Annotated in this window: 50 protein-coding genes and 1 pseudogene; 25 read left to right on the top strand and 26 right to left on the bottom strand. The window is 57.8% G+C overall.

All coding sequences use genetic code 11. The features are described 5' to 3' along the window. Window positions 1-65: 65 nt before the first annotated feature. Both VGC33_RS11255 and VGC33_RS11260 read right to left on the bottom strand, forming a co-directional pair. The gene (locus tag VGC33_RS11255) at window positions 66-2,018 is read right to left on the bottom strand and encodes a DNA topoisomerase III (protein ID WP_331120847.1); all 1,953 of its coding nucleotides are present in this window, start codon (window positions 2,016-2,018) and stop codon (window positions 66-68) included. A gap of 155 nt (window positions 2,019-2,173) precedes the next feature. Then, window positions 2,174-2,725, bottom strand: coding sequence for an NAD(P)H nitroreductase (locus tag VGC33_RS11260; protein ID WP_331120848.1), 552 nt, complete (start codon window positions 2,723-2,725; stop codon window positions 2,174-2,176). Window positions 2,726-2,977: 252 nt separating this feature from the next. Here VGC33_RS11260 and sppA point away from each other — a divergent pair, with 252 nt between their 5' ends. The 3 genes from sppA to pncA all read left to right on the top strand — a co-directional run bounded on the left by sppA (window position 2,978) and on the right by pncA (window position 6,581). Then, entirely contained in the window at window positions 2,978-4,828 is a 1,851-nt protein-coding gene (gene sppA, locus VGC33_RS11265) for a signal peptide peptidase SppA (RefSeq protein ID WP_331120849.1), read from the top strand. Window positions 4,829-4,915: 87 nt separating this feature from the next. After that, the gene (gene ansA, locus VGC33_RS11270) at window positions 4,916-5,932 is read left to right on the top strand and encodes an asparaginase (RefSeq protein ID WP_331120850.1); all 1,017 of its coding nucleotides are present in this window, start codon (window positions 4,916-4,918) and stop codon (window positions 5,930-5,932) included. 13 nt (window positions 5,933-5,945) lie between these two features. Then, a complete protein-coding gene (pncA, locus tag VGC33_RS11275) occupies window positions 5,946-6,581 on the top strand; it encodes a bifunctional nicotinamidase/pyrazinamidase (protein ID WP_331120851.1) in 636 nt (211 codons plus the stop codon). Between the two features lie 72 nt (window positions 6,582-6,653). On the opposite strand, the gene VGC33_RS11280 is transcribed toward pncA, so the two are convergent. Both VGC33_RS11280 and msrB read right to left on the bottom strand, forming a co-directional pair. Continuing rightward, window positions 6,654-6,926, bottom strand: coding sequence for a YeaC family protein (locus tag VGC33_RS11280; protein ID WP_331120852.1), 273 nt, complete (start codon window positions 6,924-6,926; stop codon window positions 6,654-6,656). Between the two features lie 87 nt (window positions 6,927-7,013). Further along, complete coding sequence (gene msrB / locus VGC33_RS11285) at window positions 7,014-7,427, bottom strand: peptide-methionine (R)-S-oxide reductase MsrB (protein WP_331120853.1); 414 nt, start codon at window positions 7,425-7,427, stop codon at window positions 7,014-7,016. A gap of 349 nt (window positions 7,428-7,776) precedes the next feature. Between msrB and gapA the strand changes: the two genes are divergently transcribed. Beyond that, window positions 7,777-8,772, top strand: a complete 996-nt coding sequence (gene gapA / locus VGC33_RS11290) for a glyceraldehyde-3-phosphate dehydrogenase (protein ID WP_331120854.1) — start codon at window positions 7,777-7,779, stop codon at window positions 8,770-8,772. 87 nt (window positions 8,773-8,859) lie between these two features. After that, window positions 8,860-9,732, top strand: a complete 873-nt coding sequence (locus tag VGC33_RS11295) for a D-hexose-6-phosphate mutarotase (protein ID WP_331120855.1) — start codon at window positions 8,860-8,862, stop codon at window positions 9,730-9,732. Between the two features lie 70 nt (window positions 9,733-9,802). On the opposite strand, the gene VGC33_RS11300 is transcribed toward VGC33_RS11295, so the two are convergent. Continuing rightward, window positions 9,803-10,657, bottom strand: a complete 855-nt coding sequence (locus VGC33_RS11300) for an aldo/keto reductase (protein WP_331120856.1) — start codon at window positions 10,655-10,657, stop codon at window positions 9,803-9,805. Between the two features lie 89 nt (window positions 10,658-10,746). After that, window positions 10,747-11,496 (bottom strand): MipA/OmpV family protein, encoded by a 750-nt coding sequence (locus VGC33_RS11305; RefSeq protein WP_331120857.1) that lies wholly within the window; start codon window positions 11,494-11,496, stop codon window positions 10,747-10,749. A gap of 436 nt (window positions 11,497-11,932) precedes the next feature. On the opposite strand from VGC33_RS11305, the gene VGC33_RS11310 reads away from it, so the two are divergent. Together VGC33_RS11310 and VGC33_RS11315 are read left to right on the top strand one after the other, a co-directional pair. Next, window positions 11,933-13,867, top strand: coding sequence for a PrkA family serine protein kinase (locus VGC33_RS11310; RefSeq protein ID WP_331120858.1), 1,935 nt, complete (start codon window positions 11,933-11,935; stop codon window positions 13,865-13,867). Between the two features lie 125 nt (window positions 13,868-13,992). Next, on the top strand, window positions 13,993-15,267 hold the full coding sequence (locus VGC33_RS11315; protein WP_331120859.1) for a YeaH/YhbH family protein: 1,275 nt from the start codon (window positions 13,993-13,995) through the stop codon (window positions 15,265-15,267). Between the two features lie 126 nt (window positions 15,268-15,393). Here VGC33_RS11315 and VGC33_RS11320 read toward each other — a convergent pair whose 3' ends face one another. Beyond that, window positions 15,394-16,785: a diguanylate cyclase gene (locus VGC33_RS11320; RefSeq protein ID WP_331120860.1), complete on the bottom strand. Its 1,392-nt coding sequence runs from the start codon at window positions 16,783-16,785 to the stop codon at window positions 15,394-15,396. A gap of 204 nt (window positions 16,786-16,989) precedes the next feature. Next, on the bottom strand, window positions 16,990-17,199 hold the full coding sequence (locus tag VGC33_RS11325) for a hypothetical protein (protein ID WP_331120861.1): 210 nt from the start codon (window positions 17,197-17,199) through the stop codon (window positions 16,990-16,992). On the opposite strand from VGC33_RS11325, the gene VGC33_RS11330 reads away from it, so the two are divergent. Next, window positions 17,198-18,910, top strand: a complete 1,713-nt coding sequence (locus VGC33_RS11330; protein ID WP_414636922.1) for a potassium/proton antiporter — start codon at window positions 17,198-17,200, stop codon at window positions 18,908-18,910. The genes VGC33_RS11325 and VGC33_RS11330 overlap by 2 nt on opposite strands. Window positions 18,911-19,008: 98 nt before the next feature. On the opposite strand, the gene VGC33_RS11335 is transcribed toward VGC33_RS11330, so the two are convergent. After that, window positions 19,009-19,443, bottom strand: a complete 435-nt coding sequence (locus tag VGC33_RS11335; RefSeq protein ID WP_331120863.1) for a MarR family winged helix-turn-helix transcriptional regulator — start codon at window positions 19,441-19,443, stop codon at window positions 19,009-19,011. 129 nt (window positions 19,444-19,572) lie between these two features. Here VGC33_RS11335 and VGC33_RS11340 point away from each other — a divergent pair, with 129 nt between their 5' ends. After that, window positions 19,573-20,769, top strand: a complete 1,197-nt coding sequence (locus VGC33_RS11340) for a multidrug effflux MFS transporter (RefSeq protein ID WP_331120864.1) — start codon at window positions 19,573-19,575, stop codon at window positions 20,767-20,769. 32 nt (window positions 20,770-20,801) lie between these two features. Here VGC33_RS11340 and VGC33_RS11345 read toward each other — a convergent pair whose 3' ends face one another. Continuing rightward, window positions 20,802-22,088 (bottom strand): D-amino acid dehydrogenase, encoded by a 1,287-nt coding sequence (locus VGC33_RS11345; RefSeq protein WP_331120865.1) that lies wholly within the window; start codon window positions 22,086-22,088, stop codon window positions 20,802-20,804. Window positions 22,089-22,365: 277 nt separating this feature from the next. On the opposite strand from VGC33_RS11345, the gene VGC33_RS11350 reads away from it, so the two are divergent. Next, window positions 22,366-23,901: a SpoVR family protein gene (locus tag VGC33_RS11350; protein WP_331120866.1), complete on the top strand. Its 1,536-nt coding sequence runs from the start codon at window positions 22,366-22,368 to the stop codon at window positions 23,899-23,901. A gap of 64 nt (window positions 23,902-23,965) precedes the next feature. Here VGC33_RS11350 and fadR read toward each other — a convergent pair whose 3' ends face one another. Next, complete coding sequence (gene fadR / locus VGC33_RS11355; RefSeq protein WP_331120867.1) at window positions 23,966-24,685, bottom strand: fatty acid metabolism transcriptional regulator FadR; 720 nt, start codon at window positions 24,683-24,685, stop codon at window positions 23,966-23,968. 387 nt (window positions 24,686-25,072) lie between these two features. On the opposite strand from fadR, the gene dsbB reads away from it, so the two are divergent. Together dsbB and VGC33_RS11365 are read left to right on the top strand one after the other, a co-directional pair. Further along, on the top strand, window positions 25,073-25,603 hold the full coding sequence (dsbB, locus tag VGC33_RS11360) for a disulfide bond formation protein DsbB (protein WP_331120868.1): 531 nt from the start codon (window positions 25,073-25,075) through the stop codon (window positions 25,601-25,603). 221 nt (window positions 25,604-25,824) lie between these two features. Beyond that, entirely contained in the window at window positions 25,825-26,916 is a 1,092-nt protein-coding gene (locus VGC33_RS11365; RefSeq protein WP_331120869.1) for an acyltransferase family protein, read from the top strand. A 19-nt stretch (window positions 26,917-26,935) separates the two neighbouring features. On the opposite strand, the gene ycgN is transcribed toward VGC33_RS11365, so the two are convergent. The 4 genes from ycgN to VGC33_RS11385 form a co-directional block, all read right to left on the bottom strand. Then, window positions 26,936-27,382, bottom strand: a complete 447-nt coding sequence (gene ycgN, locus VGC33_RS11370; RefSeq protein WP_331120892.1) for a cysteine cluster protein YcgN — start codon at window positions 27,380-27,382, stop codon at window positions 26,936-26,938. 141 nt (window positions 27,383-27,523) lie between these two features. Continuing rightward, entirely contained in the window at window positions 27,524-28,180 is a 657-nt protein-coding gene (locus VGC33_RS11375) for a fumarylacetoacetate hydrolase family protein (RefSeq protein ID WP_331120870.1), read from the bottom strand. A gap of 93 nt (window positions 28,181-28,273) precedes the next feature. Continuing rightward, a complete protein-coding gene (locus tag VGC33_RS11380) occupies window positions 28,274-29,350 on the bottom strand; it encodes a lytic murein transglycosylase (RefSeq protein ID WP_331120871.1) in 1,077 nt (358 codons plus the stop codon). A gap of 123 nt (window positions 29,351-29,473) precedes the next feature. After that, window positions 29,474-29,746, bottom strand: a complete 273-nt coding sequence (locus VGC33_RS11385; protein ID WP_331120872.1) for a YcgL domain-containing protein — start codon at window positions 29,744-29,746, stop codon at window positions 29,474-29,476. Window positions 29,747-29,881: 135 nt separating this feature from the next. On the opposite strand from VGC33_RS11385, the gene minC reads away from it, so the two are divergent. From minC to minE, 3 genes are read left to right on the top strand one after another with little or no spacing between them, the layout of a single operon-like run. Beyond that, entirely contained in the window at window positions 29,882-30,565 is a 684-nt protein-coding gene (gene minC, locus VGC33_RS11390) for a septum site-determining protein MinC (protein WP_331120873.1), read from the top strand. Window positions 30,566-30,587: 22 nt separating this feature from the next. Next, complete coding sequence (minD, locus tag VGC33_RS11395; protein WP_331120874.1) at window positions 30,588-31,400, top strand: septum site-determining protein MinD; 813 nt, start codon at window positions 30,588-30,590, stop codon at window positions 31,398-31,400. Between the two features lie 3 nt (window positions 31,401-31,403). Then, window positions 31,404-31,673 (top strand): cell division topological specificity factor MinE, encoded by a 270-nt coding sequence (minE, locus tag VGC33_RS11400; protein WP_162365215.1) that lies wholly within the window; start codon window positions 31,404-31,406, stop codon window positions 31,671-31,673. 55 nt (window positions 31,674-31,728) lie between these two features. Here minE and rnd read toward each other — a convergent pair whose 3' ends face one another. From rnd to yoaA, 5 genes are all read right to left on the bottom strand, one after another. Beyond that, window positions 31,729-32,880, bottom strand: coding sequence for a ribonuclease D (gene rnd, locus VGC33_RS11405; RefSeq protein WP_331120875.1), 1,152 nt, complete (start codon window positions 32,878-32,880; stop codon window positions 31,729-31,731). 38 nt (window positions 32,881-32,918) lie between these two features. After that, window positions 32,919-34,583, bottom strand: a complete 1,665-nt coding sequence (gene fadD / locus VGC33_RS11410) for a long-chain-fatty-acid--CoA ligase FadD (protein WP_331120893.1) — start codon at window positions 34,581-34,583, stop codon at window positions 32,919-32,921. A gap of 122 nt (window positions 34,584-34,705) precedes the next feature. Next, a complete protein-coding gene (locus VGC33_RS11415) occupies window positions 34,706-35,317 on the bottom strand; it encodes a Slp family lipoprotein (protein WP_331120876.1) in 612 nt (203 codons plus the stop codon). Window positions 35,318-35,396: 79 nt separating this feature from the next. Next, window positions 35,397-36,098, bottom strand: coding sequence for a tRNA (adenosine(37)-N6)-threonylcarbamoyltransferase complex dimerization subunit type 1 TsaB (gene tsaB, locus VGC33_RS11420; protein ID WP_331120877.1), 702 nt, complete (start codon window positions 36,096-36,098; stop codon window positions 35,397-35,399). Window positions 36,099-36,229: 131 nt separating this feature from the next. Next, complete coding sequence (yoaA, locus tag VGC33_RS11425; protein ID WP_331120878.1) at window positions 36,230-38,182, bottom strand: DNA repair helicase YoaA; 1,953 nt, start codon at window positions 38,180-38,182, stop codon at window positions 36,230-36,232. A 125-nt stretch (window positions 38,183-38,307) separates the two neighbouring features. Between yoaA and VGC33_RS11430 the strand changes: the two genes are divergently transcribed. After that, window positions 38,308-38,652 carry a RidA family protein gene (locus VGC33_RS11430; protein ID WP_331120879.1) on the top strand — a complete coding sequence of 115 codons (345 nt, stop codon included), beginning with the start codon at window positions 38,308-38,310 and terminating at the stop codon, window positions 38,650-38,652. A gap of 187 nt (window positions 38,653-38,839) precedes the next feature. Here the strand turns inward: VGC33_RS11430 and VGC33_RS11435 are convergent. Then, window positions 38,840-39,022, bottom strand: a pseudogene (locus VGC33_RS11435) (YoaH family protein); the annotation flags it as partial. 167 nt (window positions 39,023-39,189) lie between these two features. Between VGC33_RS11435 and pabB the strand changes: the two are divergent. From pabB to VGC33_RS11450, 3 genes are all read left to right on the top strand, one after another. After that, a complete protein-coding gene (gene pabB, locus VGC33_RS11440) occupies window positions 39,190-40,554 on the top strand; it encodes an aminodeoxychorismate synthase component 1 (RefSeq protein WP_331120894.1) in 1,365 nt (454 codons plus the stop codon). After that, window positions 40,551-41,129 (top strand): CoA pyrophosphatase, encoded by a 579-nt coding sequence (locus VGC33_RS11445; protein ID WP_331120880.1) that lies wholly within the window; start codon window positions 40,551-40,553, stop codon window positions 41,127-41,129. The genes pabB and VGC33_RS11445 overlap by 4 nt, the downstream gene beginning before the upstream one ends. A 480-nt stretch (window positions 41,130-41,609) precedes the next feature. After that, the gene (locus tag VGC33_RS11450) at window positions 41,610-42,974 is read left to right on the top strand and encodes an L-serine ammonia-lyase (RefSeq protein ID WP_331120881.1); all 1,365 of its coding nucleotides are present in this window, start codon (window positions 41,610-41,612) and stop codon (window positions 42,972-42,974) included. Window positions 42,975-43,110: 136 nt separating this feature from the next. Here the strand turns inward: VGC33_RS11450 and VGC33_RS11455 are convergent, their stop codons facing one another. Then, window positions 43,111-44,661, bottom strand: coding sequence for a TerC family protein (locus VGC33_RS11455; protein ID WP_331120882.1), 1,551 nt, complete (start codon window positions 44,659-44,661; stop codon window positions 43,111-43,113). A 633-nt stretch (window positions 44,662-45,294) separates the two neighbouring features. Here VGC33_RS11455 and manX point away from each other — a divergent pair. The 5 genes from manX (at window position 45,295) to mntP (ending at window position 49,566) form a co-directional block, all read left to right on the top strand. Continuing rightward, window positions 45,295-46,260, top strand: a complete 966-nt coding sequence (gene manX / locus VGC33_RS11460) for a PTS mannose transporter subunit IIAB (protein ID WP_331120883.1) — start codon at window positions 45,295-45,297, stop codon at window positions 46,258-46,260. Window positions 46,261-46,348: 88 nt separating this feature from the next. Beyond that, window positions 46,349-47,152, top strand: coding sequence for a PTS mannose/fructose/sorbose transporter subunit IIC (locus VGC33_RS11465; protein ID WP_331120884.1), 804 nt, complete (start codon window positions 46,349-46,351; stop codon window positions 47,150-47,152). A gap of 12 nt (window positions 47,153-47,164) precedes the next feature. Then, a complete protein-coding gene (locus VGC33_RS11470; protein ID WP_331120885.1) occupies window positions 47,165-48,010 on the top strand; it encodes a PTS mannose transporter subunit IID in 846 nt (281 codons plus the stop codon). 75 nt (window positions 48,011-48,085) lie between these two features. Further along, the gene (locus tag VGC33_RS11475; protein ID WP_331120886.1) at window positions 48,086-48,547 is read left to right on the top strand and encodes a DUF986 family protein; all 462 of its coding nucleotides are present in this window, start codon (window positions 48,086-48,088) and stop codon (window positions 48,545-48,547) included. Window positions 48,548-48,984: 437 nt separating this feature from the next. Further along, a complete protein-coding gene (mntP, locus tag VGC33_RS11480) occupies window positions 48,985-49,566 on the top strand; it encodes a manganese efflux pump MntP (RefSeq protein ID WP_331120887.1) in 582 nt (193 codons plus the stop codon). A gap of 6 nt (window positions 49,567-49,572) precedes the next feature. Here mntP and rlmA read toward each other — a convergent pair whose 3' ends face one another. Together rlmA and VGC33_RS11490 are read right to left on the bottom strand one after the other, a co-directional pair. Beyond that, window positions 49,573-50,397 (bottom strand): 23S rRNA (guanine(745)-N(1))-methyltransferase, encoded by an 825-nt coding sequence (rlmA, locus tag VGC33_RS11485; protein WP_331120888.1) that lies wholly within the window; start codon window positions 50,395-50,397, stop codon window positions 49,573-49,575. Window positions 50,398-50,481: 84 nt separating this feature from the next. After that, a complete protein-coding gene (locus tag VGC33_RS11490) occupies window positions 50,482-52,164 on the bottom strand; it encodes a peptidoglycan D,D-transpeptidase FtsI family protein (protein WP_524535654.1) in 1,683 nt (560 codons plus the stop codon). A gap of 277 nt (window positions 52,165-52,441) precedes the next feature. On the opposite strand from VGC33_RS11490, the gene pgeF reads away from it, so the two are divergent. After that, window positions 52,442-53,164 (top strand): peptidoglycan editing factor PgeF, encoded by a 723-nt coding sequence (gene pgeF / locus VGC33_RS11495; RefSeq protein WP_331120890.1) that lies wholly within the window; start codon window positions 52,442-52,444, stop codon window positions 53,162-53,164. Between the two features lie 187 nt (window positions 53,165-53,351). On the opposite strand, the gene cspE is transcribed toward pgeF, so the two are convergent. Together cspE and VGC33_RS11505 are read right to left on the bottom strand one after the other, a co-directional pair. Further along, a complete protein-coding gene (cspE, locus tag VGC33_RS11500) occupies window positions 53,352-53,561 on the bottom strand; it encodes a transcription antiterminator/RNA stability regulator CspE (protein ID WP_005968829.1) in 210 nt (69 codons plus the stop codon). A 23-nt stretch (window positions 53,562-53,584) separates the two neighbouring features. Next, the gene (locus VGC33_RS11505; protein ID WP_331120891.1) at window positions 53,585-53,719 is read right to left on the bottom strand and encodes a DUF2627 domain-containing protein; all 135 of its coding nucleotides are present in this window, start codon (window positions 53,717-53,719) and stop codon (window positions 53,585-53,587) included. Window positions 53,720-53,768: the final 49 nt, after the last annotated feature.

The raw sequence follows: 53,768 nt of genomic DNA on the forward strand, positions 1-53,768 counted from the left end.
TCCGAGGCCGCAACGTTTGATGGCGTTAAGCAAGCCGTTAATTTAGTGACAGCGTCACCGTAGGATCAGACCGCGCCTGCCTGCGGTTTCGGCGAGTTCTTGGCCGGGCGCCGGTAGGTTTTTTTACCCGCCGTGCCCGCCGCGCCTTTTGCCGCCGCCGGCGGCAGGCCACGCAGCGACTGCGGAGCGGGCTGCCGCCGCGCCTGCTCGATAAGGCTTTGCAGGGTTGCGGTCAGGGGCAGCATAAAATCCTCATAACGGCACTGCTTTTCGCTGATCTTGGTCAGCGTGGCCTCCCAATGCGCGGTCATATCGGGGCTGGCCGCACTGGGCGGCAAGGCGTGGATCAAGCCGCGCCCCGTGGGGCTTGAGAGTATGTTACGCCCTTTTTTTACTAAAAATCCCCGGGTAAACAGCAGCTCGATAATGCCTGCCCGGGTGGCCTCGGTGCCCAGCCCGTCGGTGGCGCGCAGGATTTTTTTCAACTCCTTATCCTGCACGAACCGCGCAATCCCGGTCATGGCGGACAGAAGGGTCGCATCATTGAACGGCCGGGGCGGCTGGGTTTCCCGGGACACCACTTCACCCGACTCGCACAGCAGCTCATCTCCTTTCGCCACCACCGGCAGCGGCGTGCCGTCATTTTCCTCGTCGCGCTCCTTGCCGCCCAGCAGGGTGCGCCATCCGGCCTCCGCCAGGAAGCGCGCCTTGGCGACAAACTTGCCGCCGGCGATATCCAGGTTGATTACGCAGCGGCGGAACATCGCATCGGCGCAAAATTGCATCAGATATTGCCGGGCCACCAGCGCATACACCTTTTGCTCATTCTCGGTGAGCGTTGTTTTGCCGCCGCGGGCGGTGGGGATAATGGCGTGATGCGCATCCACTTTTTTATCATCCCAGGCGCGGTTTTTCTGGTCTTTATCAAGCGTAGCCTGCGCCATCAGGTCCGGCTGGTGGGCCTGAATGGCGTTCAGCACCGCCTGACGTCCGGCAAAATGCTCCTCAGGCAGGTAGCGGCAGTCCGACCGGGGATAGGTAATCAACTTATGGGTCTCATACAGGCGTTGGCAAACATCCAGTACCTGCTGTGCGCTAAGTCCGTAGCGCCTGGCCGCCTCGATTTGCAGGGTCGACAGGGAGAACGGCAGCGGGGGCGCCTCGGCCTCGCGTTTATCCTGATACTGGGTCACGAGCGCCGGCTGCCCGGCAATACGGGTCACCACATGATCGGCCAGGGCGCGATGCAGCAACCGTCCTTCCTCATCCTGATAACTCTCGCAGGCGTCGCTCGGCACCCAAAGGGCGACAAAACGTTCTTGTGACGGCGTCACAATATGCGCCTTGACCTCGAAGTAGGTCTTCGGCACAAAGTTCTCGATGTCCTCATCGCGCCTGACCACCAGCCCCAGCACCGGCGTCTGCACGCGGCCCACCGATAATACGCCCTGGTAACCGGCGTTGCGGCCGAGCAGAGTATAGGCGCGGGTCATATTGATGCCGTAAAGCCAATCGGCGCGCGCCCGGGCCAATGCGGAAACGCACAGCGGAATAAATTCGCGGTTTTCACGCAGGCGGGAAATGGCTTTGCTGACCGCCTGCGGATTGAGGTCGTTTACCAGGCAGCGTTTGGCGTTGCGGCGCTTGTCCCCGCTGAGTCCCAGGTAATCCAGCACCTCGTCCACCAGCAGTTGGCCTTCGCGATCCGGGTCGCCGGCATGGATCACTTCCGCTGCGTCGGCCAGCAGCTTTTTCACCACATTTAACTGTTTTTGCACCGATGGCCGCGGCTGAAGCCGCCATTTTTGCGGCACGATGGGTAAATCGGCCAGCGACCAGCGGGCGTAACGGCTATCATAAGCGTCGGGCTGCGCCTGCTCCAACAGATGACCGATACACCAGGTCACCACATGGTCCGGTCCGCAGGCAATATAACCGTCGCCCCGGCGGTGAGGCTGCGGCAGCACGTCGGCTATCGCCCGGGCCAGACTGGGTTTTTCAGCAATAAAAAGCTGCATCGCGCACCATCGGTTTTACTTTTGCACACAGGCCGTCAGGGCCGGATTTTTGGGCATCAGGATACCATCGTTGGGTCAGCCGCGCCACGCGCCGCGTCGGCTGCGCGCGCGGGACGGACACAACGCGCCAAACCGGCCCGCCGGGACCGGGACGGCTAGAAGTGGCGCACAAACGGCTCAGTATCCGGCGCCAGGAAGGTGGTGGCGGCTTTTAACTGCGGGGTGCCTAAATACAGAAAACCGACGATCTCATCCTGCTCGCGGCAGCCGAAGGCCTGTTTCACCGCCGTCGCCGTCGCCCACAGACCGGTACGCCAGACGCCGTTGAAGCCTTGCGCCAGGGCGGCCATCTGCATGGCCTGTACCGCGCAGCCGGCCGATACCACCTGCTCCCATCGCGGAACCTTGGTCTGGGTGTCGCACCAGGCCAGCACGGTAATGATCATCGGCGCCCGGAACGGCGCCTGCCGGGCCTTTTCGATGCCCTTTTCGTCCAGCCCGGCCTCAAGTGCGGACTGATGCAGCAGCTCGCTAAACCGCGTGCGCCCTTCCCCTTCGATTATCACAAAACGCCAGGGTTGCAGCGCGCCGTGATCGGGGGCGCGCATCCCGGCGCGGATAATATTATCCAGCACATCGCCGGCGGGCGCCGGCTCGGCCAGCCGCGACGCCGAGCGCCGGTTTAACAAAAGTTCCAGTGCATCCATTATCTTACTCCTGATGTTAGGCATAGCCGTTACGGTAGCATATGCCTTTTGTTGGAAACAGTATGACGCTTTTTAAGCGGACTTTTTCTTATCTTTAATGCTGACTTTTAGCGGGGGGATCTTTAGGATACCTGACAACACACTTTCACCGGCTTTGTGACGAACATTCAGCCACCGTGGCGTTGATTGGTATACGTCGCTGGGTTGATTTTAGATTATGATTCCTGCACACGTAGTTTTTATGGAGAACACATGCGCACATTGTGGCGAATAATTTCCGGCCCGTTCAGATGGTGCTGGCGTTTGTTGAATTTCATCCGCGAATTTATCCTTAATCTTTTTCTTATTTTCATTATTGTTGTTTGCGCGGGCATTTACCTGCAAATGCACCGTTCGGCGCCGGAGCCGGGTAAAGGCGCGCTGCTGGTTGATCTTACCGGGGTAGTGGTTGAAAAACCCTCGGTCAATAATAAATTACGTCAAATCGGCCGTGAATTACTGGGCGCCTCCAGCAATCGTTTGCAGGAAAACTCCCTGTTCGACGTGGTGGATATGCTGCGCCAGGCCAAAACGGATGGCAATATTACCGGCCTGGTGCTCTCCTTAAAGGATTTCGCCGGCGCCGACCAGGCCTCGCTGCAGTATATCGGCAAGGCGCTGCGCGAATTCCGCGACAGCGGCAAACCCATCTACGCCGCCGGCGACAGCTACAACCAGGCGCAATATTACCTGGCCAGCTTCGCCAATAAAATCTACCTTACCCCGCAGGGCGCGGTGGACCTTCACGGCCTGGCCACCAATAACCTTTATTACAAGTCGTTGCTGGATAAACTGAAGGTCAATACCCACATCTTCCGGGTCGGCACCTACAAATCCGCCGTCGAACCTTTCCTGCGCGATGATATGTCCCCCGCCGCCCGTGAAGCCGATGGCCGCTGGCTCGGCCAGTTATGGCAGCATTACGTGGATACCGTGGCCGCCAACCGCCAGATCACGCCCGAGCAGCTATTTCCGGGCGCCCAGGCGATGCTGGCCGGCATGCGCGACGTCGACGGGGATACCGCCCGGTTCGCGCTGGCGAATAAATGGGTCGATACCGTCGCTTCCCGCGTCGCCATCGAGGCCGAAATGACCAAGACCTTTGGCTGGAATAAACAGAAAAACGCGTTTAACGCCGTCAGCATCTACGATTACCAGACGCCGAGACAGCCGCAGAAAGGCGGGCAGATTGCGGTGATCTTCGCCAACGGCGCCATCATCGACGGCCCGGAAACGCCCGGATCGGTCGGCGGCGACACCACCGCCGGGCAGATCCGCGATGCCAGGCTGGATCCGGATGTCAAGGCGATCATCCTGCGGGTCAACAGTCCCGGCGGCAGCGTCAGCGCCTCCGAGTTGATTCGATCCGAGCTTGAGGCGGCCCGCGACGCCGGTAAACCGGTGGTGGTCTCCATGGGCGGCATGGCGGCGTCCGGCGGTTACTGGATTTCCACTCCGGCCAACTACATCATCGCCAGTCCCAGCACCCTGACCGGCTCGATTGGTATTTTCGGCGTCATCAACACCTTCGAGGATTCCCTGGGCAGCATCGGCGTGCATACCGATGGCGTCGCCACCTCGCCGTTGGCCGACCTGTCGATGACCAAGGCCCTGCCGCCGGAATTTTCACAGATGATGCAACTCAATATCGAGAACGGCTACAGGAACTTCATTACGCTTGTGGGTAAAGCGCGCAATAAAACGCCCGAGGAGATCGACAAGATTGCCCAGGGGCATGTCTGGGTCGGCAGCGACGCCAAAACCAACGGCCTGGTCGATCAGCTGGGCGATTTTGACGACGCGGTGGCGAAAGCGGCCGAGCTGGCAAAATTACAACACTATTATCTTAATTGGTATCTGGAGGAGCCGAGCCTGTTTGATATGGTGTTATCGCAAACCAGCGCCTCGATATACGCCCATCTTCCGGTCATGATCCAGGCATTCCTGCCGGTGCCGGCGGCTCAGATCTCCTCGCTGTTTTCCACTCAGGCGAATGCGTTTCCGATCCTGAACGACCCGCAAAACCGTTATGCCTATTGCCTCACCTGCGGTGACGTGCAGTAGCTCCGCCACCACCAGCCCCGTCCGGGGCTGGTGTTATTGCCTCCAAGACGTATAATTGGCTTATTATCCCGTCAACGCCTGCCCTTCATGCCAAAAAAATCCATTTACGTCGCCTATACCGGCGGCACCATCGGAATGCAACGCTCCGAAAACGGTTATATTCCGGTCTCCGGCCACCTGCAGCGTCAATTAGCCCTGATGCCGGAATTCTATCGCCCGGAAATGCCTGATTTTACCGTGCATGAATACGCGCCGCTGATTGATTCCTCCGATATGACGCCCGACGACTGGCAGCACATCGCACAAGATGTGGCGGAAAATTACCCTTTCTACGATGGTTTTGTCATATTACACGGCACGGACACCATGGCGTTTACCGCCTCCGCGCTGTCATTCATGCTGGAAAATCTGAATAAGCCGGTGATCGTCACCGGTTCGCAAATTCCGCTGGAGCAACTGCGCTCCGACGGCCAGACCAATCTGCTCAACGCGCTGTACCTGGCGGCCAACTATCCGGTTAATGAAGTCAGCCTGTTTTTCAACAATAAAATGTTTCGCGGCAACCGTTCGACCAAAGCCCATGCCGACGGTTTCGACGCTTTTGCCTCGCCCAACCTGCCGCCGCTGCTGGAAGCGGGCATCCATATCCGCCGCATTGCCCCGCCGCTGCCGCCCGGTGACGATACCGTTCTTATCAGCCATCCGATAACGCCGCAGCCGATAGGGGTGGTCACGCTCTATCCCGGCATTTCGGCCGACGTGGTGGGCAATTTTTTGCGCCAGCCGGTAAAAGCGCTGATCCTGCGCTCCTATGGCGTGGGCAACGCCCCACAGCACCCGGCGCTGCTGGATGAATTGCGCCAGGCCGTGGATCGTGGCAGCATCGTGGTGAACCTGACCCAATGTTTTTCCGGTCGCGTCGATATGGGCGGTTACGCAACCGGCAACGCCCTGGCGCGGGCCGGCGTTATCAGCGGTTTTGACATGACCGTCGAGGCAACCCTGACCAAACTGCACTTTTTATTAAGCCAGGCGCTGCCGGCCGCCGACATTTGCCGACTGATGCAGCAGAACCTGCGCGGTGAGCTGACCGTCAAAGAGTAAACGAGAGAGGTCTATGAACAGCGCCTTACTGTTGATCGATTTACAAAATGATTTTTGCCCGGGCGGCGCGTTGGCGGTTGCCGATGGGGACGCGGTGATAAACATCGCCAATCAGGCGATGGCCTTTTGCCGCCGATCGGGTTTCCCGGTGGCGGCATCTTTGGACTGGCATCCGCGCCATCACGGCAGTTTTGCGGTAAACGCCGGCGCCAACGTGGGCGACACCGGTGTGCTCGACGGACTGAGCCAGGTATGGTGGCCGGTGCACTGCGTTCAGGACACGCCGGGCGCGCGGCTGCATCCGCAACTGCATCAGCAGTGGATCGACAAGAAGATCCTCAAGGGCCGCCAGCCCGAAATCGACAGCTACAGCGCGTTTTTTGACAACGGCCATCGCCGGCAGACCGAGCTGGACGATTGGCTGCGCGCCCTGGATATCACGCATCTGACGGTAATGGGTCTGGCGACCGACTACTGCGTAAAATATACCGTGCTCGACGCGCTGTCGCTTGGCTATCGCACCGACGTGCTGACCGAAGGGTGCCGCGGCGTCAACCTGAACGCCGGCGACGACGTTAAGGCGCTGGAGGAAATGCGACGCCACGGGGCAAGGCTGGTGACTCTGGATGAAATGATGCGCGGGGACTGAATAGCATGAAACGCGGACCCGAGGCGGAGCTTGTCCGCCCGCTTCGCCGGCAAAGGCACCCTGCCCGCCGCGCTATTCGGGCTTGATGCGCGCCACCGTCTGCCCGGCCAGTTCATCAAGCAACTGGCGTTTGCTTTTCATGACGATCTGCCCGTCGGTGCCGATACTCATGTGCTCCGGCTGATGATTATGGCGGGCCTGCCACAGCATCACCATCTGCAGGCAGTTATCCTTTTGTTCGCCGGTCAGGGGAACGCCGTCAGGCCATTTGCCCAGTTCCACCGCCGTTTTCAGCCGCTGGTAGATCTCGGGGGTCAGGTTAGCCAATAGCGCATCAACATCCACGTTCTATTCCTCTTTTCAAGAATAATTAGCTGAATCGATAAAGCCTACACATTCCGCGGCCGATCCACCCCAGGGAATTTCATGGCGTCAGCCGTCGATTTCCTCGCCGTTTTCTTTGTCCTTGAAACGCAGCGAAGCGGAATTAACGCAAAACCGGGCGCCGCCGGGCTGCGGACCGTCCGGGAAAACATGCCCCAAATGGGCATCGCAATTGCCGCAGCGGATCTCCACGCGGTGCATGCCCAGGGAGTTGTCGTCCAGGTAGCGGATGGCGGAATCGCTGACCGGCTCATAAAAACTCGGCCAGCCGCAGCCGGAGTCATATTTGGTTTCAGAAAAAAACAGCGGCGCGTTGCAGCACAGGCAATGGTACTGGCCGGTGCGCTTATTTTCCAGCAACTTACCGCTATAAGGCGGCTCGGTGCCCCGCCCCTGCGTGACGTGACGCTGCATATCGGTCAGGCTATCAAGGGCGATATGGTCGGGATCATTTTTAGCCATAAGTGCGATTCCCAGGCGTTAGGAGAGTAAAAGATGATTTAAACCGGCTTATTATAACAAATAATTAACAACGCTGGGATGATTTTTAGCATAAACTAGGTGGCAAGAAACGACGTGAGCAGTAAGTGTGACATACATCACACTTCGTTGCCGGGTGCCGTTTAAATGTCGGGCCTTGGCCCCCATCTTATTCGTAGCTGTGCGGTGGCGGAACGGACAATTTACGTTCAAATGGTGCGATCTGGTTTGATTTGTAGCAACAATTGACACGATTCCGCTTGACGCTGCGCGAGGTTTTTGTAAGTTTACAAGCAACCTTTTATTCACTAATAATTAGCTGGTGGAATATATGACTATCAAAGTAGGTATCAACGGGTTTGGCCGTATCGGCCGTATTGTTTTCCGTGCCGCGCAGGAACGTGACGATGTTGAAATCGTCGCCATCAATGACCTGCTGGACGCCGATTACATGGCTTACATGCTTAAGTATGATTCAACCCACGGCCGCTTCAACGGTACCGTGGAAGTGAAAGACGGCCATCTGGTCGTCAACGGCAAAACCATCCGTGTCACCGCGGAAAGAGATCCGGCCAACCTGAAATGGGGTGACGTTGGTGTTGACGTGGTAGCTGAAGCTACCGGTATCTTCCTGACCGACGAAACCGCCCGCAAGCACATCACCGCCGGCGCGAAGAAAGTGGTCCTTACCGGTCCTTCCAAGGACAATACCCCGATGTTCGTTATGGGCGTGAACCATAAATCCTATGACGGCCAGGATATCGTGTCCAACGCGTCTTGTACCACCAACTGCCTGGCGCCGCTGGCCAAAGTCCTGAACGACAAATTCGGCATCGTTGAAGCGCTGATGACCACGGTTCACGCGACCACCGCCACCCAGAAAACCGTTGACGGCCCGTCCCACAAAGACTGGCGCGGCGGCCGCGGCGCGTCCCAGAACATCATTCCGTCCTCTACCGGCGCCGCCAAGGCCGTGGGTAAGGTTATTCCCGAGCTGAACGGTAAACTGACCGGCATGTCCTTCCGCGTTCCGACCCCGAACGTTTCTGTCGTCGATTTGACCGCGCGCATTGAAAAAAGCGCAACGTATGAAGAAATCTGCGCAGCGATGAAGGCCGCGTCCGAAGGCGAACTGAAAGGCGTTATGGGCTACACCGATGAAGACGTGGTTTCCACCGATTTCAACGGCGAAAAGCTGACTTCCGTATTTGATGCCAAAGCCGGCATCGCGCTGAACAAGAATTTTGTAAAACTGGTAGCCTGGTACGATAACGAAACGGGTTATTCCAATAAAGTACTGGATCTGATTTCCCATATCGCCAAATAATCATTGTCGATAAAGTATGGCTTATGGGGCGACAGCGATGTCGCCCTTTTTATTTGATTCCAATGCTTATCTTAACAAGGCACATGTATGCATAACTCTGTTTTTGCGTTACCCGTCAAAGAGCAGCTCTCGTCCTCCATTAGCTTGCGTCAGCTGGATGAACTGCCGGTTATTGTTATCGATCATCCGCGCGTCAAGGCGGCGGTGACCCTGCAGGGCGCCCATTTGATTGCCTGGCAGCCGGCCGGCGAACAGCCGGTGCTGTGGTTAAGCGAAGTCAGTGATTTCAAAGATGGCGTGGCCATCCGCGGCGGCGTCCCCATCTGCTGGCCCTGGTTCGGCAAGGTGGCCAGTCCCAACCATGGTTTTGCGCGTATCCTGCCATGGCGGCTTGATGTTCACCAGGAGGACGAACAAAATGTTACCCTGTCACTGAGCCTGCACGACAGTGCCGTTACCGAACAATACTGGCCGAAACCCTTTACCCTGACCGCGAAATTTGTCCTCGGCCAAACCTGTCGCATCGAACTGGAAGCCAAAGGCGATTTCCAGAACACCACCGCGCTGCACAGTTATTTTAATATCAAGGATATCAGCGATGTCAGCGTCGCTGGACTGGGCGACACCTATATCGACAAGGTCAACGGCGGCGTTAGCGCGCAGCAGCAGGGCGATGTGACCTTCAGCGGCGAAGTGGATCGGGTATATACCCACGCGCAGGATGTGAGCCTGATAAACGACCGCGGGCATAAACGCGTCATCGAAGTCCATCATCATAACTACAGTGATGTGGTGGCCTGGAATCCCGGCGCGGAATTAGCCAAAAAAATAAGCGACATCGCGGATGAAGGTTATAAAACCTATGTTTGCGTGGAAACCGCGCGCGTCAATAAACCGCTGGAAGCCAGCCAGGCCGCTCCCGCGCGCCTGTCGACGGTCATCAGCGTACGTAAAGCCTGAGAATAGCCATCCCCTGGCGCGCCGGGGGCGGTTATCAAACTCAAGCCACGCCGCCGGCGCGCCCCCGCCATCAGACGATATCCAGGTGGGTTTTGCGCCGGGGCGCGGGAAACGCCCGATCGAGTTCGTGCAACTGCGCCGCGCTCAGCTCAACCTCAAGCGCCAGGGCGTTTTCCTTCACATGAGCCTCGGTGCCCGCTTTGGGGATAGCCACCACCCCCGTACGGGAGATCGCCCACGCCAGCAATACCTGGGCGGGGGTCAGCGACAACTCGCCGGCAATACGCTGCACCGCCGGGTTATCCATCAGCCCGCTGCGCAGTTTCCCCGCCTGCGCCAGCGGACAATACGCCATGACCGGCATCCCCCGCTCCAGGCACCACGGCAGCAAATCGTACTCAATCCCACGCGAGGCCAGATGATACAGCACCTGATCGGTCATGCAGGCGTCCCCGCCCGGCAGCGACCATAACTCCTCCATATCCGCCACGTCCAGGTTCGACACCCCCCAACGTTTGATTTTGCCCGCCTGGCGCAGTTTCTCCATGGCGGCAATGGTATCGGACAGCGCAATACCGCCACGCCAGTGCAATAAATAAAGATCAAGATAATCGGTTTGCAACCGCCGCAGGCTGTTTTCGCAGGCGGTCAGCGCCTTGGCGCCGCCGGCATTTTGCGGATAGACCTTCGATACCAGGAACACCTGGTCGCGCCGGCCCTTTATCGCCCGGCCCACCACGCTCTCCGCCCCGCCGTCGGCGTACATTTCCGCGGTGTCGATCAAGCTCAGGCCAAGGTCGAGTCCGTACTGCAAGGCGCGTGTTTCGGCGGCGATATCGCTGGACCGTTCGCCCATATACCAGGTGCCCTGACCTATTGCGGGCAGGGTATGCCCGTCGGGAAAAATCACCTGTTTACTGGCCATAGTTCCTCCTGTTGTATAAAGCAACGCGGGCGCACCATAGTGGTGCGCCCGCGCCTAAATGAACCTAAATGGAGCAGGGTACGCACCGTTTAGAAGCGATAGGTCATCCCTACCCCGATTAGCATCGTCGAATTGGCGTTCACCATCGGACTGTCTTTCACTTCGTCGCTGAGCCGGGTATAGCGCGCCATCAACGAGGCATTCCAGCTTTGGTTCAGCGCGTAGACGGCGGTCAGCTCCAGATACGGCGACCAGCCGTCATCGGCCTGGTACTCCGCCAGCCCGCTGCGCCTGGATTCATGCCGATTGACGCCATAATAATAATCGTTCTGATTTTCGCTGGCCCAATTAGCGCCGATGCCCGGCAACAGCGTCAATTGGTCGAACGTAAAGGGATAAAGGTAGGCAAGATCGGCGGTAAAACCATTGCTGTTATCAAGGATATCGCCCAAATAGGATGCGCGAACTATGCCCCATTGCGCCATATACTTATAACGCAGTCCCGCCATGGCGGTGCCGCGCCGCTTATCCAACTGCTTCATATAGCCATAGTCGTTGTCGCTGGGCTTGAAACCGAAGGGAGAATATTCGGCCGTCAGCGACAGTTGGTTTTGCGCGTCTTTCCACAGATAATAACCCGCGCTAAGGCCTTGCAGGTAGACACTGTCCCCGTCATAGTTAATGATGGGAAATGGGATGGTGATGTCGTCGGCGCCTTTGTAAGGGCTGGTGGCGTGTAACGCCGACGCGCCCAGAGACCATGTGCCGGCCGATGCCGCCGGGGCGCAGAGGCCCGAGGCTACCGCGAGACTCAATAAAGTTAATGAGTGAGTTTTCACAATGGATGCTTCCCGTAGTGTTAAAAAACGAACATAGCGCAATATAAACGTGAAGTGTAAAGGAAACTACGGTGTTTTGCCGATTATTTACAGAAAAGAACAATTAACGTCTAAATTATATCCGAATTTTATATAGACTATGCCAACATCGGTCTACAGCCCTACAGGCCGCGCCACGCAGGGCTTTAGTAAAAAAACGTTAACTGAGTCATTGATATAACTTAAAAAAAGCGGTAACACTTAAATGACAATTGCCAGATGCCAACTAAACTTTATTATAGAGAAAGGTTTTCCCTTAGCGCGGTAACGATAAAGTGCAAACAAAGTTGGCATAGTGGTTGCTGCACTTAGGAGAGATCGATTTTTTTCAGGAGCCACTAAATACTTATCCTAGCTCCTTTTTAACCTGTGCTAATAACGAAGGACGGGCATCGCTATGAACATATTTGACCAGTATCGTCAGCGCTACGAAGCTGCCAAGGACGAAGAGTTCACACTGCAGGAATTCCTCACTATCTGTCGCCAGGATCGCAGCGCGTTCGCCAACGCGGCGGAAAGATTACTGATGGCCATCGGTGAGCCAGTCATGGTCGACACCGCGCAGGAGCCTCCGCTTTCCCGGCTGTTTTCCAACCGCGTTATAGCACGCTACCCCGCCTTTGAAGAATTTTACGGCATGGAAGAGGCTATCGAACAAATCGTGTCGTACCTCAGGCACGCGGCCCAGGGATTGGAAGAAAAGAAACAGATCCTGTATCTGCTCGGACCGGTCGGCGGTGGTAAATCCTCCCTCGCCGAGCGCCTGAAGGCGCTGATGCAGCGGGTGCCCATCTATATCCTGAGCGCCAACGGCGAGCGCAGTCCGGTTAACGATCACCCGTTGTGCCTGTTTAACCCGCAGGAAGACGCCAATATCCTTGAAAAGGAATACAGCGTGCCGCGGCGTTATCTCGGCACCATCATGTCGCCCTGGGCGGCCAAGCGGCTGCATGAGTTCGGCGGCGATATCACCCGCTTCAAAGTGGTCAAGGTATGGCCGTCCATCCTTGAACAGATAGCCATAGCCAAGACCGAGCCGGGCGATGAGAACAACCAGGATATCTCCGCCCTGGTCGGTAAAGTGGATATCCGCAAACTGGAGGATCACGCCCAGAACGATCCGGACGCCTATGGCTACTCCGGCGCCTTGTGCCGCGCCAACCAGGGCATCATGGAGTTCGTGGAAATGTTCAAGGCGCCGATCAAGGTGCTGCACCCCCTGCTGACCGCCACCCAGGAAGGGAATTATAACGGTACCGAAGGTATTGCCGCGCTGCCGTTCAACGGCATTATCCTCGCCCACTCCAACGAATCGGAATGGGTGCAGTTCCGCAACAATAAAAACAACGAGGCGTTCCTCGACCGTGTCTATATCGTCAAGGTGCCTTATTGCCTGCGCGTTTCGCAGGAAATGAAGATCTACCATAAGCTGCTGGTCAACAGTGAACTGTCGGAATCCCCTTGCGCTCCCGGCACGTTGGAAACACTGGCGCGTTTCTCCATCCTTTCCCGGCTGAAAGAACCGGAAAACTCCAGCATCTACTCCAAAATGCGCATTTATGACGGCGAGAGCCTGAAAGATACCGACCCGAAGGCCAAATCCTATCAGGAATACCGTGATTACGCGGGCGTTGACGAAGGCATGAACGGCTTATCCACCCGTTTCGCCTTTAAGATCCTCTCGCGGGTATTTAACTTTGACCACGGCGAAGTTGCCGCTAATCCAGTGCACTTATTTTATATTCTGGAACAACAAATTGAACGTGAACAGTTCCCGCAGGATATTGCCGAAAAATATCTTGAACATCTCAAGGGTTATTTGATTCCCAAATATGCCGAGTTTATCGGCAAGGAGATACAAACCGCCTATCTCGAATCCTATTCTGAATATGGTCAAAATATATTTGATCGCTATGTGTCCTATGCCGATTTCTGGATCCAGGATCAGGAATACCGCGATCCGGACACCGGCCAGTTATTCGATCGGGAAGCGCTGAACGCGGAATTGGAAAAAATTGAAAAACCGGCGGGTATCAGTAACCCCAAGGATTTCCGTAACGAAATCGTCAACTTTGTGCTGCGCGCCCGTGCCAACAATAACGGACGCAATCCAAATTGGACCAGTTACGAAAAGCTGCGCACGGTTATCGAGAAAAAAATGTTCTCCAACACCGAAGAGTTGTTGCCTGTTATTTCATTTAATGCGAAAACATCCACTGATGAGCAGAAAAAACATGACGACTTCGTGGATCGCATGATGGAGAAAGGCTACACCCGCAAGCAGGTACGCCTGTTATGTGAATGGTATTTGCGGGTTAGGAAATCGTCTTGATCGCAGTAGCCGACAATGTCGTCACGCCGCCGCTTTTTTGCCGCGGCGTGGCAAGCTGTCGTGACTTATCGTCGAAGGTTTCGTCATAAGTAAAACGCGCGGACATTGTCGCCCGGAGGAAATATATGGCCTACTTTATTGACCGACGGCTTAACGGCAAGAACAAAAGCATGGTGAACCGCCAGCGCTTTTTACGCCGCTATAAGTCGCAAATCAAACAGTCGATTGCCGGGGCCATTAACAAGCGTTCGGTTACCGATATAGAAAGCGGGGAATCGGTGTCGATTCCCAATACCGATATTAATGAGCCTATTTTCCATCAGGGACGTGGGGGCATGCGCCATCGGGTGCATCCCGGCAACGATCATTTTATTCAAAACGACCGCATTGAGCGTCCGCCCTCGGGCGGAGGCGGCGGCAGCGGCCAGGGCAACGCCAGCCAGGATGGCGAAGGCGAGGATGAGTTCGTCTTCCAGATCTCGAAAGATGAATACCTCGATTTGCTGTTCGAGGATTTGGCGCTGCCCAATCTGCAAAAAAACCAGCATAAGCAGCTCAACGAGTATAAAACGCACCGCTCCGGCTATACGTCCACCGGCGTGCCGGCCAATATCAGCGTGGTGCGTTCGCTGCAAAACTCATTGGTGCGGCGCACCGCCATGACCGCCGGCAAACGCCGCAGCATCCGGGAGCTGGAGGAAGAACTGGCGCTGCTGGCCAACAGTGAACCCGTCCAATTACTTGAAGAGGAGCGGATCCACAAGGAGATAGCGGAACTGCGGCAGAAAATTGCCCGGGTGCCGTTTATCGATACCTTTGATTTACGGTACAAGAATTTCGAACGGCGCGCCGAACCGTCAAGCCAGGCGGTCATGTTTTGCCTGATGGATGTGTCGGGGTCGATGGATCAGGCCACCAAGGATATGGCGAAACGCTTTTATATCCTGCTGTATCTGTTTCTCAGCCGGACCTATAAAAACGTTGATGTGGTCTATATCCGCCACCATACCCAGGCCAAGGAAGTGGACGAACATGAGTTTTTCTACTCCCAGGAAACCGGCGGTACCATCGTGTCCAGCGCGTTAAAGCTGATGGAAGAGGTGGTGAAGGAACGTTACGACCCGGCACAGTGGAATATCTACGCCGCGCAGGCCTCCGATGGGGATAACTGGGCGGATGATTCGCCGCTGTGCCACGAGCTGCTGGCCAACCGGCTGTTGCCGATGGTGCGCTATTACAGTTATATCGAGATCACGCGCCGGGCGCATCAAACCCTGTGGCGTGAATATGAGGACCTGCAGGCCAAATATGACAATTTTGCCATGCAGCATATCCGCGATCAGGAAGATATTTATCCGGTATTCAGGGAGTTGTTCCATAAACAGGTTAATGAAAGATAACAGCATAGGTAAATAAATCAGCCAGACTGCGATTATTTTCTGGCTGATTTAGGCTTCATCACCCGTGCGTCCATTACCTGGTATCCCCACGCCCTTCCCTTGCGCCGACGTTGCGCCCATGCCGTCTCAGGAAAGCCCTTCACGGTAGGTTTCAATGCGATCGCGCCCATTTTGTTTAGCCAGATATAATGCCTTGTCGGCCTTATTGATTAAACGTTCGTAATCCGGATGACCGTCGAATACGCACAGGCCGACGCTCAAGGTCAGCGCGATCTTGCCGCGGTCAGCAAGCGTAACCGGCCGCTCGGCGATGCGCTTGCGTATGTGGTTCATGATGGAAACCGCCTGGCTGCCGGAGGTTTCCACAAACAGCAGCATGAATTCCTCACCGCCATAACGAAAGACATAATCGCTGCTGCGCACGCTGTCATAGAGCGTGACGGCAATACTTTTCAATGCGTCATCCCCGGCATCGTGGCCAAAGCTGTCGTTAATCGATTTAAAATGATCAATATCCAGCATGGCAATGACAAACTGCGTGCCGGAACGCATTGCCAGGGCAATTTCACGCCGCAGAATGGTGGGAATAAAGCGCCGGTTCAACAAATTGGTCAGGGGGTCTTTGCCATTTTCAAATTTGGCCAGCTCGTCGAACAGCGACGACAGCAGCGTGCTGATTTGCTGCACCTGGCCACGCACGGTGCGCAGCAGCAGGTGGCGCTGTTCCGCTACCGCCACCTGCTCGGGGCTATACGAGGCAATAAACGTACCGGCGGTGGCCAATAGCCCTTCAATGGCGGCGACTTCCTCGACGGATTCAAATACGTGCCGCCCTTTGTGCTGAAACCACAGCCCGAATTCCGCTTCGGCCAGCGGCGCGATTTCCGTCGGGGGAAGACCGGTGGCGACGTTGTAGATAAAGCGGTTTTCCCAGTTCAGCAAGGCGGCAAGCTGGCGTTCACGTTCGACATGCACATTGTCCAGGATGGAAAATAACCGGTAGTTTTCCTTATCCTTGGTGGTGTTTTCATGGGAACGGGAATAAGACGTGGTCATGACCTCGATGGCGATGTCCATGGCCAGGGACGAAAAGCGCATGGCGTCGTAACATAAGGTCAAATCGGTAATATCGCGCCGTAAACGGATATAAAGGGATCTTTTGGCCCGCCGGGCGCCGCGCGCCACCAGATCGATGGGAATACCGATGCGGGCATGGACATCGCCAACCTTGCGCTGTACTGCGATCAACGCCGGTAAATCGGCGAGGGAACTGCCTAATACCGCCCGCAGCCATTGAGCCAGCGTGCCGTGCAAGCGGTCTTTGACCTGCTGGCTTGACAAGAACAGGCGCGCGTCGTCGTCCGCCAGCATATAGTCGTAAAAATCATCCACTAATAAATCGATATCTTCGTTTTCCAATGAAATCAGAAGACTATGAGCTGCGTCGCTGGTGACGGCAATCAAATCCCGCCATTCCTTTACGATGAGGCTGTCGTAATATTGGCCGTTAAATTTCATTGGATTTTAATTCAATAACTCATTATTAGCGGTATTTTATAGTAACATGAAAGATAAATTCAGGCATGCGCCGTAAAACCGGCGCACCCACCCGCCGCGTCTTACCGGCGGCGGCCACCGCCCGAAATGATGCCCGCGCTGACTGGAAAGATTGCTCCTTGCTGCTATTTTTACCCGTTCTCCCGCGTTTTGGCCGTGAAAGGGTTAAAAACCGCCCTTTGGCAAAAAACGGCTTTGTTGTTGACGTAAAAGGAGGTAGTTTGAAAGCCCCTCCAGTGCATTAATAGAATAGCGGCTCGCATCACCTCCCGGCAATATCGCCAGGAAACGTAAGCCCATTATTTCCGTTCGGGATGAGCGGAAGCCGGCAAATACGATAAAAAGGAGAGTTAGGTTGGACAGCAGCACCATCATGAGTTTGTTTATAATTGGCTCCATTTTAGTGGGCGGCAGCATCCTGCTGAGTTCCTTATCTTCTCGTTTGGGTATTCCGATCCTGGTGATTTTCCTGGCCATCGGCATGTTGGCCGGGGTGGACGGCCTCGGCGGCATCGGTTTTGATAATTATCCCGTCGCCTACCTTATCAGCAACCTGGCGCTGGCGGTGATATTGCTCGACGGCGGCATGCGTACCCGCGCCGCCTCGTTTCGCGTCGCGCTGTGGCCCGCGCTGTCGTTGGCGACGGTGGGGGTGCTGATTACCGCCGGGCTGACCGGCATGGTGGCGGCCTGGCTGTTTAATCTCAACCTGATTGAAGGGCTGCTGCTCGGCGCCATCGTCGGCTCCACCGACGCGGCCGCGGTATTCTCGCTGCTGGGCGACAAAGGCCTGAACGAGCGCGTTAACGCCACGCTTGAAATCGAGTCCGGCAGTAACGACCCCATGGCGGTGTTTCTGACCATTACGCTTATCTCCATGATCCAGGGCCACGAATCTCACTTAAGCTGGCTGTTCGTGGTGCATCTGATCCAGCAGTTCGGCCTGGGCGTATTGTTCGGCCTTGGCGGCGGCTGGCTGCTGCAACAGACCATTAACCGGATTTCGCTGGCTCCCGGGCTGTACCCTTTGCTGGCGGTGAGCGGCGGCATCATGATTTTCGCCCTGACCACCGCCCTTGAAGGCAGCGGCATCCTGGCGGTGTATTTATGCGGTTTTTTATTGGGCAACCGGCCAATCCGCAACCGCCACGGCATATTGCAAACCTTTGACGGCATGGCGTGGCTAAGCCAGATCGGCATGTTTCTGGTGTTGGGTTTATTGGTGACGCCAAGCGATCTGTGGATGATTGCCGTGCCGGCGCTGATCCTGTCGCTGTGGCTGATGCTGGTCGCGCGACCGTTGTCCATCTGGGTCGGGCTGATGCCCTTTCGCAACTTCACCGCCCGGGAGCGGGTCTTCCTTTCCTGGGTGGGGCTGCGCGGCGCGGTGCCCATCATCCTGGCGGTATTCCCGATGATGGCCGGCCTGGACCATGCCCGCCTGTATTTTAACGTCGCGTTTTTTATCGTGCTGATTTCACTGCTGCTGCAGGGGACCTCGCTGGGTTTTGCCGCCAGGCTGGCGAAGGTGGTGGTGCCGCCCACCGCCAAGCCTATCAGCCGGGTGGGCATGGATATCCATCCGGAAAATCCCTGGGAGCAGTTTATCTATCAGCTGAATGAAGATAACTGGTGTGTCGGCGCGGCGCTGCGCGATATGAAGATGCCCAAGCACACCCGCATCGCCGCGTTGTTTCGCGATAACGTGATGTTGCACCCCACCGGCAATACCCGATTGAAGGAAGGCGATGTGCTGTGCGTTATCGGCCGGGAACGGGATTTGCCGTCGCTTGGCCGATTGTTCAGCCAATCGCCGCCGGTGGCGCTGGACCAGCGTTTTTTCGGCGATTTTATTCTCGAGGCCAATGCCAGGCTCGAAGACGTGGCGGCCATTTATGGCCTGGACCTGCATGAGAAAGTGGAACATGAGCTGACGCTGGGCGCTTTTGTGATGCAGTTATTGGGCGGCGGCGAACCGGTGGTGGGCGATAATGTCGTTTCGGAAGGATTAATCTGGACCATCGCTGAAAAAGACAATCAGCAGGTGAGTAAAATCGGGATTAAAATTGCCGAAGAGCAGGTGTGACGCCCCCTTTGGCGACAGCGGGAAAAGGGCATCGGCGCGGGACGCACGGCCGGACCGCCCACCGGCGTGATTTTCCGTGGGGGCGACCGGCGGGCGCGTCAGGCCAGTGATTCGGTGGCGGCGTGGATTTTGGCCAGTACCTGCATGGCCACCTGCATATCCTGCTCGGCCACGTTCTCCAGTATCTCCTTGCCGATGGCATCGGCCTCCATGCGCACTTTTTCGTATAATGCCTTGCCCGCGTCGGTGACCACCAGTAATTTTTTGCGCCGATCCCGGGCGGTGGCAATGCGCTGGATCAGATCCAGCTTCACCAGGCGATCCACCATGGAGACGATGGTGGCGCCCTCGACGCCGAGTATCTGCGCCAGTTCGCTTTGCGACAGCGGCGCCTGCGCGCCGGCTATCGCCGCCACCGCCACCCAGCTGGCCTGGCTGAGGCCCAGGTATTTCAAGCGCCGGTCAATCGCCATGCGCAACGCCCGCGAGGTGAGATGCAATAATTTGGCAAAACTCTTATATTCAGTATCCATGGGGCCAGGTAACACATCAGAAACAATATGACAAAAATTATCATATATCAGGCGGCATGACCATTTTTCCTCTTTCCTTGCCCGCGGCCTGCCCCTATTCTTAAGCATGTTCTTTATATTTGGTTATTGATGCGAAAATTTCTGCTGTTGTTGCTGTTATTAGTGCTGCTGGGCCCGCTGGGCATCGACCTCTACCTGCCGGTTATCCCGGTGATCGCCCGGGGGTTGGGCGCGCCGCAGTCCCTGATCCAATCCACTATTCCGCTGTTTATCCTGGTGATGGGCGTCGGCCAGTTGCTTACCGGCCCATTGGTGGATTATTTCGGTCGCCGGCCGATGGCGCTGGCGGGCGTGGCGCTGTACGCCATCGGCGCCGCCATGGCGGCGCTGGCCCAGCAACCCGCCGTGTTTCTCGGCTCCCGGGTCATCCAGGGCCTGGCGGTATGCTGCACCACCGTCGCCTTGTTCAGCTGCGTGCGCGACCGGCTCAATGGCGACGACGCCGCCCGCGCCTTCAGCTTCCTGAACGGCACGCTGAATATCGTGCCGGCGCTGGCCCCGCTGGCCGGCGGGCTGCTGGCGCAGTGGTTCGGCTGGCGCGCGCCGTTCTGGGCGCTGACCGCTTATGCCATGGTGGTACTGGCGCTCATCGCCTGGGGCCTGCCGGAAACCCGCCCCGGCAATACCCTGCGCCGCCTGGGCCTGCCGGTGAACGCCTATTTGGCCATTCTCCGGCAACGGCGCTTTCAGGTATTTTCCCTGGTTAATACCGGCGCCATGGCGATGGCGCTGACCTATGTGTCGCTTTCATCCCAGGTGCTGATGGGCGTGGCCGGGTTGACGCCGCTGCAGTTTTCCCTGGCTTTCGGCGCCAATGGGTTCTGGATCATGCTGGTCAGCGTCATCGCCAATCGGGTGATTCGCAAAGCGGGCCGCCCGGCCTGCCTGACCATCGGCGCCCTGCTGATGGCGCTGGGCGGTTTAACGCTGCTGACCAGCGTCGCCTGGACGCCGCCTGCGTGGCAAACCCATTGGCTAAGCTATATGCTGCCGGTGGCGGTGGCCTGTTCCGGGCTGGCCTTCCTGATGGGGCCCGCCGCCAGCTACGCGCTGGAACCGTATCCCAATCAGGCGGGCGTGGCGGCGGCGCTGAACGGTTTTGTCCAGATGGCGGGGGCCGCCGCCGTCAGCCTGGCGTTTATCGCCCTGCCGCTGCCGCCCCGCCTGGCGTTGGCGCTGGTCATGTTATTGGGCGCGATATTTGCCGGCAGCGCCCGCCTGCACACCCGGCGCATGTCGGCCACGCTGACCTCGCTGCGGCGGTAGCACCGGCGGCGGTTTGCCCCGCCGCCTGACCATCAGGCCATTTTCGGTTCCACGCCCGCCCTGAAGTTGCGGTCATAGCGGGCGACCGATAAATCATCATACGGAATTTCCGGCCGCGCGCCGCTGATGATATCCGCCAGCAGCCGCCCCGATCCGCAGGCCATGGTCCAGCCGAGGGTGCCGTGTCCGGTGTTGAGATACAGGTTTTTCACAGGCGTAGCGCCGACGATGGGCGTACCGTCCGGCGTCATCGGCCGCAGACCGGTCCAGAACGTGGCCTGTTCGATATGCCCGCCGCGCGGAAACAGATCGCGCACCACCATTTCCAGCGTGTCGCGCCGGGCTTTTTCCAGCCCGGTGTTGAAACCGACGATTTCCGCCATGCCGCCGACCCGGATGCGTCGATCGAAACGGGTCACGGCGATTTTGTAGGTTTCATCCAGCACCGTGGACACCGGCGCGCCCTGTTCGTCCGCCAGGGGAAGGGTCAGGGAATAGCCTTTGAGCGGGTAGACCGGGATATCGATCAGATCCCGCAGCAGGGCGGTAGAGTACGAACCCAGCGCCATCACATAGGCGTCGGCCTGCAGCAGCTCGCCATCGCACGCCACCCCGGCAATCCGATTGCCGGCGCGCATCAGCCCGGTGACGTTGCAATTGTACTGAAATTCAACCCCTTGCCCGGCGGCCATGGCGGCCAGACGTTGGGTAAACAGCTGGCAATCGCCGGTTTCATCATTCGGCAGCCGCAGCCCGCCGCTGAGCTTATGCGCCACGCCCGCCAGGGCCGGTTCGACGCCGGCCAGCTGATGGGATTCCAGCAGTTCAAAAGGCACGCCTTCATCGCGTAACACGGCGATATCTTTGACGGCGCCGTCATATTGCTGCGCGGTGCGAAACAGCTGCAGCGTGCCCCCCTGGCGGCCTTCGTAGGCGATGCCGGTCTCGTCGCGCAGCGCCTTAAGGCAATCGCGGCTATACTCCGCCAGACGCACCATGCGGCTTTTATTGATATAATAATGGTGACTGTCGCAGTTGCGCAGCATTTGCCACATCCAGCGCAGCTGGTGATCGCTGGCTTTCAGCCGGATTGCCAGCGGCGCATGGCGCTGGAACATCCATTTTATGGCTTTTAACGGTATTCCCGGCGCGGCCCAGGGCGCGGCATAGCCGGGAGAGATTTGTCCGGCGTTGCCGGCGCTGGTTTCCTGCGCCGGGCCGGGCTGGCGATCAAGCACCACCACGCTGTGTCCCGCGCGGGCAAGATACCACGCGCTTGCCACGCCGATGACGCCACTACCCAGAATAATGACCCGCATGTTTATCCAATCCTAAGGCGCTCATTGCGCAACTCGATGTCGTGGCGAAAAAGCGGTTGGCCCGCCAAAACTTACGGGGTCGGCCAGCCGGAAAGAGGGGATGTATCCCACCCTAAAATACTCAGCCGTGGGGTTATTTCAAGGGCAATACGCTATTAACCCGGGATTATCGCGCGCGGATTAAATTTGGCGCGGTAAGCGCGTCATTTTCATCTTGCACTAGGATTAATTATAAGCCAGCATGATGAAGTGCTGTCTGTAACAATGAGGTGCGCTGATGACGATTTCTCTTGACGAAAGTTTTAAGGATACCACTTGTCTTAGCGATGGACCCGACTGGACATTTGAACTGCTGCAGGATTATCTGGATGAGATTGACCGGGTGGCGAAGCTTTATCGGCTGGAAACCTATCCCCACCAGATAGAAGTGATTACCTCCGAGCAAATGATGGACGCCTACTCCAGCGTCGGCATGCCGATTAATTACACCCACTGGTCGTTCGGGAAAAAATTTATCGAGACCGAACAGCGTTACAAACAGGGCCAGCAAGGGTTGGCGTATGAAATTGTCATTAACTCCAACCCCTGTATCGCCTATCTGATGGAAGAAAACACCATGACCATGCAGGCGTTGGTGATGGCGCATGCGTGTTACGGCCATAATTCCTTTTTTAAGAATAACTATTTATTCCGCAGCTGGACAGATGCCAGCTCCATCGTTGATTACCTGATCTTCGCGCGCAACTATATTACCAAATGCGAAGAACGTTACGGCGTCGAGCAGGTGGAACAACTGCTCGATTCCTGCCATGCGCTGATGAACCACGGCGTCGATCGCTATAAACGTCCGCAGAAAATTTCGCTGCAGGAAGAAAAATCACGGCAAAAGAGCCGTGAGGAATATTTGCAAAGCCAGGTCAACGAACTGTGGCGCACCCTGCCCCGGCGCGAAAAAGAAGAGCTGCCGGCCCAGGCCAGCCGTTATCCCCATGAGCCGCAGGAAAACCTGCTGTACTTTATGGAAAAAAACGCCCCGCTGCTCGAGCCGTGGCAACGCGAGATCCTGCGCATCGTGCGTAAGGTGAGCCAATATTTTTATCCGCAGAAACAAACCCAGGTGATGAACGAGGGTTGGGCCACCTTCTGGCATTACACCATTCTTAACCATCTGTACGATGAAAAAAAGGTGACCGATCGGTTTATGCTGGAGTTTCTGCACAGCCATACCAACGTGGTCTACCAGCCGCCCTATAACAGTCCTTATTACAGCGGCATCAATCCCTATGCGTTAGGCTTTGCCATGTTCCAGGATATCAAGCGCATCTGCCAGTCGCCAACCGAGGAAGACAAGCATTGGTTCCCGGATATCGCCGGCAGCGACTGGCTGGAGACCCTGCATTTCGCCATGCATAATTTCAAGGACGAGAGTTTTATCAGCCAGTTCCTGTCGCCCAAGATCATGCGCGACTTCCGCTTGTTTACCGTACTGGATGACGATCACAATAATTACCTGGAAATCGCCGCCATTCACAATGAGGAAGGGTATAGGGCAATACGCCAGGAGCTGTCGTCGCAATATAACCTGAGCAACCTGGAGCCGGATATCCAGATTTGGAATGTTGATCTGCGCGGCGACCGTTCGCTGACGTTGCGTTACACCCCGCAAAATCGAGCGCCGTTGGCCAAAAGCCGGCGCGAGGTGATGAAGCATATTCACCGGCTGTGGAATTTTGACGTGTATATGGAGCAGGTGAACGATGACGGGAATGTCGAGCTGATTGAGCGCTGTCCGCCGCGTTCTATTCCACTGTGATACGGGACGGCGCCTGGCTGCCGGGCGCCGTATTATCACCGACCTTCGCTACCCGCCGGTGCGTTCAGCGCCGGAGTTCGGCGATATCGCGCGGAATGGTGGACTGCATGCTGTCCCATATCATGCCGCTTTCTTTGCCGTAATGACGCACCAGGTCGATCACCTGATCGTACAGGCCGTCACGGCACAGCGCCGCCAGATGCATGTAAAAATTGCGCGCCAGCTCGCGCGCCTGGGGATTGGAGAAATAATAGCGCCCCACCCGCAGGTATAGGCCCTTCAGCCCGTTGAAGATCAGGCCGTAAATGGGATTGCCCGACGCATAGGCCAGCTCATGGAAGATCCGATAGTCCATCTCGGTAAACGCATCCGCCTGGTCTTCCAGATCTTTGGCCTGGGCCAGCACGTTTTGCGCCTTGTCCGGATAAAAGCGCACCGCCATGCGGATAAAAATTGAGGCGATACTGGTACGCACCGACAATAAATTATCAATCAGCTGCGGCACGCTGTCATGGTCGAGGCGGGCCAGGGTCTCCAGAATGTTCAGCCCGGAGGTTTCCCATACGTTGTTCACCCGGGTGGGCTTGCCGTGCTGAATAGTCAACCAGCCGTCGCGGGCCAGTCGCTGCAAGACTTCCCGCAGGGTGGTGCGGGTGACGCCTATCACATCGGACAGCTCGCGCTCCGCGGGCAGGATTGAACCTGGCGGGAAATGATTGTTCCAAATACTCTCAATCAGATACTCCTCCGCAAAACCGGCAGGACTCTGCGCCTTTATGACCATAATGTTATGTTCCGTAGCAGCATGCGTATGTGAGCTAAAAACGGCCTAATGATATCAGAACGTACGAACCCGATATACAGCCTATAGGATAGTAACAGCAAAACTCTGACATGAAGGGCAATAAAATGTCATGTCCGTCTCATTACCGGCGGGATTAACCGCTGCCGGCGTTCAGCGGCCCCCTCCCTTTTGCCCTCGACGCGACGAATTCAGCCCAAGCGGCCTCACAAAATAGCGGCCCTGAAAATACCGAACCCCATTAGATTGAATAAAAGAGAAACAAGTCTGATATCAAGTTGCCTATTGTGAAAAAAAGACGCTGGCTTCTGTCTTTAATTGATTTAAACTGCGTGTTTAAAAGCAACCAACCGGCCTGGATAATAATGTATGTTGCAATTCTTTAACCGCTGCTCACGAGGGCGTGGTGCCTGGGTATTATTGGCGCTTACCGCCTTGGCCCTGGAGCTGGTGGCGCTTTATTTTCAGCATGTGATGTTATTAAAACCCTGTGTGTTGTGCATTTATCAGCGCTGCGCGCTATTCGGCATTTTGGGTGCGGGCATCGTCGGCGCCGTCGCGCCGTCCACCCCCCTGCGTTACGGTGCGTTGATTATCTGGCTATATAGTGCATGGGAAGGCCTGATGCTGGCGATGAAGCATACGGATATCCAGCTGAATCCCTCGCCGTTTGTTACCTGTGATTTTTTTGTCAGTTTCCCCTCCTGGCTGCCGCTGGATAAATGGCTGCCGGCGATATTCAGCGCCACCGGGGATTGCGCGGTTAGACAGTGGCATTTCATGTCGCTGGAAATGCCGCAATGGATGATCGTGATTTTCGGCGCCTACCTGCTGGTCGGCGTGCTGGTTCTGGTGGCCCAACCGTTTCGCCCCAAAAAACGCGACCTGTTTAACCGCTAAATGAAATAAAACCGCGCCGGGGCGGCTGCGATATGACCTATGCCGCCCCGGCGGGAGTTTCGCCGGCGGCTGGTTTTAGGCTGCCCCGGCGACAGATACCTCACCCTGGCATGCGCGAAAGTGAAATCGTACATATTTCCCGCAATTTCACTCGTACCCGGCGGCGGCACCCGCTACCCTCCTTTTTAGTTGGTCACCTCATCGCCGCCCGGGAGTCACGCATGCCCGTTACAGCCAAAAAAATCCAGTGGATTAATTCCCTCAAGGGGATCTGCATCTTGCTGGTGGTGCTGAACCATGTCATCACCACCAGCTATATCCCCTCGCTCGCGCTGATTGACGGGCATTTGTTTATCACCAGGGCCTGGGTGGCGATTAACCATTACCTGGTGCCGCTGCGCATGCCGGCGTTTTTTTTCATCTCCGGCCTGCTGGCCGCGGACGGCGTTATCAACCGCACCTGGCATGAGGTGATGACTAAAAAAGCGGTCAACCTGTTTTATCTTTATCTGTTATGGTGCGCGGTGCAGTGGCTATGCGTGACGTTTATCAATCGCGAGCTGGCGTTTGACGATTGGCGGCTGATGGCGCATAACGCCGCCTATGCGGTTTCCACCGGACAATTCCTGCTGTATGTGGCGGCGGCAATGTCCAGTCCCTGGTACCTGTACGCGCTGGCCCTGTATTTTCTGGTCTGCAAACTGGGGCTGCGCCATTGGCGGGTGTTGCTCATCCTGGGCGCGCTGCTTAATTACGCCTGCGTTCTGGGACTGGTGCCGTGGTGGGGGCCGGCAAGCGTTGCGCAAAACGGGATTTTTTTTATCGGCGGCTGTTTCCTCGGCGCGCGTATCGTCGCCCTGCTGGCGGATAAACGCTCCCGTCTGCTGCTGCTGGCCTCGCTGGCCGCTGCGGCGCTGGCCCATTGGGTATTCGCCATGGACAAGAGCCTGTTTACCAGCGCGTTGGCGGTGTGCATAGCCATACTGCTTTGCCAGTGGGTTAATCGCTACTGGCGCTGGCATAACGGCTTGTTGGCGGTGCTCAACTGGATAGGCAAAAATACGCTGCAAATTTATGTGCTGCACAAACTGCTGACCGAGCTGCTGGCCGTGCCGATGCTGGGCGCGCTGGCGCGCTTCCATGCGTTTGACCACCGGCTGTTTTCGCTGTTTTGGCAGGCGGCCTATCCCCTGGCGGCAACCTCGTTATGCACCGCGGGAGCGATAGGCATCTGGTGGACGCTGAACCGCGGCGTCGGACGGGTACTGTTCCAGTATCCTTCCCTGATGCGCGCGGAAAGGGCGCTGGGCTAGTCCAGCGCCGCCTGGCCGCTTAACGCGCCCAGGACGGCTTGTTCAGGATGTGATCCTGCCAGTCGGTGACTTCGCTTTCACGCACCGCGATATAGCGCACCGAAATGCGTTCGCCGTGCATCGCGGCCTTGGAGCCGGTGATAAGCGGATGCCACTGCGGCAGGGGTTTGCCTTCCTCCTGTAACCGATAGGCGCAGGTGGGCGGCAGCCAGTCGAAGGTCAGCAGGTTTTCGCGCGTAAGCTTGATGCAATCCGGTTCATACTCAAAACGCGTGTCGTAATGGCGGCACTGGCAGGTTTTGATATTCAGCTGGTTGCAGGCCACGTTGGTGAAATAGACCTCCTCGGTGTCGTCGTCAATCAGCTTATGCAGGCAGCAGCGGCCACAACCGTCGCACAACGATTCCCATTCGTCGTCGGTCATCTCGGCCAGGGTTTTTTCTTGCCAAAAGGGGCGGCTTGTCATCATGGTATCCGGTTAGGCGACGGGCGCGTGGGTATAATGACCCGCGCGGGATTAAAGCGGCCGATGTTATAAACCATTCGGCGGCAGGACGCTATTTTATGTGCCGTCTCGCGATGACGCAAGGCGGCGATGGCGTCGGGATCAGATAATGCGGGTGTCCAGCGTCAGATCGTTGAGGGACACGGAAAGCAAATCGCCCGACTGCAGCCTGGCCACGCCCTGCGGCGTGCCGGTCAGGATGATATCGCCGGGGCGCAGGGTAAAAAAACGGCTCATATAGGCAATCAGCGGCAGGATGGCGGTAATCATGTCGCGCGTATTGCCCTGTTGCCGAATGTCGTTGTTCACCTTGAGCGTCAGCGTGGCCTGCTGCGCGTCGCCAAACTCCGCCACCGGGATAAAGCCGGAAATCGGGCAGGAACCGTCAAAACCTTTGGCTTTTTCCCAGGGTTGTCCGGCTTTTTTAAATTTTGCCTGTAGTTCCCTGAGCGTCAGGTCGAGCGCCACGCCATAGCCGGCGATGGCGCGGGCCACATGGGCCTCGTCGGCATGCTTGAGCGGCATGCCGATCAACACCGCAAGCTCCACTTCATGATGCACTTCCCCTAAATCGGCGGGAATGGCAATCGGCTGGCGGATATCGCACAGGGCGGTCTCGGGTTTGATAAACAGCACCGGCTCGGTGGGCGTGGCGCTGCCCATTTCCTTGATATGATCGGAATAGTTGCTGCCGACGCAGACCACTTTACTCGCCGGAAAATCCAGTAACGCGCCTTGCCAATCGCGATGTTGATACATGTCACATGTCTCCTGCCATTAAATGATGAGTCAATTATCTATTAACTTGCGCCATTATCATACCTGAGTCGCCGCCAAGCTTCATGGTGGTCGTTATTGATCCAGGGCGTCAGCCAGCGTACCAATACTGATGGCAAAATAATAGGAACGGTTCCAGCGCATCAGGGTGCGGAAATTATCATAAACCAGGAACGCCCGGCTTTGATTGTCGTCCGGAATAATCACCCAGGCGCGCTGCGACGAGGCCGGCAGGGCGCCGCCGTCGGCCTGGAGCACGCCCTGCCCGCTCCAGGCGCCCACCGTTTGCGCCTGCGCGTCTTTCAACCCGGCGGACCGGGCCTGGAACCCCGCCGGCAGGCGGACTTCCCGACCCCATCCCTGCCCGGGTTTCCATCCTTCCGTGGCCAGATAGTTGGCGGTTGAGGCGAACACGTCCATGACGTTATTCCAGATATCTATTTTGCCGTCGCCGTCGCCGTCGGCGCCATAGCGCAGATAGGAACTGGGCATAAACTGGCTCTGGCCCATGGCGCCGGCCCACGACCCTTGCAGCTCCCCAACGCCTATCTCGTTTTGCTCAAGTATCCGCAGCGCGGCGAATAATTCGCTTTTGAAGAACTTTTCACGCCGCCCCTCAAACGCCAGGGTTGACAGGGCGGAGACGACGTCCTCATGTCCCTGGATTTTGCCAAAGCCGCTTTCCATGCCCCACAGCGCCACGATAAAACGCGCCGGCACGCCGTAACGGCCGCTGATGGCCTCCAGCTGCGCCCGGTAGTCCAGGTATTGCGTCCGCGCCTGCTCTATCTTCCAGTCCGGCAGCACCCGCCGCAGGTAATCATCCAGGGTGACCTTATTTTCAAGCTGATTGCGATCGGAACTGATGACCCGGTCGACGAAATGCGTTTGCGCAAAAGCCTGGTTTACGACGTCGGCGTTAATGCCCTGCGCCAGCGCCTCGGCTTTCAACTGCGCAAGATAGGCCGGAAACTCGGCCGGATCGCGGCTTTGCTGCGAAAGCAGGGTTTTGCCGTCCTGGGCGTCGGCTGCGGGGCCCGCCGGCTGCCGAGGCGCCACCGCCACCGCTTCGGCATTGGCGGAACGGGGCGGGTGGCCGCATCCTGCCAGCAGCAGTCCGCTTAGCAGGATATGAGTGGTGGATAATTTCATAAGGCTGATTCCCTGTTCATTCACGCGCTTTTTTGCCCGGAGCCTTACCCGCAGCAGACATATTATAGCTACTGTAAAACGTAATCATGGTTCTCTAACCGCTTCCAGTGGATCAATGATCAGTTATTTGGCGCGGGTATTATGATGTTGAACCAATAAATTTTCGACGGGAGGTGGTAATTGCAGATAAAAACCCTGATCGGTCAGGCTCTGTTTGACTTTATTTATATCCGCCGCGACCAGTTTTTTGCTACCATTTAATGGGAACAGCATTGACAGCACCGGCTTACCGAAGCGGGCCATTAAATCGGGCGGCACCCTGGAAAAATCATCTTTTTTTTCTATATAAAGATAAGTTTGATCTTGTTTGGTACTTCGGTAGATCACACAAAACATATTTTTTACCTGGTTTACATGGTTTAGTGTCTTGCCTGTATATAGCAGTAACTATAACATGCATGCAGTGCTTCGGAATATCGCTTACCGGTAGCTTGCCGGGAAAATACATGAGTCAAGACTGAGTCAGGATAGATGTCACAGACGCCCATTGAGTTAAAAGGCAGTAGTTTTACCTTATCGGTAATTCATGTTCATGACGCCCAACCTGAGGATATTCGTCAGGCATTACAGGAAAAAATAGAACAGGCACCGACTTTTTTGAAGGATGCGCCGGTGGTTATCAACGTCTCCACCCTGACGCGGGACACCGACTGGGAACAGCTGCGCCAGACCATCCTGTCCACCGGCCTGCACGTGGTCGGCGTCAGCGGATGCAAGGACGATCGGCTGAAACAAGCCATCGTGCGCAGCGGCCTGCCGCTGCTAAACGAGGGCAAGGCGCCAAAACGCGCCGCGCAGGCGGCGCCTGCCGTCACGGCTACGGCATTGAAAACCCGGCGCATTGATAGCCCGGTGCGTTCCGGCCAGCAGATCTACGCGCGCGATTGCGATCTGATCGTCACCAGCAGCGTCAGCGCCGGGGCCGAACTTATCGCCGACGGCAATATACATATTTATGGCATGATGCGAGGCAGGGCGTTAGCGGGTGCGTCGGGAGATGCGCAGTGCCAGATATTCTGCACCCATCTTTCCCCTGAACTCGTTTCCATCGCCGGTCAGTATTGGTTAAGCGATCAGATCCCGGCTGAATACGCGGGTAAAGCCGCCCGACTCAGCCTGCAAGATAATCAGCTAACCATTCAACCTTTAAATTAAGCCCTTGACAAGGAATCCATTTATGGCACGCATTATAGTTGTTACTTCGGGCAAAGGGGGCGTTGGCAAAACCACATCAAGCGCGGCCATTGCCACCGGCTTGGCCCGGAAAGGAAAAAAAACCGTGGTGATCGATTTTGATATCGGTTTACGCAACCTGGACCTTATCATGGGCTGCGAGCGGCGCGTGGTGTATGATTTTGTCAATGTCATCCAGGGCGACGCCACCTTGAACCAGGCGCTGATAAAAGATAAGCGCACCGACAATCTGTACATCCTGCCGGCGTCGCAAACCCGTGACAAGGATGCCCTGACGCGCGAGGGCGTGGAGAAAATCCTTAACGACCTTGGCGAGATGAATTTTGATTTTGTGGTCTGTGATTCGCCGGCCGGCATCGAAACCGGGGCGTTAATGGCGCTGTACTTTGCCGATGAGGCCATTATCACCACCAACCCGGAAGTGTCGTCGGTGCGTGACTCGGACCGTATCCTCGGTATATTGTCGTCGAAGTCCCGGCGCGCTGAAAATGGCCAGGACCCGATTAAGGAGCATTTGCTGCTGACCCGCTATAACCCCGGGCGCGTAAACCGCGGCGATATGCTGAGCATGGAAGATGTGATCGAAATACTGAGAATTCCCCTGCTGGGCGTCATCCCCGAGGATCAGTCCGTATTGCGGGCGTCCAACCAGGGCGAGCCGGTGATACTCGATGCGGAGTCTGATGCCGGCCAGGCGTATTCGGATACGGTTGACCGCCTGTTAGGAGAAGAACGTCCCTTCCGCTTCATTGAAGAAGAAAAGAAGGGTTTCTTAAAACGCCTGTTTGGGGGATAAACCATGGCCTTACTCGATTTTTTTCTCTCCCGTAAAAAAACGACAGCCAATATAGCCAAGGAACGGCTGCAGATTATCGTTGCGGAACGCCGGCGGGGCGATAGCGAGCCCCATTATCTGCCACAGCTGAAACGCGACATACTCGAGGTCATTTGCCGCTATGTGCAGATCGATCCTGAAATGGTCTCCGTGCAGCTTGAGCAACGGGAAGGCGATATTTCCATCCTGGAGCTGAACGTGACGCTGCCGGAAGCGGAAGAAACACCGAAATGATCCCACGTCGATAATCCCCCTGCCAATGCGGGGGGACATGACGCTCAGGGATTTATCATGCCGCGGGCAGGTCGGTGGTTGCCGCCTCGCCGTCGAGTATTGCGCGCAGCCGCGCGCCAAACAACCCTTCCCGCCAGCCGCTGAGCAATTCCGGCGCGCGTTGCCCGGGGGCGAGACGCCAATGCCAGGTTAACAGCTGATTGATTTGCCTGCGCGATGCCAGCAGTTCCACGCTTAATCCTGATTGCCCGCTGGCAACGGCGATATGTTCCTTGATGGTTTTGAACAGCGTGCGATAGCCGGGCTTATCGATAAGATTGACCACCGGCTCCGGCAGTCGATCGTCCGTCATGGCCGCCGCCTCCTCGACCAGGGCGAGCAGCATTTTGCCGTGATAACGGATTTCCGGCCCGCTTAATCCCAGCTTATCCAGTTCGCCCAGCGAACCAGGCATGTAGCGCGCCACCTGCCATAAATTCTCTTCACGCACGACAAAATTCACCGCCATATCCCGCTCGCGCGCCTTGCGCAGGCGCCAGGAGGCCAATTTTTGCAGGCAGGCCAACTGGCGGGTACGCAGTTGCCAGGCATTGCCGATATCGCGATAGGCCAGCTCCGGGTCGACGATTTCCTGGCGGCGCTGGCACAAGGCGTCGCATTCCTGCCGGGCGGCGTCGGTCCAACCCGCCTGTTCCGTTTCCTGGATCAATTGGTCGGCCATCGGCAGCAGCCAGAACACGTCCGCCGCGGCATAATCGCACTGCCTGGCGCTCAGCGGCCGGGCCAGCCAGTCGGTGCGGGATTCGCTTTTATCCAGCGCCACCTGCTGGTAATCGGCCACCAGCGCGGCGAAACCGGAAGACAACGGCCGTCCGTTGAACGCGGCCAGCACCTGGGTATCAAGCATAGGCACCGGCATTTGATCAAAGGAGTGCAAAAACACCTCAAGATCTTCGCTGCAGGCGTGCAGTATTTTTACCACCGCCCGGTCGGCCAGCAGTTCCCGAAACGGCTGCCATTGCGTAATCGCCAGCGGATCGATTAGCGATAACGTTTCGCCATCAAATAATTGAATCAAACCCAGCTGCGGGTAATACGTGCGGGTGCGCACAAATTCGGTATCCAGCGCCACCCGGTCGTGCCGGCGGGCAAGCGCGCATATCCGTTGTAAATCGTCGTCATGGGTAATCAATTGGTAATTGGACACAGAGTTCTCTTACTGTAAGTCATGGCGGCAAAGAGAGTTTATCGGTTCTCGACGCGTAATTGCTTGCGCAGAATTTTGCCTACATTGGATTTGGGTAATTCTGCGCGGAACTCCACCAGCCTGGGCACCTTATAGCCGGTCAGGTACAAACGGCAGTGGGCCAGGAGTTCCTCGCGGGTCAGGGAAGGCTCTTTTTTCACCACGAAGATTTTGACCGCTTCGCCGGTTTCATCGCTGGGTACGCCTATCGCCGCCGCCTCAAGCACTTTCGGATGCCGAACCACCGCATCTTCGATTTCATTGGGGTAGACGTTGAAGCCGGACACCAGGATCATATCCTTCTTGCGATCCACGATGCGCACGAAGCCTTGTTGATCCACTGTAACGATATCGCCGGTAGAAAGCCAGCCGTCTTTAAGCGCCTCGGCGGTGGCCTGCGGCTGGCGCCAATAGCCGGCCATGACCTGTGGCCCCTTGATTAACAGCTCGCCGGGCATCCCGGGCGGCACGTCGGCTCCGTCCCCATCCACCAGGCGGATATCAGTGGACGGCACCGGCAGGCCGATGCTGCCGCTGAAATGGGTTAGATTGTAGGGATTGCCGGAGACCAGCGGCGAGCACTCGGTCAAGCCGTAGCCCTCCAGCAGGTGCTTGCCGGTCAAGGCATGCCAGTCGTCCGCCACCGGCCGCTGCAACGCCATGCCCCCGCCCACCGACAAATGCAGCGAGGCAAAATCCAGGCCCCTGAACGCCGCGTTGTGCAACAGGGCGTTAAACAGCGTATTCACTCCGGAAATCGCCGTAAAATGGTGGCGCCGCATCGCCTCAACCAGGGAGGCGATATCGCGCGGGTCGGTAATCAGCAGGTTGCAGCCGCCCATTTCAACAAACAGCAGGCAATTTATCTGCAGGGCGAAGATATGGTACAGCGGCAGGGCGGTAACCATCATTTCGCGGCCCAGGGTCAAAATCGGACCGTAGGCGGCTTTCGCCTGTTCCAGATTGGCGAGGATATTGCGGTGGGTCAGCATGGCGCCTTTCGACGCGCCGGTGGTGCCGCCGGTATATTGCAGGAAAGCCAGCGCGTCGCCGTTGATTATCGGCGGGCTGAATTCCAGCCGCTGCCCCTCGGCCAGGGCGCGGCGATAGGCAACCGCCCGCGGCAGGCGGTATGGCGGCACCTTGCGCTTGATATGCTTGACCGCCGCGTTGACCAGCGTGCGTTTGAAAAGGGGGAAATGATCGCCCAGGCGCGTGAGTATCACATGGCGGACGGGCACCTCGGCCAGGACCTGTTCCAGCGTATGGGCGAAGTTATCCACGATGACAATGGCCGCCGCGGCGCTATCGTTAAGCTGGTGGCGCAGTTCGGCGGGGGTATAAAGCGGGTTGACGTTCACCACCACCATGCCGGCGCGCAGCACGCCGAACAGCGCCACCGGATATTGCAGCAGGTTGGGCATCATCAGCGCCACGCGATCCCCCGGCCGCAGCGCCAGCTTGCGCTGCAGATAGGCGGCAAACGCCAGGCTCAGCGCGTCAAGCTGGCGGTAGGTCAGGGTTTCGCCCAGGTTGATGAATGCCGGCAGGTCGGCAAAGCGGTAGGCCGCGTTGGCGAACAACACGGCGATTGAACGATAATGATCGGGATCAATATCGGCCGGGACATCGGGCGGATAGCGCCCGGTCCATATCCGCTCCATGCCCCGCCCTGTGTTATCCGCTGTGCTCATGACCGCCCCACGTTTGCCTTAATTGTTACCTGTAATGGTAATGGAACCAGGCAGCAGGGTGTGAAACGATATCAGGATTGAGCGTTTCGTCACTATTCGGTCAGCACGGTCTCGACCTGGGCACCGCCGTAACCATAACCGTAGCCAATGCCCCAGTCCGGTCCCCATCCGCGGCCGTAGCGGCCGCCCCAGCCCCAGGGCGACATTGGCGGTCCCATCGGCGCCACCACCTGTCGCGTCAATTGCCAGCGTTTATAGCCGTCGGCGCGCACCACCACGAAGGTATAGTCCGCCTTGTCGATGGCGCCTTTTTCCGTGCCGGTGATCGGTCCGACCACGGTAACCCATTGATGATTGAAGTCCACCGGCTCCAGGAAGCCGTTGACATAGGCCACCACCCGGCCGGTGGAGACCTGGTGCAGGCTTGGCCGCGCCGAGTCGTCCAGCGGCACCGAGGCTATTTCCAGGCGGGTGCGTCCGTTGAGATTGGTGACTTTGACCACTTTGCCGCCGAAGCGGGCTTCCTGGCCGACATACAGGGACGGCGCGTTAAGCACGCGCACCAGATCCTGCTGCGGGGTGGGCGAGGTGCCGCGCACGGCGTCCGGCACCGTGGCGCAGCCGGACAGCAGCATGACCATGGCCAGGGCCGGCCAGTAAAAACGACGGCGCGGCGCGCTGTGGGCTGTAGTGTGTTTATACATCTTGCGCTCGATTCCTCTCACCCTAAACGGTAACCCATTGGTTACTTCTTTGACCCGTGGCGGCGGCTTAAGTTGCTCATTAATCGCGACCCGGCAGCTTTTTCCACGTGACTTCATTACGCAGGTAGGTCGGCGTCTGCAACTCTACCGCCAGCGCCCCGCCCTCCCTTAAGCGTAGCACCGCCAGCGGCAACATATCCACCGCCGCCGGCAGCGCGGTCTGGCCGTCAATCAGTTGAACCGAGGGTTGCGAGATAAGCCCGGGATAGGTTTGCCAACCGGTGCCGGCCGTGGCCCACCGTCCGACCAGATCGGCGGCTTCCGCCGCCAGTTGGTCGGGTTTGACCACTTTTTCCCCCGCCTCCCCCAGCCAGACGCCGTTGTCGTCGCGCTGGTATCGCGCCCAATACACCTCGCCCATGCGGGCATCGATGGCGCACAGCACGCGGCCGGCCCCGCACCGGCGCCAGGCGCCCTGCGCCAGCGCCGCCAGGGTGGAAATACCGATCATCGGCAGCCCGGCCCCGAGCGCCAACCCCTGGGCGATGCCGATGCCGATGCGCACGCCGGTAAAGCTGCCGGGGCCGCGCCCATAGGCCAGGGCGTCAAGTTGCGTTAAATCGATGCCGGCCTCGGCCAGCAGGCTGTCGACCATCGGCAGGATGCGCTGGGTGTGCTCGCGCGGACGGATTTCAAAACGTTCGCTGATTTCACCGTTTATCCAAAGCGCCGCGGAACAGGCTTCGGTTGCGGTATCAAGGGCTAAAATACGCGTGGACATGCCAAACCTCAGGCGGGTGTTTAATGTGGTGCAAAACCGGGCGGGTATCATAGCATAACCGTGCGGGCAAAGGGATACACGCTGTCTTCGCCATAGCCCCATACGCCTCGTGCGCATGGGGCCACGGCGCGCTACGCGTTATCCTTCCCGCCCATCGCGCCCGCGTCAAGCGTGGGGGTATCCAGGCGATGCCGCAGGAAGTCGATGGCGCGCTGCAGCGAGCGGGTGCGCGGCGCCGGCGGCAGGCTGTTGAGGAAAATCTGGCCATAAGGCCGGGTCACCAGCCTTTGATCGCAGATTATCAGCACGCCGCGGTCGTCGCTATCGCGGATAAGCCGACCCACTCCCTGCTTGAGGGCGATCACCGCCTCGGGAATCTGCACCTCGGCAAAGGGATCGCCGCCGCGCAGCTGGCAGTCCTCGATGCGCGCCTTGAGCAACGGGTCGTCCGGGGCGGTGAAGGGAAGCTTGTCGATGATCACGCATGACAGCGTGTCGCCGCGCACATCCACGCCTTCCCAAAAGCTGTTGGTCGCCACCAGCAGCGCGTTGCCGGCGGTGACGAACTGCTGCAACAGCTGGCGTTTGCCGGTCTCGCCCTGTAACAGCACCGGCAGGGTCAGCGTGGCGCGAAACTCCGCCGCCAGATCGCGCATCATCTGGTGTGAGGTGCACAGGAAAAAGCAGCGTCCTTGGTTGGCGATAATCACCGGCGCCAGCATCCGCGCCAACTGCACCGCCGCCCCGCGCTGGTTCGGCTCCGGCAGGAAGCGCGGCACGCACAGCAGCGCCTGGGTGGCGTAATCAAACGGACTGGGCAGCAATAATGTCCTCGCGTCCTCCAGGCCGATGCGCCGGGTAAAATGCTCCAGGCGATCGTTGACCGACAGGGTGGCGGAGGTAAAAATCCAGGTGCCCTCTTTTTCGCTCATCACCTCGCGAAAACGGGTGGAGACCGACAGCGGCGTCAGCGCCAGCACAAAGTGCCGGGCGTTGCATTCATACCAATAGCTGAAACCCGGTTCCTGGGTATTTTTCAGGCGTTTGAGCCGTGCGCGGTACAGACTGGCGCGCTCAAAAGCGGCATCGAGCAGCGCCGAGCGCCCCAACGCCAGCTTCGCCACGTCGTGGCATAACTCAAGCGCGTCATCCAGCAGCAGCAACGCGCGCTGCAGCGACGGTTGCGTCAGCACATCGCGCAGGTTGCCGCGAAACCCCGGCTCCCCGAGCGCCAGACGGAAATCCTGGGTGCGGAAGGTGAGCTGATCGGCGCTTTTCTGCAATTGGGCCATATCACGCACGTCGGTGCGATAGGCCAGCGTCATGTCGCGCGCGAGATCCATAAGCTGGCGGCCGGTGAGCTGCTGGCCGAAATACTGGCTGGCGATATCCGGCATCTGGTGCGCTTCGTCAAAAATCATCACATCGCCGGTCGGGATAAGCTCGCCGAAACCGCCCTCCTTGACCACCATATCCGCCAGGAACAGGTGATGGTTTACCACGATCACGTCGGCTTCCATGGCGTTACGGCGCGCCTTGACCACAAAGCAGTCTTTGTAAAGCGGGCAGTCGCTGCCCAGGCAATTGTCGTTGGTGCTGGTGACCAGCGGCCAAACCGGGCTGTCTTCGGCAATGCCGGCGCAGTTGGCCACGTCGCCGTCCACCGTTTGCGATGACCAGTTGCGCACGCCCGCCAGCTCCCCCAGGGTTTCCGGCGCCATATTGACGCCGCCGGCGAGCTGTTGTTCCATACGCTCAAGGCACAGGTAATTGGAGCGGCCCTTCAACAGGGCCATCCGTCCCCGGTACTCCAGCGCCGCCGCCACCTTGGGCAGGTCGCGGGCATACAGCTGATCCTGCAGCGCCTTGGAGCCGGTGGAGATAATCACCTTACGTTTCGAGCGCAGCGCCGGCACCAGATAGGCATAGGTTTTGCCGGTGCCGGTGCCGGCCTCCACCACCAGCGGCTGTTTAGCGTCGATGGCCTGCGCGATCGCCTCGGCCATCAGACGCTGGGACTCGCGCGGTTTAAATCCGGTGATGGCCTTGGCCAACGCGCCCTGCGGCGCAAAATCATCTGTCACGCTGTCTCTCTGTCATTCGGTTGCTGTCGGATTATGCCAAGGCCGCGGGTTGCGCACCACCTTCTTTGCTTAAAACAACACTATGTTATGCTGGTGGTTTACATGATGGCTTTAAGGCGAACAGTATGACCATTGAACGAATCGATCCCGGCGCGCGCATGTCCGAGGCGGTTGTCCACAACCAGACGGTATATTACACCAGCGTACCGGAAAACCTGGATGGCGACGCCAACGCCCAAACCGCCGAGGCGCTGGCGATAATCGACCAGTTGCTGAAACGGGTGGGATCCAATAAAACGCGGCTGCTGGATGTGACGGTATTCCTGGCCGATGGCGGCGATTTCGCCGCCATGAACGCCGCCTGGAACGCCTGGGTGGTTCCCGGCAGCGCGCCGGTGCGCTGTACCGTCGAGGCGCGGCTGATGAACCCGCGCTACAAGGTTGAGATTAAAGTCATCGCGGCGATTTAAGGCGGTTCTTTATGCCCCGGGTCGCGCGGCGGCGCGTTTTTCAGGCCGGGCGGCGCCGTCATCCGGCGGTACGTCCTCGCAGGGCCGGCGTTTACAGCGCGCCGTCCTCGTCATCGTCATCCTGGTCCACGCCGTCGGCCAGGTCCCGGGCGCCGCGTTCATCGGCGGCGCGCTCGGCATAGGTGCGATCGTCGTCTTCATCGTCATCCCAGCGAATTGATACCCGTTCACCCGTATGGGTGGCGCGGATTTCATTGGATACCAGCCTGATGGCTTCGCCACTGCTCATGCCGTCGGCCATCAGGGCCTGGATGCGCTCAACGGCCTGCTGCTGCTGTTCGTGATTTAACGCTGGCATATCGGTCAGCATGCGTAATCTCCTGAGGGGTGGACGATGGGCTATTGTCTCACGCCGCCGCCATCGACGCCAATCAATGCGCTTTATGTTCGTCGCTGGAGCCGATATTATGCTGTTCGCACCCCGCCGGCGCGTATTGCCGGCACCCTGGACTGGATTACCTGGATCATAGTGTCGATATGCTGCCACATTTAACTGCGTTACCCTATCACCGCGACGCCGTTGCCGACCTGTTCGCCCCCTTCGCCGCCAGGCCCTGGTCTATGCTGCTGCACTCAGGCCATGCCAGCCATCCCGACAGCCGTTTTGATATCATGGTGGCCGACCCGGTGGCGACGCTGACCACCCGTGGCGCCACCACGGTGATTTGTCGCGAGGGTCGGTCGCATAACAGCAATGACGACCCCTTTACCCTGGTGCAGCAGGAGGTGGACCGCCTGGGGCTGCGCCAGGAGGCGCGGGACGATCTTCCGTTCCTGGGCGGCGCGCTGGGCCTGTTCGGCTACGATCTCTGCCGGCGGATTGAAACGCTGCCCTGCCATGCCCAACAGGATCTGGCCCTGCCGGACATGGCCGTCGGGCTGTATGACTGGGCGGTGATAGCCGACCATCTTCTTGGCCGCCTGACGCTGGTAAGCTACCGCGATCCGACGGCGCCAAAGGACCTGCTGTCGCCGCCGCCCCCCGCGCCCGGCTTGCCCTTTCGTTTAACCAGCGGCTGGCGTGCCAACATGACCCGCGCCGGATACGGCGAAAAGTTTCGCCGCATCCAGCATCATATCCAGGCCGGCGATTGCTACCAGATCTGCCTGGCCCAGCGGTTTTGCGCCGCATACGTCGGCGATGAATGGCAGGCGTTCCGCCATCTGCTTGAGCGTAACGCCGCGCCGTTTTCAGCGTTTTTACGCCTGCCGGGCCAGGCGATCATGAGCCTGTCGCCGGAGCGATTCCTGCGGGTTCGCCAGGGACAGATTCAAACGCGCCCCATCAAAGGCACGCTGCCGCGCCTGGCGGATGCGGAGGAGGATCGGCTGCAAGGGCAAAAGCTGGCGGCATCGCCCAAAGACCGGGCGGAAAACCTGATGATCGTGGATTTACTGCGTAACGATATCGGAAGGGTGGCCGTTCCCGGCAGCGTCCGGGTGCCGGAGCTGTTTGGCATCGAGACCTTTCCGGCGGTCCACCATATGGTCAGTACCATCACCGCGCTGCTGCCGCCCCATCGTACGCCGTGCGATCTGGTGCGCGCCTGTTTCCCCGGCGGCTCCATTACCGGCGCGCCGAAAATCAGGGCCATGACGTTGATAGATCAGCTTGAGCCGCAGCGTCGCAACGCCTGGTGCGGCAGTATCGGCTATCTGAGCCGCTGCGCGACCCTGGACACCAACATCGCCATTCGCACCCTGCTTACCGAACGGGGCAGCATTTTCTGCTGGGCCGGCGGCGGCATTGTCGCCGATAGCCAGGAGGAAGCGGAATATCAGGAGACCCTGGCCAAAGTCGCCAAAATCCTGCCGGCGCTGCTGGAGCTTAACCGGCCATGAACAGCGCTGAAAATACCCTGACGCTTGAGGATTTCATCACCCGCTTCCAACTGCAACTGCCGCAGCCCAACGAGCCGGCGCGCAACCTGCGCCGGGCGGCGGTATTGATACCTATCATTTGCCACCACCGGCCGACGGTACTGTTGACGCGCCGGGCGACGACATTGCGCAAGCATGCCGGCCAGGTGGCGTTTCCCGGCGGGGCGGCCGATGAGGAAGACGCGACCTTAATCGCCACCGCGCTGCGCGAGGCCCGGGAAGAGGTGGCCATACCGTCCTCGTCCGTCAGGATACTGGGGCAACTGCCGCCGGTAGACAGCAGCAGCGGTTTCCAGGTGACGCCCGTCGTCGGGCTGCTGGCGGCCGGCACCCGATACCGGGCAAGCCTCGCTGAGGTGGACGACATCTTTGAAATGCCGCTGCAGCAGGCGCTTTCTCTCGCCAGCTATACTCCCCTGCAAATCCAGCGCCGCGCCAAAAACCTGCGGGTGTATTTTTCCTGGTATCAGAGCCATATGGTCTGGGGCATGACCGCGCAGATTTTGTACCGGCTGGGCCAGCATATCCATCTCTAACCCCCACCCCTTTCCTGTTTTTCACCGCCTGTGCGGCGGTACCGCTGCCGCCCGCTTATGCCGCCGCGCGATCGCCATCACTGCCTTACGATAAAATGCTGTCAAAAACGTCATGAAAGGTTACAATCGACTGGTTTTAAGATTATAGCGAAATATAATCTCCAATTAATACTATATTATGGTTTTTTATATAATCACATCACCTATATAGGGCAGATATAAATAGCCCCAGCTGCGCGCGGACCGCATGGCCGCGGCCGCCTGGGCCGCAGGGGGCTTTCGGATTACCCAATGGCGGGATGACGCAGCCCGGTTTTGCCGGGATAAAGCGCATAGAGTCGGACGCCGTGCGCCGGGAGAAGGTTATTTTGGATTAGTTTTAATCATGCGAAAGCGCAAGCCGAAACCGGCATGAGTCATTACAATTAACTGCATTACCCGCGGGTATGCGTATTTTTTTCAGTTTTAAGGAGAGTCAACGTGATAAGCGTTTTCGACATGTTTAAAATCGGCATCGGCCCGTCCAGTTCCCATACCGTGGGCCCAATGAAAGCCGGTAAACAGTTCGTGGACGATCTCGTCGGGAAAGGGCTGCTCAATGATGTCACCCGCATCGCCGTGGATGTTTACGGCTCGTTATCGCTGACGGGCAAGGGACACCATACCGATATCGCCATCATCCTGGGCCTGGCGGGCAATCGCCCCGATACGGTGGATATCGACGCCGCGCCGGCCTTTATCCGCGACGTTGAGCAGCGCCAGCGCCTGGTGCTGGCCGGCGGGCCGCACGAAGTGGATTTCCCCCGCGAAGGCGGCATGGTCTTCCATGGCTCCTACCTGTCCCTGCATGAAAATGCCATGCGCATCCACGCTTTTGCCGGCGAACAGGTGATTTACAGCCAGACCTACTACTCGGTCGGCGGCGGGTTTATCGTTGATGAAGCGCACTTCGGCCAGCCGGTTATCGAAAAGATTAGCGTGCCGCATCCGTTCGCCAGCGCCCAGCAGCTGCTCGACCAATGCAAACAGACCGGCCTGTCGCTATCGGGGCTGGTGATGCTTAACGAGCTGGCGCTGCACGGCCGCGCCGATATCGACCGTTACTTCGCCGACATCTGGCAGACCATGCGCGCCTGCATCGATCGCGGTCTGAACACCGAAGGCGTATTGCCCGGTCCGCTGCGGGTGCCCAGGCGCGCGTCGGCGCTCAGGCGCATGCTGGTGTCAACCGATAAGCACTCCAGCGATCCCATGGTGGCGATAGACTGGGTGAATATGTTCGCGCTGGCGGTCAATGAGGAAAACGCCGCCGGCGGGCGGGTGGTCACCGCGCCGACCAACGGCGCCTGCGGCATCGTGCCCGCCGTGCTGGCCTATTACGATCATTTTATCGAGCCGGTTACGCCCGAGCTTCACCTGCGCTATTTCCTGGCCTGCGGCGCCATCGGCATTCTTTATAAGCTGAACGCCTCCATTTCAGGCGCCGAGGTGGGTTGCCAGGGGGAAGTGGGCGTCGCCTGCTCCATGGCGGCCGCCGGACTGACGGAATTAATGGGCGGCAGTCCCGAACAGGTATGCGTGGCGGCGGAAATAGGCATGGAACATAATCTGGGGCTGACCTGCGATCCGGTGGCCGGCCAGGTGCAGGTACCCTGTATCGAACGCAACGCCATCGCCTCGGTCAAGGCCATCAACGCCTCGCGCATGGCGCTGCGGCGCACCAGCGCGCCGCGCGTGTCGCTGGACAAGGTGATTGAAACCATGTACGAAACCGGCAAGGACATGAACGCCAAATACCGCGAAACCTCGCGCGGCGGCCTGGCCATCAAGGTACAGTGCGACTGATCTAACCCACACCACGGCGGGACCACCAATACCGCGCTCAAACCCGCCGTGTTCAAGGGAGAGCGTGCCAATGGGGTCGAAGCGGGCGTGGTTTTCCCGCCCGCCAGAGCGTGCCGACATCGCGTCCCTGCCCTGTTTACTCTTCCTCGTCCTCCACCGGCGGCGCCACCCGTTCAATACGCACCAGCTCGATGCGGTATTCCAACATTTGCAAAATCGTAAACCGCCACTGGCCCAACTCGATAACCTCGCCCACCACCGGCAGCTGATCCCGCTCGGCCAGCAGCAACCCCGCCAGAGAAGCGACATTCTCGTGACCCTGGGTAAATTCATCACTGTCCAGCGCCTGGCGCAGGGCGTGCAAATCAGTTCCGCCCTTGGCCAGCCAGGCATCCCCCTCCGCCACGATATCCGGCGTTTCGTCCTCGTCCGGGAACTCGCCGGCAATGGCTTCCAGCACATCCAATGGGGTAACCAGCCCCTGAATCACGCCAAACTCATTGGATACCACCACCAGGCTGCCCCGCGCCCGACGCAGCACCGCCAGCAGGTTCAGCACATCCAGGGTTTCCGGCACCACGATGGCCGGGTTTAACGCGGCATAGGCCCGCACGTCCTCGCCTTTATCCAACGCCACCATCAGCTCCTTGGCGCGGGCCACGCCTATCAACTGATCCAGCTCGCCGTCGCACACCGGAAACATACTGTGCGGCGTCGCCAGCAGCGACGCGCGTAATTCCTCCACAGAGCGCCGGCAGTCCACCCAGGATATTTCGTTACGCGGCGTCATAACGCTGCGCAGGGAACGCGACGCCAGCGATAATACGCCGGTAATCATATAACGCTCCTCGTCGGCAAACTCCGCCTTGGGTTCATCCGGCGTTTCCGCCTCCCTCTCCTCGCGCAGCCTCGGACCGCCCATTAAACGTAAAATAGCTTCGGCGGTGCGCTGGCGAATCGGCCCGCGCGACTGGTTCTTGATAAAATTACGCCGGGCAATCTGGTTGAACAGTTCAATCAGCACCGAGAAACCGATGGCCGCGTACAGGTAACCTTTAGGAATATGGAAGCCAAAACCCTCGGCAATCAGGCTCAGGCCAATCATCAGCAAAAAGCTCAGGCACAGCACCACCACGGTGGGATGGGCATTGACAAACCGGGTCAAGGTCTTGGACGCCAGCAGCATAATGCCCATGGCGATAACCACCGCGGTCATCATCACCGGCAGGTTGTTGACCATGCCGACCGCGGTAATCACCGCATCCAGGGAAAACACCGCGTCAAGGATCACTATCTGCACCACCACCGCCCAAAAACTGGCGTATCCGCGATTGGCGTCGTGCTGCACATCCTGGTTTTCCAGCCGTTCATGCAGCTCGGTGGTGGCCTTGAATAATAAAAACAGCCCGCCCAGCAGCAGGATCAGATCCCGCCCGGAAAAGCTGAACATGCCCACGCTCAGCAGCGGTTTGGTCAGCGTAACCATCCAGGAGATCAACGACAGCAGCCCTAAACGCATCAGCAGCGCCAGCGCCAGGCCGATAACCCGCGCCTTGTCGCGTTTTTTCGGCGCGACTTTTTCGGCCAGGATGGCAATGAACACCAGGTTGTCGATGCCCAGCACGATTTCCAGCAATATCAACGTCAGCAGGCCGACCCACAGGGTCGGGTCCATCAAGAATTCCATCTTTTGCTCCAGGTCCTGTTCCCATCGAAACGGCTTGATAATTCCAGATTGCCCGGCGCGCGGATAGGCCGGCCGCCGGGCGCAAGCGTCGTTGAACACGCGGTTTTTTTTCTCATCAAGGGCATGCGGGGGACAAATCTGATTCCCGGCGGTGCGGCAGGGCATAACCCGGCGCTGGCGCACAATGCCGGCGGGGCCTGGACGGGTAAAGCGGAAAACGATGCATCAGGGGTGAAGTTTTTTCGGTGACAGTCCATAGAGGGGGCTGCGGCCCATCGCTCCTTATCAAGTCGGACATTCAACTCTATCAGGTAAATCCGGGTACGCATAAAACTTTTTTTGTCTGCAAGTTGTCATCCGTGTCCTCTACACTGGTTTGTGAGCTCATTGTTTTCCTCATGCACAAATAACTGAGCGCCGTCACAATTTTTATTTTTTTACACACTAAAATAAATCGCGTTTAACCGCTATTGATTCACATCTCCACATGAATCGTTTCAACACACAGCGGACATCAAACAGGGTGGCTAATAAAAATACCTTGGTTAAGAAGTAAAACCGCCCGCGCTTTTTGGCATCAAACACGCCGGGCGGCCCACTTCTTAATCCAATTTGTTAACAGAGGAGGTATCAGTGAGTATTGCTATCATAATCGGCACTCACGGGTCTGCGGCCGAGCAGTTGCTTAAAACGGCTGAAATGATATTGGGCGCGCAGCAAAACGTCGCCTGGATTGATTTTGTTCCCGGGGAGAATGCTGAAACACTGATTGAAAAGTATACCGCGCGCATCGCGCAACTTGATACCCAGGAAGGTGTGTTATTTCTGGTTGATACCTGGGGCGGCAGCCCGTTCAACGCCGCCAGCCGTATTGTTGTCGATAAGGAGAATTACGAAGTCGTCACCGGCGTCAATATCCCCATGTTGGCGGAAACCTTTATGGCGCGTGACGACAACCCGGCGTTCGCCGAACTGGTGAGTGTCGCCGTGGAAACCGGACGCGCAGGCGTCAAGGCCCTCAAAGCGCCCGAACCGCAGACGGCCGAAGCCGCCGCCCCGATCGCCGCGCCGAAGCCGGCCGCCAAACCGCACCCGAACGCCGGCGGTCATATGACCATTGGCCTGGCGCGTATCGACGATCGTCTGATCCACGGTCAGGTGGCTACCCGCTGGACCAAGGAAACCAATGTCAAACGCATTATCGTGGTAAGCGATGAAGTCGCCGCCGATACCGTGCGCAAGACGTTATTAACCCAGGTCGCTCCTCCAGGCGTTACCGCACATGTGGTGGACGTGGCAAAGGCAATCCGCGTTTACGATAATCCGGCTTACGCCAAGGATCGCGTGATGTTTTTGTTTACCAACCCGACCGACGTTGAGCGCGTTGTGGAAGGCGGCGTCAAAATCACCACGGTCAATATCGGCGGCATGGCGTTCCGCCAGGGTAAAACCCAGGTTAACAATGCCGTATCGGTTGACGAGCAGGATATCGCCGCGTTTCGTAAGTTAAACGATCGGGGAATTGAGCTTGAAGTGCGCAAGGTCTCATCGGATTCGCCGCTGAAGATGATGGATTTAATAAATAAACTCGGTAAATAAATCGCCGGGAAAACTAACACTCACGAGCGTATCACTTTCCTGAAAAAAAGATTTACCGCTCTCTTACGATTGTCAGAGGAGAAGTACAATGGAGATCACCACGCTTCAGATTGTGCTGATTTTTATAGTGGCCTGTATTGCGGGCATGGGTTCAATTCTTGATGAGTTCCAGTTCCACCGTCCGCTGGTGGCATGTACGTTGATAGGCCTGGTGCTGGGTGATATGAAGACCGGCATCATCATCGGCGGTACGCTGGAGATGATTGCCCTGGGCTGGATGAACATCGGCGCCGCCGTGGCGCCCGATGCCGCGCTGGCGTCTATTATCTCCACCATCCTGGTTATTGCCGGCAACCAGAGCGTCGGCGCCGGTATCGCGCTGGCGATCCCGCTGGCCGCAGCCGGTCAGGTGCTCACCATTATCGTGCGTACCATTACCGTCGCCTTTCAGCATGCCGCTGACAAAGCCGCGGAAAACGGCAACCTCAGCGCCCTAAGCTGGATCCATGTCGGCGCGCTGCTGTTGCAGGCCATGCGTATCGCCATTCCGGCGGTTATCGTCGGGGTTTCCGTCGGTACCGACGCCGTCCACGCCATGCTCAGTTCCATACCGGAAGTCGTGACCAATGGCCTGAACATCGCCGGCGGCATGATCGTGGTAGTAGGTTACGCAATGGTCATCAACATGATGCGTGCCGGCTACCTGATGCCCTTTTTCTATCTTGGTTTCGTCACCGCGGCCTTTACCAACTTCAACCTGGTTTCCCTGGGTGTGATTGGCGTGGTCATGGCTGTCCTTTATATCCAGTTGAGTCCGAAATATAACCAGACCAACGGTGGAAATGGCGGCGCCGCCAAGGGCGTTAACGATCTTGATAATGAACTTGATTAATAGGTGAGCGAAATGGTCGATATAACAAATGCTCCAAAGAAACTGACTCCCGGCGACGTGCGTGCTGTCTTTATTCGCTCGAACCTTTTCCAGGGATCATGGAACTTTGAACGTATGCAGGCGCTGGGTTTTTGCTTCTCCATGGTGCCGGTGATCCGTCGTCTGTATCCTGAGAACAATGACGATCGCAAACAGGCGATTAAACGTCACCTGGAATTCTTTAATACCCATCCGTACGTGGCGGCGCCGGTATTAGGCGTGACCATGGCGATGGAAGAACAGCGCGCCAACGGCGCTCCCATTGACGATGCGGCCATCAACGGCCTGAAAGTGGGCCTGATGGGACCGCTGGCAGGCGTAGGCGACCCGATCTTCTGGGGTACCGTACGTCCGGTATTCGCCGCGCTCGGTGCCGGCATTGCCATGAGCGGCAGCCTGCTCGGTCCCCTGCTGTTCTTTATCCTGTTTAACGCCGTGCGTCTGGCAACCCGTTATTACGGCGTGGCCTACGGGTACAAAAAAGGCGTGGATATCGTTAACGACATGGGTGGCGGTTTCCTGCAAAAACTGACGGAGGGCGCCTCGATACTTGGGTTGTTTGTCATGGGGGCGCTGGTCAACAAGTGGACCCATGTGAATATTCCCATGGTGGTGTCGCGCATCACCGGTCCGGACGGCCAGACCACGGTTACCACCGTGCAAAGCATCCTCAACCAGCTGATGCCGGGCCTGGTGCCGCTGCTGCTGACCTTCGGGTGCATGTGGCTGCTGCGGCGCAAGGTGAACGCGCTGTGGATTATCGTCGGTTTCTTCGCCATCGGGATCTTCGGTTACTGGATCGGCCTGCTGGGTCTGTAACCGCCGTAGGTTGAACATTGTCACCCGAAACCGGGGCTAATCCCCCCGGTTTTTCATTTTTGCGAAGGAGTCAGGATGTCAGTTACCGATATGGTCCTGCTGGTTATCATTACGCTGGCATTGGCGTTCGCGCTGTTTGACGAGTTTGTCGTGGCGGGCATGCTTAAGGGCGGGACCCGGCTTAAAATAGGGCTTAAGCGTCAAAGCCGAATCGACGGCCTGATATTTATCGGTCTGGTGATGATTTTGGTTTACCAGAACATCACTAATAAAGGTACGGTCTTTACCACCACGTTATTATTAATTCTGGCCTTTATGGCGACCTACCTTGCTTATATCCGCCGGCCAAAATTGATTTTCAAAAACGACGGCTTTTATTATGCCAACGTTTTTATCCGCTACGCGCGGATTAAAAATATGAATTTATCCGAGGATGGCTATCTGGTCATAGATTTGGAGAAAAGAAGGCTGCTGATTCAGGTTCAGCATCTTGATGATCTGCAAAGGATTTATAATCATTTTCTTGAAAATAATTAATTGAGTTATACCCCTTTTTTCGCTGTTATTGCCGCCGACCGCCCGAGCGCTAGTGTTGATAACGGCGTTATTAACCCTACTCTTTATGTTCCTCAATAACCCTAAGATTCATGTTTTATTATGCTGTCGCTAATGACTTGCAGGCAAAAAGCTATTTTATTTTTGTGGTTGTTAATCGGTAAATACGATGTTATGGTTTTGCGGTCATTAGGGAGTAGCCGGTTTCCACCCTATCAGGCGGAAATGTCCGTATCAACATACTCGTTATATACACTGAATACTTCGGGCTGAAGGATTCAGTGTATACGCCATTAATTTGGCGTAAGCGTGGTGCGGGCGACCAAAGCGGTCGGCGAGACTATAGACACGACGAGCCATCGTGGGGTTGGGGTGATGGGGATGCGTGTTTATTGGCTCCCAGCCGAGGCGTTATCATCATGAACCTGTCCGCAACACTTATCCTGGCATTCGGCATGTCCATGGACGCGTTTGCCGCCTCCATCGGCAAAGGCGCCGTCCTGCATAATCCCCCTTTGCGCGAAGCGCTGCGCACCGGACTGATTTTCGGCGTGATCGAAGCCATTACGCCGCTGGTCGGCTGGTCGCTGGGACTGATGGCCAGCCGTTATCTCCTGGCGTGGGATCACTGGGTGGCGTTTACCCTGCTGGGCTGCCTGGGCATGCGTATGGTGGCGGGCGGCTTGCGACGGCAAACAGAAACCCCGCCGCGCGTGGGACAGCATAGCCTGAGGGTGCTGGCGACCACCGCGTTCGCCACCAGCCTCGACGCCATGGCGGTGGGCGTGGGGCTGGCGTTTCTGGAGGTCAATATCCTGCATACCGCAATCATTATCGGCCTGGCCACCATGATCATGGCCACTCTCGGCATGCTGCTTGGCCGCTTTATCGGCCCGTGGCTTGGCAAGAAAGCGGAAGTTATCGGCGGCGTCATCCTGATAGGCATCGGCTGCAATATCCTTTATGCCCATTTCGGTCAAGCCGCCCTGCCCGGCCTGTAGGCATGCTTAATCCTCCCGTCGCCAGGCGCGGATGATAAAATCGGTTTCGCAGTCAAAACGCGCCAGTCCGGTTAATCGCGCCGTGACGTCCGGCGTGGCGCGCCAGGCAAACGGCGTCATTTGCAACAGGCTGCCCGCGGCCTCGCCGGTCAGCGCCATGTCGTAGCCCAGGCTCTCGGTCGCCAGTCCGCTAAAGCCGGGGAACTGCTCATCCTTTAGCGGATGCAGCGCCACCTGCGGGTAGATGCAGGCCTTCAACTGGTAAAGATGACGGGGTCCGGGCGCCACCGTGACCACCAGTCCGCCGGGCTTGAGGACGCGATACATTTCAGCGGGATTGCAGGGCGCGTAGATACGTAATATGCCGCCGAGCAACCGGTCGACAAACGGCAGGCGCTGGCTGGACGCGACGCAAAAGCGTGCCTGCGGATACCGCTTCGCCGCCAGTCGCACCGCCGTTTTAGCGATATCCAGCCCATAGACTTGCCTCCCTTGCGCACGTTGCGCAATCGTCGCCGCCAGGGCCTGAGTGTAGTAGCCCTCGCCGCAGCCGATATCCAGCCAGTCGCCGCCCGGTGGTTCCGCCAGGTCGCTTATCAACGCCATCACCCGGTCGCGCATCGGCTGGTAATAACCGGCATCCAGAAAGGCGCGGCGGGACCGCATCATCTCCAGGTTATCACCCGGCACCCTGCTGCGCTTGAACTGCACCGGCAGCAGATTGACATACCCCTCGCGGGCGCAGTCAAAGCGATGCCGTTGGGCGCAGCACCAGTCATTATCGATGCGCGTGAGCGGCAGGTGGCAAAGGGGGCATTGATAGCAGGGCATAACCGGTTCCGGACGTAAACGCAATCAGGTGCGCATCTTACCGCAAATCCGCGCCGCCGGCAGCGGGAATGTCACCCCGGCGCCTCAGGAGGCGCCGTTGCCCGGCCGGGACGCGGCCACCAGACGATTGCCGTCTTCCGGCAACGCGTCTGGCTCCACGTTCATGATGCGCAGCACCTCCGCCATAATGGTGCTGAAGACCGGCGCCGACACCGCGCCGCCATAATACTTGCCCCCCTGGGGATTATTTATCACCACCACCAGCGCGAAACGCGGCCGGCTGGCCGGCGCGATGCCGGCGGTATAGGCGATATATTTATCAACGTAATGGCCGTCGGGACCGATTTTTTTGGCGGTGCCGGTTTTCACCGCCACCCGGTATCCCCTGACGGCGGCTTTGATGCCGCCGCCGCCCGGCAGGGCGACGCTTTCCATCATATGTTTCACTTCATGCACCAGGGCCTGATCCATCACGCGCTGGCCGACCACCGGCGGGTCGATACGGGTTATGGATAATGGCCGGTACATGCCGTCGCTGGCGATGGTGGCGTAGACCCGCGCCAGTTGCACCGGCGTGACCATCAGGCCATAACCGAAGGAGAACGTCGCGCGATCCAGCTCGCCCCAGCGCTGGCGATGCGGCATCAGCCCCGCGCTCTCGCCGGTCAGGCCCAAGTCCGTGGGCTGGCCCAGGCCGAACCCGCGATAGGTATTGAGCAGGGCGGTCACCGGCATCGCCAGCGCCATGCGCGAGACCCCGACGTCGCTTGATTTTTGCAGGATACCGGTCAGGGTCAACTGCGGATAAAACGCCACGTCGCGGATCAGGTGGCCGTCTAGGGTATAGGGGTGGGTATCAAGCAGCGTGTCGGGCTTGACGATCCCCTGCTTGAGCGCCGTCATCACCACCATGGGTTTTACCGTCGATCCCGGCTCAAAAATATCGCTGATGGCGCGATTGCGAAAATCGTCTTCGTTGTCGCCGGCGCGGTTGTTCGGATTGAAGGTGGGATAACTGGCCATGGCCAGGATTTCCCCGGTATTGACATCCACCAGTACCGAAGCGCCGGAATCCGCCTTATTGAAGGCCACCGCGTTGCTTAACGCCTCTTCGGTTTCACGCTGTAGCCGCAGGTCGATGCTCAGCGCCACGTTATGCGCGGGGGAACTGTCGGTCGTGGAGAGCGTTTCCACCACGCGGCCAAAGCGGTCCTTGCGCACCACCCGTTGTCCGGCCACGCCGGTCAGCAGACGGTTAAAGCTTTTTTCGATGCCCTCAATGCCCTGATCGTCGATATTGGTAAAACCCACCAGGTTGGCCGCCGTTTCCCCCGCCGGATAAAAGCGCCTGGACTCTTCTTTAAAATAAATGCCGGGCAGCTTCAGCTGCTTGACATAATCAGCGACGTTCGGCTCGATTTGGCGCGCCAGGTAGATAAAGCGCATATGGGGGTCGTGATTTATACGCGAGGCAAGTTCATTAAAGGGCAGATTGACCGTCTGCGCCAACGCCTGCCAGCGGGTGGACTCGGTCATCCCGCCCTTTTGCGCCACCTCGTACGGGTCGGCCCAGATGGCGTCGACGGGAACGCTGACCGCCAGCGGCTGACCGTTGCGATCGGTTATCATACCCCTGGGGATCGGCGTCTGCTCCACCCGCAGCGAGCGCATGTTCTGCTGGGCCACCAGGTTATCCGGTTTGATGACCTGCAGCCAGCCGATGCGAATCAACAACACCGCCAGGATAGCCGAAATGCCGATGCACATCAGGCCATAACGCCACTGAATGAAATTCTGCTTACCCTGACCAGGCTTCGTTTTCACGCTATTCTCTTACGGCTATTTTTATTATCTGACGCATTAGAACCGATCCATCGGATCATTAGCGCAAAAACAATGCTACAAGCCTTACTAATTTGCAACAAAGCGCAAATTTCCCCCTGCCTGGCCGCGAATTGTATATTTGTTACAAACAGCGGCGAAAGGATAAGGTAAAATAACGCTACTCTACCCTTTTCATTGCGGGACTTTGTCGCAGGATACTATGACAGCTTATTCTCATCTGATTGACGGCGTCGCAGGCATAAGGCACGGTTTTGGCGATAAAACCCACATGATGCCGGAGGCATTGCTGCCCTGGCAAGAAACCCTGGCGGTAAAAAAACAGGTACACGGTATTCATATCCACCGGGTGGAAGGGCCTGCCGAGCAGTGCGGACCGGCGGATGGCGTATTGACCTCCACCCCCGGCGTACTGCTTAGCGTGTTGACCGCCGATTGCCTGCCGCTACTGTTCGCCCGTCGCGACGGCAAGAGGATCGCGGCGCTGCACGCCGGCTGGCGCGGGCTGCTGGCGGGCATTATCGAAGGCTTTGCCGACATGCTGGCCAAGGATGATGACCCGGCGGACTGGGTCGCGGCCATAGGCCCGTCGGCCCGGCCCTGCTGTTATGAAGTCGACGAGGGCCTGGTGGAGGATTTTTTAGCGCGCCTGCCCATACCTGGGGCTATTGTCAATCCGGCGTACCGGCGCCTGGATTTGGCCGCTATCGCCCGTTACAAGCTTAACGCGGCGGGATTCCAGGCGGTGGACGATATCGGGCATTGCACAATTTGCGCCACCCGCGAGGAAGAGGCGGGAACGCCGGCGGAGCATCACTTCGCCTACACCAGCTATCGTCGCAACAGTAAAAAGCGCGCCCTTGATCCCGCCTATCCGACCATCAGCGGCCGCAATCAACATTCTGGATTGGTCATTTTGCCCTGATGAGCGTTAAACCACGATTACGCCATCATGAGGCCGGCGTCGCGGCGCGTGCGGAAAACCAGGATAACGGGAAGCATTGGGACAGGCGCCAGGCGCATTTTTAAACACCCTGCCAGTGGGGTACTGGCAGGGGGAATTACATGTCATCCATCAGCCAAATGGCCGATTACCGCCGGGGCGGAGCGGATTACAGAGCAGTTACGTTAACTGCTGAAGGGCCTTTTTGGCCATCCTGGATTTCGAATTCTACGTTCTGGCCTTCGGCCAGAGTTTTGAAGCCGTTACCCTGAATAGCGGAGAAGTGTACAAACACGTCTTTGCTGCCGTCGGCCGGAGTGATAAAACCAAAACCTTTAGACTCGTTGAACCACTTCACTTGACCTTTGATCTTTGCCATCTTGCATATTTCCTTTGGAGTGTTTAAATCGCCCTGGGGCGAGACAGAGACAAACTGGAGTCGTTACTGCTTGAGGCACTAAGATTAGGATCGGCAGAGAAGCGGTATGCAACGATATCGTCTTTACGCAAAACTTCTTTACTGAAAATGCCATTCATATACAGAACTGTACCTCGTTTTACCCAAATGCGTTATCACATACTCTGT

This window comes from Acerihabitans sp., from assembly GCF_036398755.1.
In the GTDB taxonomy this organism is placed as follows: domain Bacteria; phylum Pseudomonadota; class Gammaproteobacteria; order Enterobacterales; family Enterobacteriaceae; genus Acerihabitans.

Excerpts from the sequence above, each read along its gene's own strand:
- VGC33_RS11255 (WP_331120847.1), bottom strand. The coding sequence starts at position 2,018 with ATGCAGCTTTTTATTGCTGAAAAACCCAGTCTGGCCCGGGCGATAGCC.
- VGC33_RS11260 (WP_331120848.1), bottom strand. The coding sequence starts at position 2,725 with ATGGATGCACTGGAACTTTTGTTAAACCGGCGCTCGGCGTCGCGGCTG.
- sppA (WP_331120849.1), top strand. The coding sequence starts at position 2,978 with ATGCGCACATTGTGGCGAATAATTTCCGGCCCGTTCAGATGGTGCTGG.
- ansA (WP_331120850.1), top strand. The coding sequence starts at position 4,916 with ATGCCAAAAAAATCCATTTACGTCGCCTATACCGGCGGCACCATCGGA.
- pncA (WP_331120851.1), top strand. The coding sequence starts at position 5,946 with ATGAACAGCGCCTTACTGTTGATCGATTTACAAAATGATTTTTGCCCG.
- msrB (WP_331120853.1), bottom strand. The coding sequence starts at position 7,427 with ATGGCTAAAAATGATCCCGACCATATCGCCCTTGATAGCCTGACCGAT.
- gapA (WP_331120854.1), top strand. The coding sequence starts at position 7,777 with ATGACTATCAAAGTAGGTATCAACGGGTTTGGCCGTATCGGCCGTATT.
- VGC33_RS11295 (WP_331120855.1), top strand. The coding sequence starts at position 8,860 with ATGCATAACTCTGTTTTTGCGTTACCCGTCAAAGAGCAGCTCTCGTCC.
- VGC33_RS11300 (WP_331120856.1), bottom strand. The coding sequence starts at position 10,657 with ATGGCCAGTAAACAGGTGATTTTTCCCGACGGGCATACCCTGCCCGCA.
- VGC33_RS11310 (WP_331120858.1), top strand. The coding sequence starts at position 11,933 with ATGAACATATTTGACCAGTATCGTCAGCGCTACGAAGCTGCCAAGGAC.
- VGC33_RS11315 (WP_331120859.1), top strand. The coding sequence starts at position 13,993 with ATGGCCTACTTTATTGACCGACGGCTTAACGGCAAGAACAAAAGCATG.
- VGC33_RS11320 (WP_331120860.1), bottom strand. The coding sequence starts at position 16,785 with ATGAAATTTAACGGCCAATATTACGACAGCCTCATCGTAAAGGAATGG.
- VGC33_RS11330 (WP_414636922.1), top strand. The coding sequence starts at position 17,198 with ATGAGTTTGTTTATAATTGGCTCCATTTTAGTGGGCGGCAGCATCCTG.
- VGC33_RS11325 (WP_331120861.1), bottom strand. The coding sequence starts at position 17,199 with ATGATGGTGCTGCTGTCCAACCTAACTCTCCTTTTTATCGTATTTGCC.
- VGC33_RS11335 (WP_331120863.1), bottom strand. The coding sequence starts at position 19,443 with ATGGATACTGAATATAAGAGTTTTGCCAAATTATTGCATCTCACCTCG.
- VGC33_RS11340 (WP_331120864.1), top strand. The coding sequence starts at position 19,573 with ATGCGAAAATTTCTGCTGTTGTTGCTGTTATTAGTGCTGCTGGGCCCG.
- VGC33_RS11345 (WP_331120865.1), bottom strand. The coding sequence starts at position 22,088 with ATGCGGGTCATTATTCTGGGTAGTGGCGTCATCGGCGTGGCAAGCGCG.
- VGC33_RS11350 (WP_331120866.1), top strand. The coding sequence starts at position 22,366 with ATGACGATTTCTCTTGACGAAAGTTTTAAGGATACCACTTGTCTTAGC.
- fadR (WP_331120867.1), bottom strand. The coding sequence starts at position 24,685 with ATGGTCATAAAGGCGCAGAGTCCTGCCGGTTTTGCGGAGGAGTATCTG.
- dsbB (WP_331120868.1), top strand. The coding sequence starts at position 25,073 with ATGTTGCAATTCTTTAACCGCTGCTCACGAGGGCGTGGTGCCTGGGTA.
- VGC33_RS11365 (WP_331120869.1), top strand. The coding sequence starts at position 25,825 with ATGCCCGTTACAGCCAAAAAAATCCAGTGGATTAATTCCCTCAAGGGG.
- ycgN (WP_331120892.1), bottom strand. The coding sequence starts at position 27,382 with ATGACAAGCCGCCCCTTTTGGCAAGAAAAAACCCTGGCCGAGATGACC.
- VGC33_RS11375 (WP_331120870.1), bottom strand. The coding sequence starts at position 28,180 with ATGTATCAACATCGCGATTGGCAAGGCGCGTTACTGGATTTTCCGGCG.
- VGC33_RS11380 (WP_331120871.1), bottom strand. The coding sequence starts at position 29,350 with ATGAAATTATCCACCACTCATATCCTGCTAAGCGGACTGCTGCTGGCA.
- VGC33_RS11385 (WP_331120872.1), bottom strand. The coding sequence starts at position 29,746 with ATGTTTTGTGTGATCTACCGAAGTACCAAACAAGATCAAACTTATCTT.
- minC (WP_331120873.1), top strand. The coding sequence starts at position 29,882 with ATGTCACAGACGCCCATTGAGTTAAAAGGCAGTAGTTTTACCTTATCG.
- minD (WP_331120874.1), top strand. The coding sequence starts at position 30,588 with ATGGCACGCATTATAGTTGTTACTTCGGGCAAAGGGGGCGTTGGCAAA.
- minE (WP_162365215.1), top strand. The coding sequence starts at position 31,404 with ATGGCCTTACTCGATTTTTTTCTCTCCCGTAAAAAAACGACAGCCAAT.
- fadD (WP_331120893.1), bottom strand. The coding sequence starts at position 34,583 with ATGGAGCGGATATGGACCGGGCGCTATCCGCCCGATGTCCCGGCCGAT.
- VGC33_RS11415 (WP_331120876.1), bottom strand. The coding sequence starts at position 35,317 with ATGTATAAACACACTACAGCCCACAGCGCGCCGCGCCGTCGTTTTTAC.
- tsaB (WP_331120877.1), bottom strand. The coding sequence starts at position 36,098 with ATGTCCACGCGTATTTTAGCCCTTGATACCGCAACCGAAGCCTGTTCC.
- VGC33_RS11430 (WP_331120879.1), top strand. The coding sequence starts at position 38,308 with ATGACCATTGAACGAATCGATCCCGGCGCGCGCATGTCCGAGGCGGTT.
- pabB (WP_331120894.1), top strand. The coding sequence starts at position 39,190 with ATGCTGCCACATTTAACTGCGTTACCCTATCACCGCGACGCCGTTGCC.
- VGC33_RS11445 (WP_331120880.1), top strand. The coding sequence starts at position 40,551 with ATGAACAGCGCTGAAAATACCCTGACGCTTGAGGATTTCATCACCCGC.
- VGC33_RS11455 (WP_331120882.1), bottom strand. The coding sequence starts at position 44,661 with ATGGAATTCTTGATGGACCCGACCCTGTGGGTCGGCCTGCTGACGTTG.
- VGC33_RS11465 (WP_331120884.1), top strand. The coding sequence starts at position 46,349 with ATGGAGATCACCACGCTTCAGATTGTGCTGATTTTTATAGTGGCCTGT.
- VGC33_RS11470 (WP_331120885.1), top strand. The coding sequence starts at position 47,165 with ATGGTCGATATAACAAATGCTCCAAAGAAACTGACTCCCGGCGACGTG.
- VGC33_RS11475 (WP_331120886.1), top strand. The coding sequence starts at position 48,086 with ATGTCAGTTACCGATATGGTCCTGCTGGTTATCATTACGCTGGCATTG.
- mntP (WP_331120887.1), top strand. The coding sequence starts at position 48,985 with ATGAACCTGTCCGCAACACTTATCCTGGCATTCGGCATGTCCATGGAC.
- rlmA (WP_331120888.1), bottom strand. The coding sequence starts at position 50,397 with ATGCCCTGCTATCAATGCCCCCTTTGCCACCTGCCGCTCACGCGCATC.
- VGC33_RS11490 (WP_524535654.1), bottom strand. The coding sequence starts at position 52,164 with ATGTGCATCGGCATTTCGGCTATCCTGGCGGTGTTGTTGATTCGCATC.
- pgeF (WP_331120890.1), top strand. The coding sequence starts at position 52,442 with ATGACAGCTTATTCTCATCTGATTGACGGCGTCGCAGGCATAAGGCAC.
- cspE (WP_005968829.1), bottom strand. The coding sequence starts at position 53,561 with ATGGCAAAGATCAAAGGTCAAGTGAAGTGGTTCAACGAGTCTAAAGGT.
- VGC33_RS11505 (WP_331120891.1), bottom strand. The coding sequence starts at position 53,719 with ATGAATGGCATTTTCAGTAAAGAAGTTTTGCGTAAAGACGATATCGTT.